General features: G+C 44.8%; 55 protein-coding genes and 1 tRNA gene (1 of these 56 only partly in view). 35 read left to right on the top strand and 21 right to left on the bottom strand.

Annotated elements, in window-relative coordinates:
• From K4039_RS08385 to K4039_RS08370, 4 genes are all read right to left on the bottom strand, one after another.
• Positions 1–665, bottom strand: the 5' portion of a protein-coding gene (locus tag K4039_RS08385) for an RNA methyltransferase (protein ID WP_265234695.1). Its footprint begins 118 nt before the window's first position; 665 of the gene's 783 nt are visible here — the first part of the coding sequence; the start codon lies at positions 663–665; the stop codon falls past the left edge of the window.
• A gap of 74 nt (positions 666–739) precedes the next feature.
• Positions 740–821 (bottom strand) — tRNA-Leu (locus K4039_RS08380).
• A 318-nt stretch (positions 822–1,139) separates the two neighbouring features.
• Positions 1,140–2,228 carry an alanine dehydrogenase gene (gene ald, locus K4039_RS08375; RefSeq protein ID WP_265234693.1) on the bottom strand — a complete coding sequence of 363 codons (1,089 nt, stop codon included), beginning with the start codon at positions 2,226–2,228 and terminating at the stop codon, positions 1,140–1,142.
• 105 nt (positions 2,229–2,333) lie between these two features.
• Positions 2,334–3,179, bottom strand: a complete 846-nt coding sequence (locus K4039_RS08370) for a class I SAM-dependent methyltransferase (protein ID WP_265234692.1) — start codon at positions 3,177–3,179, stop codon at positions 2,334–2,336.
• Between the two features lie 352 nt (positions 3,180–3,531).
• Between K4039_RS08370 and K4039_RS08365 the strand changes: the two genes are divergently transcribed.
• The 6 genes from K4039_RS08365 to K4039_RS08340 all read left to right on the top strand — a co-directional run bounded on the left by K4039_RS08365 (position 3,532) and on the right by K4039_RS08340 (position 8,374).
• On the top strand, positions 3,532–5,067 hold the full coding sequence (locus K4039_RS08365; protein WP_265234691.1) for a DEAD/DEAH box helicase: 1,536 nt from the start codon (positions 3,532–3,534) through the stop codon (positions 5,065–5,067).
• Positions 5,068–5,302: 235 nt separating this feature from the next.
• Entirely contained in the window at positions 5,303–5,764 is a 462-nt protein-coding gene (locus K4039_RS08360) for a DUF3598 family protein (RefSeq protein WP_265234690.1), read from the top strand.
• Between the two features lie 15 nt (positions 5,765–5,779).
• Positions 5,780–6,994 (top strand): DUF790 family protein, encoded by a 1,215-nt coding sequence (locus tag K4039_RS08355; RefSeq protein ID WP_265234689.1) that lies wholly within the window; start codon positions 5,780–5,782, stop codon positions 6,992–6,994.
• 196 nt (positions 6,995–7,190) lie between these two features.
• Positions 7,191–7,910 carry a DUF2786 domain-containing protein gene (locus K4039_RS08350; RefSeq protein ID WP_265234688.1) on the top strand — a complete coding sequence of 240 codons (720 nt, stop codon included), beginning with the start codon at positions 7,191–7,193 and terminating at the stop codon, positions 7,908–7,910.
• A 36-nt stretch (positions 7,911–7,946) separates the two neighbouring features.
• Positions 7,947–8,114 (top strand): DUF433 domain-containing protein, encoded by a 168-nt coding sequence (locus K4039_RS08345; RefSeq protein WP_265234687.1) that lies wholly within the window; start codon positions 7,947–7,949, stop codon positions 8,112–8,114.
• A 47-nt stretch (positions 8,115–8,161) separates the two neighbouring features.
• Positions 8,162–8,374: a type II toxin-antitoxin system HicB family antitoxin gene (locus K4039_RS08340; RefSeq protein ID WP_265234686.1), complete on the top strand. Its 213-nt coding sequence runs from the start codon at positions 8,162–8,164 to the stop codon at positions 8,372–8,374.
• Positions 8,375–8,448: 74 nt separating this feature from the next.
• Here the strand turns inward: K4039_RS08340 and K4039_RS08335 are convergent, their stop codons facing one another.
• On the bottom strand, positions 8,449–10,920 hold the full coding sequence (locus K4039_RS08335; protein WP_265234685.1) for an NACHT domain-containing NTPase: 2,472 nt from the start codon (positions 10,918–10,920) through the stop codon (positions 8,449–8,451).
• A 100-nt stretch (positions 10,921–11,020) separates the two neighbouring features.
• Between K4039_RS08335 and K4039_RS08330 the strand changes: the two genes are divergently transcribed.
• Positions 11,021–11,356, top strand: coding sequence for a hypothetical protein (locus K4039_RS08330; protein ID WP_265234684.1), 336 nt, complete (start codon positions 11,021–11,023; stop codon positions 11,354–11,356).
• Between the two features lie 475 nt (positions 11,357–11,831).
• Here K4039_RS08330 and K4039_RS08325 read toward each other — a convergent pair whose 3' ends face one another.
• The 3 genes from K4039_RS08325 to K4039_RS08315 all read right to left on the bottom strand — a co-directional run bounded on the left by K4039_RS08325 (position 11,832) and on the right by K4039_RS08315 (position 13,818).
• Complete coding sequence (locus K4039_RS08325) at positions 11,832–12,548, bottom strand: GUN4 domain-containing protein (protein WP_265234683.1); 717 nt, start codon at positions 12,546–12,548, stop codon at positions 11,832–11,834.
• A gap of 225 nt (positions 12,549–12,773) precedes the next feature.
• Positions 12,774–13,346, bottom strand: coding sequence for a hypothetical protein (locus K4039_RS08320; protein ID WP_265234682.1), 573 nt, complete (start codon positions 13,344–13,346; stop codon positions 12,774–12,776).
• Between the two features lie 262 nt (positions 13,347–13,608).
• Entirely contained in the window at positions 13,609–13,818 is a 210-nt protein-coding gene (locus K4039_RS08315) for a hypothetical protein (RefSeq protein ID WP_265234681.1), read from the bottom strand.
• Positions 13,819–14,786: 968 nt separating this feature from the next.
• On the opposite strand from K4039_RS08315, the gene K4039_RS08310 reads away from it, so the two are divergent.
• From K4039_RS08310 to K4039_RS08270, 9 genes are all read left to right on the top strand, one after another.
• Positions 14,787–17,417 (top strand): AAA-like domain-containing protein, encoded by a 2,631-nt coding sequence (locus K4039_RS08310; RefSeq protein WP_265234680.1) that lies wholly within the window; start codon positions 14,787–14,789, stop codon positions 17,415–17,417.
• Between the two features lie 168 nt (positions 17,418–17,585).
• Entirely contained in the window at positions 17,586–18,206 is a 621-nt protein-coding gene (gene ruvA, locus K4039_RS08305; RefSeq protein WP_265234679.1) for a Holliday junction branch migration protein RuvA, read from the top strand.
• 223 nt (positions 18,207–18,429) lie between these two features.
• Complete coding sequence (gene rpsO / locus K4039_RS08300; RefSeq protein ID WP_265234678.1) at positions 18,430–18,699, top strand: 30S ribosomal protein S15; 270 nt, start codon at positions 18,430–18,432, stop codon at positions 18,697–18,699.
• Positions 18,700–18,869: 170 nt separating this feature from the next.
• Entirely contained in the window at positions 18,870–19,346 is a 477-nt protein-coding gene (locus tag K4039_RS08295; RefSeq protein WP_265234677.1) for a PAM68 family protein, read from the top strand.
• A 229-nt stretch (positions 19,347–19,575) separates the two neighbouring features.
• The gene (gene aroF / locus K4039_RS08290) at positions 19,576–20,637 is read left to right on the top strand and encodes a 3-deoxy-7-phosphoheptulonate synthase (protein WP_265234676.1); all 1,062 of its coding nucleotides are present in this window, start codon (positions 19,576–19,578) and stop codon (positions 20,635–20,637) included.
• A 233-nt stretch (positions 20,638–20,870) separates the two neighbouring features.
• Complete coding sequence (locus tag K4039_RS08285; protein WP_265234675.1) at positions 20,871–21,446, top strand: hypothetical protein; 576 nt, start codon at positions 20,871–20,873, stop codon at positions 21,444–21,446.
• Positions 21,447–21,449: 3 nt separating this feature from the next.
• Complete coding sequence (locus K4039_RS08280) at positions 21,450–23,198, top strand: hypothetical protein (RefSeq protein WP_265234674.1); 1,749 nt, start codon at positions 21,450–21,452, stop codon at positions 23,196–23,198.
• A 104-nt stretch (positions 23,199–23,302) separates the two neighbouring features.
• Positions 23,303–24,061 carry a hypothetical protein gene (locus K4039_RS08275; RefSeq protein WP_265234673.1) on the top strand — a complete coding sequence of 253 codons (759 nt, stop codon included), beginning with the start codon at positions 23,303–23,305 and terminating at the stop codon, positions 24,059–24,061.
• A 126-nt stretch (positions 24,062–24,187) separates the two neighbouring features.
• Positions 24,188–24,418 (top strand): hypothetical protein, encoded by a 231-nt coding sequence (locus K4039_RS08270; protein ID WP_265234672.1) that lies wholly within the window; start codon positions 24,188–24,190, stop codon positions 24,416–24,418.
• Between the two features lie 10 nt (positions 24,419–24,428).
• On the opposite strand, the gene K4039_RS08265 is transcribed toward K4039_RS08270, so the two are convergent.
• On the bottom strand, positions 24,429–25,457 hold the full coding sequence (locus K4039_RS08265; protein WP_265234671.1) for a C39 family peptidase: 1,029 nt from the start codon (positions 25,455–25,457) through the stop codon (positions 24,429–24,431).
• A 246-nt stretch (positions 25,458–25,703) separates the two neighbouring features.
• Positions 25,704–27,032 carry a pitrilysin family protein gene (locus tag K4039_RS08260; RefSeq protein ID WP_265234670.1) on the bottom strand — a complete coding sequence of 443 codons (1,329 nt, stop codon included), beginning with the start codon at positions 27,030–27,032 and terminating at the stop codon, positions 25,704–25,706.
• A 147-nt stretch (positions 27,033–27,179) separates the two neighbouring features.
• On the opposite strand from K4039_RS08260, the gene K4039_RS08255 reads away from it, so the two are divergent.
• The gene (locus K4039_RS08255) at positions 27,180–28,052 is read left to right on the top strand and encodes an ABC transporter permease (RefSeq protein WP_265234669.1); all 873 of its coding nucleotides are present in this window, start codon (positions 27,180–27,182) and stop codon (positions 28,050–28,052) included.
• Here the strand turns inward: K4039_RS08255 and K4039_RS08250 are convergent.
• Positions 28,000–28,263, bottom strand: a complete 264-nt coding sequence (locus tag K4039_RS08250) for a hypothetical protein (RefSeq protein WP_265234668.1) — start codon at positions 28,261–28,263, stop codon at positions 28,000–28,002. The two genes, K4039_RS08255 and K4039_RS08250, sit on opposite strands and share 53 nt — an antisense overlap.
• A gap of 207 nt (positions 28,264–28,470) precedes the next feature.
• Here K4039_RS08250 and K4039_RS08245 point away from each other — a divergent pair, with 207 nt between their 5' ends.
• The 3 genes from K4039_RS08245 (at position 28,471) to K4039_RS08235 (ending at position 29,653) form a co-directional block, all read left to right on the top strand.
• A complete protein-coding gene (locus K4039_RS08245) occupies positions 28,471–28,680 on the top strand; it encodes a DUF2997 domain-containing protein (protein WP_194013141.1) in 210 nt (69 codons plus the stop codon).
• Between the two features lie 40 nt (positions 28,681–28,720).
• Positions 28,721–29,107, top strand: a complete 387-nt coding sequence (locus K4039_RS08240) for a DUF1257 domain-containing protein (RefSeq protein ID WP_193974477.1) — start codon at positions 28,721–28,723, stop codon at positions 29,105–29,107.
• Positions 29,108–29,185: 78 nt separating this feature from the next.
• The gene (locus tag K4039_RS08235) at positions 29,186–29,653 is read left to right on the top strand and encodes a ferredoxin (RefSeq protein ID WP_265234667.1); all 468 of its coding nucleotides are present in this window, start codon (positions 29,186–29,188) and stop codon (positions 29,651–29,653) included.
• Between the two features lie 78 nt (positions 29,654–29,731).
• On the opposite strand, the gene K4039_RS08230 is transcribed toward K4039_RS08235, so the two are convergent.
• From K4039_RS08230 to K4039_RS08205, 6 genes are all read right to left on the bottom strand, one after another.
• Positions 29,732–30,013, bottom strand: coding sequence for a YiaA/YiaB family inner membrane protein (locus K4039_RS08230; RefSeq protein WP_265234666.1), 282 nt, complete (start codon positions 30,011–30,013; stop codon positions 29,732–29,734).
• Between the two features lie 493 nt (positions 30,014–30,506).
• Entirely contained in the window at positions 30,507–31,586 is a 1,080-nt protein-coding gene (locus K4039_RS08225; protein ID WP_265234665.1) for a hypothetical protein, read from the bottom strand.
• Positions 31,587–31,748: 162 nt separating this feature from the next.
• Entirely contained in the window at positions 31,749–32,726 is a 978-nt protein-coding gene (locus K4039_RS08220) for a hypothetical protein (RefSeq protein WP_265234664.1), read from the bottom strand.
• A 57-nt stretch (positions 32,727–32,783) separates the two neighbouring features.
• Positions 32,784–33,152 carry a hypothetical protein gene (locus tag K4039_RS08215; RefSeq protein WP_265234663.1) on the bottom strand — a complete coding sequence of 123 codons (369 nt, stop codon included), beginning with the start codon at positions 33,150–33,152 and terminating at the stop codon, positions 32,784–32,786.
• Between the two features lie 61 nt (positions 33,153–33,213).
• A complete protein-coding gene (locus K4039_RS08210; protein WP_265234662.1) occupies positions 33,214–33,915 on the bottom strand; it encodes a hypothetical protein in 702 nt (233 codons plus the stop codon).
• Positions 33,916–34,058: 143 nt separating this feature from the next.
• Positions 34,059–34,325 (bottom strand): hypothetical protein, encoded by a 267-nt coding sequence (locus K4039_RS08205; protein WP_265234661.1) that lies wholly within the window; start codon positions 34,323–34,325, stop codon positions 34,059–34,061.
• Between the two features lie 252 nt (positions 34,326–34,577).
• On the opposite strand from K4039_RS08205, the gene K4039_RS08200 reads away from it, so the two are divergent.
• The 6 genes from K4039_RS08200 to K4039_RS08175 all read left to right on the top strand — a co-directional run bounded on the left by K4039_RS08200 (position 34,578) and on the right by K4039_RS08175 (position 37,433).
• On the top strand, positions 34,578–34,901 hold the full coding sequence (locus K4039_RS08200; protein ID WP_265234660.1) for a RodZ family helix-turn-helix domain-containing protein: 324 nt from the start codon (positions 34,578–34,580) through the stop codon (positions 34,899–34,901).
• A gap of 16 nt (positions 34,902–34,917) precedes the next feature.
• Positions 34,918–35,607 (top strand): ImmA/IrrE family metallo-endopeptidase, encoded by a 690-nt coding sequence (locus K4039_RS08195; RefSeq protein ID WP_265234659.1) that lies wholly within the window; start codon positions 34,918–34,920, stop codon positions 35,605–35,607.
• Between the two features lie 81 nt (positions 35,608–35,688).
• Positions 35,689–36,531, top strand: a complete 843-nt coding sequence (locus K4039_RS08190) for a RimK family alpha-L-glutamate ligase (protein WP_265234658.1) — start codon at positions 35,689–35,691, stop codon at positions 36,529–36,531.
• A 62-nt stretch (positions 36,532–36,593) separates the two neighbouring features.
• Positions 36,594–36,812, top strand: a complete 219-nt coding sequence (locus tag K4039_RS08185) for a hypothetical protein (protein WP_265234657.1) — start codon at positions 36,594–36,596, stop codon at positions 36,810–36,812.
• Positions 36,802–37,206: a type II toxin-antitoxin system RelE/ParE family toxin gene (locus K4039_RS08180; protein WP_265234656.1), complete on the top strand. Its 405-nt coding sequence runs from the start codon at positions 36,802–36,804 to the stop codon at positions 37,204–37,206. Before K4039_RS08185 ends, K4039_RS08180 begins: the two co-directional genes overlap by 11 nt.
• Positions 37,207–37,223: 17 nt before the next feature.
• A complete protein-coding gene (locus tag K4039_RS08175; protein WP_265234655.1) occupies positions 37,224–37,433 on the top strand; it encodes a hypothetical protein in 210 nt (69 codons plus the stop codon).
• A 166-nt stretch (positions 37,434–37,599) separates the two neighbouring features.
• Here the strand turns inward: K4039_RS08175 and argS are convergent, their stop codons facing one another.
• Positions 37,600–39,357 carry an arginine--tRNA ligase gene (gene argS / locus K4039_RS08170; protein WP_265234654.1) on the bottom strand — a complete coding sequence of 586 codons (1,758 nt, stop codon included), beginning with the start codon at positions 39,355–39,357 and terminating at the stop codon, positions 37,600–37,602.
• A 291-nt stretch (positions 39,358–39,648) separates the two neighbouring features.
• On the opposite strand from argS, the gene K4039_RS08165 reads away from it, so the two are divergent.
• The 4 genes from K4039_RS08165 (at position 39,649) to K4039_RS08150 (ending at position 46,108) form a co-directional block, all read left to right on the top strand.
• Entirely contained in the window at positions 39,649–40,044 is a 396-nt protein-coding gene (locus K4039_RS08165; protein ID WP_265234653.1) for a hypothetical protein, read from the top strand.
• A gap of 253 nt (positions 40,045–40,297) precedes the next feature.
• The gene (locus K4039_RS08160) at positions 40,298–40,444 is read left to right on the top strand and encodes a hypothetical protein (protein WP_265234651.1); all 147 of its coding nucleotides are present in this window, start codon (positions 40,298–40,300) and stop codon (positions 40,442–40,444) included.
• Between the two features lie 233 nt (positions 40,445–40,677).
• A complete protein-coding gene (locus K4039_RS08155) occupies positions 40,678–42,069 on the top strand; it encodes a malic enzyme-like NAD(P)-binding protein (protein ID WP_265234737.1) in 1,392 nt (463 codons plus the stop codon).
• Between the two features lie 196 nt (positions 42,070–42,265).
• On the top strand, positions 42,266–46,108 hold the full coding sequence (locus K4039_RS08150) for a PAS domain S-box protein (protein WP_265234650.1): 3,843 nt from the start codon (positions 42,266–42,268) through the stop codon (positions 46,106–46,108).
• Between the two features lie 95 nt (positions 46,109–46,203).
• On the opposite strand, the gene K4039_RS08145 is transcribed toward K4039_RS08150, so the two are convergent.
• From K4039_RS08145 to K4039_RS08135, 3 genes are all read right to left on the bottom strand, one after another.
• Positions 46,204–46,686 (bottom strand): GNAT family N-acetyltransferase, encoded by a 483-nt coding sequence (locus K4039_RS08145; RefSeq protein WP_265234649.1) that lies wholly within the window; start codon positions 46,684–46,686, stop codon positions 46,204–46,206.
• A 92-nt stretch (positions 46,687–46,778) separates the two neighbouring features.
• The gene (locus K4039_RS08140) at positions 46,779–47,375 is read right to left on the bottom strand and encodes a tRNA-(ms[2]io[6]A)-hydroxylase (RefSeq protein ID WP_265234648.1); all 597 of its coding nucleotides are present in this window, start codon (positions 47,373–47,375) and stop codon (positions 46,779–46,781) included.
• A 282-nt stretch (positions 47,376–47,657) separates the two neighbouring features.
• Complete coding sequence (locus tag K4039_RS08135; RefSeq protein ID WP_265234647.1) at positions 47,658–49,832, bottom strand: tetratricopeptide repeat protein; 2,175 nt, start codon at positions 49,830–49,832, stop codon at positions 47,658–47,660.
• A gap of 99 nt (positions 49,833–49,931) precedes the next feature.
• Between K4039_RS08135 and K4039_RS08130 the strand changes: the two genes are divergently transcribed.
• The 5 genes from K4039_RS08130 to K4039_RS08110 all read left to right on the top strand — a co-directional run bounded on the left by K4039_RS08130 (position 49,932) and on the right by K4039_RS08110 (position 57,533).
• Positions 49,932–50,597: a glycoside hydrolase family 108 protein gene (locus K4039_RS08130; protein ID WP_265234646.1), complete on the top strand. Its 666-nt coding sequence runs from the start codon at positions 49,932–49,934 to the stop codon at positions 50,595–50,597.
• Positions 50,598–50,930: 333 nt separating this feature from the next.
• Positions 50,931–52,064 (top strand): serine/threonine-protein kinase, encoded by a 1,134-nt coding sequence (locus K4039_RS08125; RefSeq protein ID WP_265234645.1) that lies wholly within the window; start codon positions 50,931–50,933, stop codon positions 52,062–52,064.
• Between the two features lie 479 nt (positions 52,065–52,543).
• The gene (locus K4039_RS08120; RefSeq protein ID WP_265234643.1) at positions 52,544–56,050 is read left to right on the top strand and encodes a PAS domain S-box protein; all 3,507 of its coding nucleotides are present in this window, start codon (positions 52,544–52,546) and stop codon (positions 56,048–56,050) included.
• Between the two features lie 4 nt (positions 56,051–56,054).
• The gene (locus K4039_RS08115) at positions 56,055–56,207 is read left to right on the top strand and encodes a hypothetical protein (RefSeq protein WP_265234641.1); all 153 of its coding nucleotides are present in this window, start codon (positions 56,055–56,057) and stop codon (positions 56,205–56,207) included.
• A 54-nt stretch (positions 56,208–56,261) separates the two neighbouring features.
• Positions 56,262–57,533: an FAD-dependent hydroxylase gene (locus K4039_RS08110; RefSeq protein WP_265234640.1), complete on the top strand. Its 1,272-nt coding sequence runs from the start codon at positions 56,262–56,264 to the stop codon at positions 57,531–57,533.
• The last annotated feature ends 138 nt before the right edge of the window (positions 57,534–57,671 follow it).

Below are 57,671 nucleotides of genomic sequence, written 5' to 3'. Positions count from 1 at the left end.
CTTCTCAATTCTGGCGACAATCCAGAACCTTCGTTACCCAAAACTATCAGAGTTGGCACTCGCAAATCTACTTCCCAATAAGTTAAACTGGCGTCGGCGACGGTTGCTAATATTTGCATTCCCCGATTTTTGTACCTGGAGACTTCGGCGGTTAAATCTGGAGTGACAGCTATGGGCAGTTTAAACCAAGCTCCTGCTGAGGCGCGCAGCACCTTTGGATGGTCTAAATCTGCGCTGTCTGCGCTCAGCAGTAAACCGTCGGCATTAGCAGCCGCAGCCGTACGGACGATCGCCCCTAAGTTGCCGGGATCTTGGATGGTTTCGAGGGCTATTCCTAAATTTGAGATTTCTGCGGGCGCGGTGGCGGTGCGGGGTGCGGTGGCGATAATGCCGTCTGGTTGAACTGTGGTGGCGATCGACTCTAAGACTTTTGCACTTACTAATTCTGTGCGATCGGCTAAACTAAGAATTTGATCCCACAGTTTTTCGTGCTGATCCAGCCATTCGGGAGTACAGCAAACTGTTTCTAACGGGTACTTTGCCGCGCAAGCTTCTTCCAGCAAATGCGTCCCTTCGAGTAAAAATAATTGTTGTTCCCTGCGTCCCTTCGAGCTGTGCAGCCTGCGGACTTCTTTAACTAGGGGATTTTGAATACTTGTAATCATTGTTTAATTCAGCAGAGCGAATGGGGTTAATTGCCTGTATCGGGTTAACCCCAAACTTTTTTCTGCCTTGGGAATGCGGAACCCGGGACTTGAACCCGGAAGGCTTGCACCACATGAACCTGAATCATGCGCGTCTACCAATTCCGCCAGTTCCGCATTGGTCACGAATCACTACTGTCCCATATCTTCGGGAATCTGTCAAGTGTTTTTTGCAATTAAATTTTAATTCGGGGATGCGATTAATTTAAATGCCCCATGCCCATTATGTTAAAATTGTCTTGGCAGATAGTTCTCACCTCGGCTACCTATGTGTCAGCCATTAACCCTCGATCCTCAAGAAAGAGCGACAATCTAACAGCGACGCACCAGGCTATTCAATAACTACAAAATTTAGTAATCTTGTAGGGTACGTCAGCAAAGTGTTAGTTTATTAATCGAGAAACTACGACCTGACGCACCCTACAGGATTTAAATTTAATCAGGCAAATCGGGGAAAACCTCGCGCACCGCCGGATGCACCAATCGGTGATTCTGCACGTTCAATCCCTTCGCTAAACTCGGATTAATTTCTAAAGCTTTAATCCCGTTATTTGCCAACTGCAAAACATAAGGCAAAGTGCTGTTATTCAAAGCTTGAGTTGCAGTCCAAGGCACGGCACCGGGCATATTTGGTACACCGTAATGCACAACTCCTTCCTCAACATAAGTAGGATTTGTGTGAGAAGTTACTCGCAAAGTTTCCACGCAGCCGCCTTGGTCAACGGCTACGTCAACAATCACAGAACCGGGGTGCATCTTGGCAACAAATGCGCGAGAAACCAACACCGGAGCTTTTTTGCCCAACACCAAAACTGCACCGATTAATAAATCAGCATCGGGGATAACTGCTTCAATTTGCAAAGGACTGCTGTAGAGGTATTCTACTCTGGAACCGAACAGAGTTTCTAGATAAGCGAGTCGATCGACATTTACATCTAAAATCTGGACTCTAGCGCCCATTCCGACAGCAATACGGGCTGCTTCTGTGCCAACGATTCCGCCGCCCAAAATCACAACTTTGCCCGGTCTTACCCCCGCTACGCCGCCCAAAAGTACGCCTCTGCCGCCTTGCTGCCGTTCCAGAAACCGAGCACCGAACTGCATGGCCAAACGCCCTGCAATAATGCTCATCGGCGTTAGCAGCGGCAATTTCCTGTCGGGGAGTTCGACGGTTTCGTAGGCGATGGCCTGGACTCCGCTGCTGATTAAGTGCTCGGTTAATGTACGATCGGCTGCTAAGTGCAAATATGTAAACAGCAACTGCTCTTTTTCAATCAGCGGATACTCAGCGGGCAGCGGTTCTTTAACTTTAACAATTAGTTGCCGATTCCAGACATCTGAAGCCTTGGAGACAATCTTCGCCCCGGCTTGAACGTAGTCCTCGTCGGTAAAACCTGCCCCAGCACCAGCATTCGTTTCCACAAAAACTGTGTGGCCTTTGTCCGAACAAGCCCGGACACTGGTGGGGCTGAGCCCGACTCGAAACTCCAAATCCTTGATTTCCTTGGGGACGCCTATTTCCATACGTGATACTCTAAATCTCAGGCTTATGTCGATCGAATTTAACCTAAAAACCAGCCCCACCGGGACAATACTCTTGGAGATTTTAGATTTGGGAATCCGGCGGGGCTAGGAGAATATTTGTTTGATTTTCATCCAGTGCGATCGCAATTTCCAAAATTTATCATTTTCCATAAAGTCGATCGCGCTTTTAGCCTGTTCCAACTTTAACTCAAGCTGCTGCATCTGAAGCTGCGAGTTTTCTAATTCCGACTTAGCCTCCTGCAACTGAATTCGCACCTCCTTTTCCCCAGGGTTTTTCCTAATCGCAATATCATGATAGCCTAGAGACTGAAGTGCTAAAAATACTACTTCCCAATCATTCGCAATACAAAACTCATTTGCTGCTTTCGCAACACCATAAGGTATGATCTCGCATACCGACCAATTCGTATAATCGTTAAAAACCATCATTCCGTCGGGCTTGACTTTAGTATAACCTTGCTGAATATCTTTGCAGACACCTTCATAGGCGTGGTCGGCATCGATATATATCCAGTCGAAATACTCGTTAGGAAAGCTGCTTAAAATTGTAGAGGAATCGCCTTCGTGAAGCTCGATAGTTCCATTTTCTATCCCCTCTTGAAATATATTTATTTCTTTCTGACTTAGCTCTTGTTTAAACAAGTCAAAACTATAATCTATGAGGTGCAGTTTTTGGGGCTTGGTAATAGAAATAATTTTCTCTGCAAACCGTCCGTATTGAGTTCCAACCTCAGCAACCACACTATTTTTAGGTAAAAATTCCAACATTTTAAGGCGGTTTTCAACCAAACGGCAATTTTTGATATGGCTGTGTTGAAGCATTGGAGCATAAATCACCAATGGATTGTCAGACCAATTATTCCATTTCTCGTTATCCCAGTCTTTAGTCGCGTCTAAAAAATTTTGTTTGTATTTGATAAAGTCTAACATATTATTCAGAGGGTAAGTGAGCTCAAAGCATGGAGAAACTCGATAAAAACCCCTTTTTAGTCAGGACTTCAGTTTTTTCTTTCCCAAGCCGTTTGCAGTCAGGACTTCATTCTTTTCTTTCCCCGTCAGCGGCAAGGACTAAAGTCCCTACTACAAAATTTTGACACTTTGGCAAATAAGTTTGCCAAAAAAAGGGTAAAAATCTCAACAAACAACCTGTAACAGTATAAAGTAGATTGTGCTTCTATAGATTTGCTTAGAAAAAAAATAACTTATAGAGAGTCTGCTGTCAATATATTTGATCGATCGCCTATAATTTAACAGGCTTGCACTCAGCGCGTCTCAAAAACAAATGCCCCGCATACCAACCCTAACATTCGATCGCGGAACGCTCCTGTTGCACCCGCCGCCCAAAGGCAGAGACTGGGCGGACTTTGCTACGTGGGACGATCGCGTGGAAAAATTCCGCATTCGGGCCATTCACTACCGCCCGCTGGTAGAATCGCTCCAAGCCGAGTGTACTAACTTCACCGACGAAGCCAGGGGATACGAACTACTTGAACTCGTGCCCAGCCTTGAAATGCAGCCTTACCAGCATCAACAAGAAGCCCTCGCAGCTTGGCAGGAAGCGGGAAGCCAAGGAGTAGTCGTCCTCCCCACCGCTTCCGGCAAAACTTATCTGGCACAATTAGCCATGCAAGTCACAGGTCGCAGTACACTAATTGTAGTACCGACTCTCGATTTAATGCACCAGTGGTACGCTAATTTAAAAGCAGCTTTTCCCGACATCGAAATTGGATTGTTGGGCGGAGGTTCGCGGGACAAAACGCCAATTTTAGTCGCAACTTACGACAGCGCCAGCATTCATGCCGAAACCTTGGGCAATAAATACGGCTTGTTGGTGTTTGACGAATGCCACCATTTACCAACGGACTTTTATCGGGTAATATCCGAATATGCGATCGCGCCTTTTCGACTCGGATTAACAGCAACACCCGATCGCACCGACGGCCGCCACAGCGACTTACATTTCCTCGTCGGCCCGACAGTATATAGCAAAAAACCAGAAGATTTAGCAGGCGACGCATTAGCCGACCATAAAATAGTTCAAATCATGGTCAAACTGTCAAAAGAAGAAACTGATCGCTATGCCGAATCCATGAACATTCGCAACGACTTCTTAAAACAGTCTAACATCAAAATATCCAGCCTCGAAGGTTGGAAACAGTTTATCATGGCCAGCGCGCGATCGCCATTAGGAAGACGCGCCATGATTGCCCACCGCCAAGCCAAAGAAATCGCTCTTTGTACCGAAGGCAAACTGAGAATCCTAGCTCAAATATTAGCCGAACACTCTCCCCAGCGTACCTTAATCTTCACCGGAGACAACGCCACAGTCTACCGAATTTCCCAAGAATTTCTCATCCCCACAATCACCCACCAAACCCCAGTCAAAGAAAGACACGAAATCCTCGATAGATTTCGCAGCGGCGAATACAAAACCCTCGTCGCTTCCCACGTCCTCAACGAAGGAGTTGACGTACCAGACGCGAGAATTGCGATCATATTATCAGGTACGGGAAGCGAACGCGAATACATCCAGAGATTGGGTCGAGTTCTCCGCAAAAGCAGCGATGTAAATAAGTTAGCAATTCTCTACGAAGTCGTCACCGAAGACACCAGCGAAGAAAGAACATCACAGCGCCGCCGAGGCGGAATGCAAGTTCAAAAAGCCCCACCGCAAACACAAATACAACCACCGCAGCCCGAATATCAGAAATTAGAAATTGTCAAACCAACACCCATTTACGGAGTCAACCGAGAGACAACTAAAAAAGTAGCAGAATCACCAGCGAAATGGGGAGATGATGATGAAATTCCTTGGTAGTCATCTTAAAAAAGTTAGTTTTGGGAGGGCAGTTTTAAGGAAAGGATTGCTATATAATTCAATCACTCCTAGGTTTCTTTAAAATTTCAAATTGATTTACAAAGTCAACCTAGAGGCGACGAAAAAAGCAGCAGAATCAGCAATAAAATGGGTCAAAACTGATGAGTAAAATAAACATTGAATATAGCCAATTTAGTGTATAATCTCATAATCAATTAATTCAGATTACCTACAAATGAGCGATACCAGACAAATAAGAAACTTTAAAGTCTTTCCAAAACATACTGGAATTTGGGAGGGAAGCTGGACAATACTAGATGCTGACTGCAAAGAAATGCAGAAGTTTACAGCAGTGTTAACCCAGGAAATTGTTGACAACCAGTGGAGGCAAACTAACGTTCAAACCTATGCCAATGGCAAGACTGAAACCCAAAACTTTGTGGGTCATGTTGTCGGTGAAGGACAAGTGGAAATTGAAAGTCCTGACTCTATCTTTTCTAACTACAAGACACTAGCCACAGAAGTTGGAGATCATCTGATAGTTTTTCAAATATGGGATAAAGCAACTAACATTCTCAGGGCTGTAGAAACCATAAATCTAGTCAGTGACAATCGGCGAATTCGGACTACCCAAAGCTTGACAGAAGAGGGAAAACTTAGGGGAGTTATGGTTATTGTCGAACAAAAAATTGAGTAAAACTTTTCACTGTTTATGCTACCCACTGATTTATTAAGTCACCGCCAAAATGGGGAATCAATTATTCCTCTCTGCCTCAAGATAGATGCGAAAAACTTAGAAGTAGCGACCGAAATAATTAACTGCTTCCAAGAGTCGATCGGCAAAACCCAAGGCGAACTCGACGGACGCTTGCTAGAATTAGAAGGCGACAGCCCCGACTATCGCCTCAAACGTGGATTAGCGCACCTACTGAAGGGCGGTTTCAGCACCTTGGAAGTCATCAGCCCCCTAGAACCATCAGACTTGAGACAGCGGGTATTTGCCTTGTCCGCGCGATCGACTCCCAGCCCACAATCCACCCAAATAACCCTCGAAACAGTAGCAACAGAGCTCAGCCAAGACTTAAACAGAGAAGTTTTTACCCACGAAATCAAAACAGGTTTATACGCCGATTTAAACGAAAACAAAATCCTCACCGAATTTGACGCACCAACACCGGAAAACCTGCTTCACCGATACAACCTTTCCCAAGTCCAAGGCATATTTTACCGAGCAAGTCAAGTCCAATTAACCGCGCACCGCAACGATCCCGGAGAATACAAACTCCTATTTAGATATTTAAAACTATTTCAATTAATGACCTACATCGAAGGCGATGCAGACCACGGTTTCACCCTCACAATAGACGGCCCCACAAGCTTATTCAAACCCAGCACCCGCTACGGCTTAGCCCTCGCGAAAATGCTCCCCGCACTCCTACACGTCACCAAGTGGAGTATGCACTCAACCCTGCAAACCAAAGATGCCTTTAGCGGGGTTGTGAAAACAGGTAAATTCACCCTAAATTCCGACTGCGGTTTAGTCAGCCACTATCCCCCCGGCAAACCCTATGATAGTATGCTAGAAGCAGCATTTGCTGGCAGGTGGGATAGCTTAAAAACCGAGTGGAAACTCGAACGAGAAGTTGATTTAATCCCGATTCCCGGAAGCGTGATGATTCCCGATTTTCGGTTAGTCCATCCCGACGGGCGAGTATTTATCTTAGAAATAGTCGGCTATTGGCGGCCCGAGTATTTGCAAAAGAAATTTGCTCAAGTACAGAAGTCTGGATGCGATAACTTAATTTTAGCTATTTCCGAACGGCTGAATTTAGAAAAAGCTGGGGTGAATATCAAAGATGTTCCTGCAAAAATAGTCTGGTTTAAAGATAAATTGCAGCCCAAATCAGTCCTAGAAGTCCTCGAATAGTATGCCATCATTCCATCACTTGCAAACTTCTTTCTTCCTCTCTTCCTCTGTGAACTCTGCGCCCTCTGCGGTTCAAAAAACCTCTTCTATCAATTAAATTATCCTAAAAAGACGATCGCACATTCCAAACTCCAGTAAAATACAAACATCCCCAAATCCATACCACCGCCTACCCTCACCCACAACCCATCGAACAATGGCAGACACAAGTATTGTCGAAAAAATCAAAAAGCTGCTAGCCCTCGCCACCTCATCCAATGAAAACGAATCGACGGCGGCGGCCGAAAAAGCTTCGGTTTTACTGGCGCAGTACAATCTGGGCCTCGCAGATTTAGGCCCGAATCACCAAGAAGAGATTGATGAAAGTGGAGTTGAGACAACATCCAAATTTGTCACTTGGAAAATGATGCTGCTGTCGGGAATTGCGGAAGCTAACGGTTGTACTGGTATGCGGAACACTTATACTGGTAGTATGTTTTTGGTGGGAAGCTCTACAAATCTGATTGTTTGCAAGCACCTTTACGAGTATTTGAGTTCTGCGATCGAGAAACGGGCGAAATACCGCAAGGGAAGCGGCCGGGGATTGGCGTATCTGAATGCTTTTCGGGTGGGATGCGCCACAAGGCTGAGACAGCGATTGCTGGAACAAAAGCGGGAGATGGAGGAGTCGGGGATTCCGGGTTCGGCTGATACGGGGGCTACTCCTGCTATTGTAGTGCGATCGATGTTTGAGAAGAATCAACTGGCGATCGCCGATTATTTAAAAGGCCGAGGGGTTAAAGTTAAAACGAGAACAGATTCTCAAGTCAGCAGCGAGGCTGGCTTTAATTCTGGCTATGAAGTGGGCGACAAAATTAGTTTGCAAAAGCAAGTGCAGCCGCCAGAGGATATGAAACAACTTAATGAGTGTGTTTGAGATCTGGATTGTTATTATTGTAAAATCAAAAGTGTCATGTCAGACCAAGAAATTGCTAATATCATAACCATAGAACCGGGTAAGCGAGGTGGCAAACCTTGTATTCTAGGTATGAGAATTACGGTTTATGACGTGCTGGAATATCTTGCTTCTGGGATGACTTATCAAGAAATCCTAGATGATTTTCCCTATCTCACTCAATAGGATATTTTGGCTTGTTTGAGTTTCGCGGCTAAACGGTAAATAACAAAATGAAGATCAAGTATGAACTGATCATTTACTGGAGTGAAGTAGATCAAGCTTTCATTGTCGAAGTGCCTGAACTTTCGGGTTGTGCAGCAGACGGTGAAACCTACCAGGAAGCCGTACAAAATCTAGAACTCGTGATTCAAAAATGGATTGAAACTGCACAACAATTAGCGCGCGTTATCCCAAAACCTAAAGGTCGATCGCTGTTTGCTTAAATCGTTGATTTACAAAGCCGAGGGGCTAAAGTTAAAACAATAACTGATACTCAATTTAGCATTAATCATCGTGCTTATTGTGTTTGATTAAGCGGTAATAAAAAAGTGTCTTCGATATGCGCTATTATTGTGGGACTGATATTACGACTACTATTCAGACAGTCAATTAATAACTTATTAGCATCATAATACTGCCGTAACTGACTTTTATATTCTTCGCTAAACTGCCAATCATTGCCTATATTGCGATACTTAATTGTTGTTGTTTCTACTTGCTTAAACCAACTACTAAAATTAGTTTCAAACCATTTATTAAATTGTTCTTCGTTTTCCCGATCGTCAGGTATTTCATTAGGTATCTCATATTGGAGTTTTTCGAGCTTTTGCTTGAGTTCAGGTTTAAGATCGAGAACAGCATCAAGCGTATGAGAACGGATACGTTTAGGTTCACTGGCAAAAACCACAAAAAAGTAAACTGCACTATCGATATCAAGAGCATTATTATTTCCAAAATAAGCAGTTGGCTCCAGAGCATAAGCACACTTAAAAAGACTGGGTACACGCTCTCGGATACGGTGCGAAAATCTGTCTACTTCATGAGCAAAATACAAACTCCGAACGGTAGCTAGTTTAAACGGAACTTTGTCTTGATTCTTGACTGATAAAGATTTGTGGTTTAACCATGTAAAGAACTGCTGCGAGTTTCGATCATTGGGTATAATTTTATCAACTTGTTCTTTCATTAACCGCATTAATTCATCAGCAGATGGTAAGATTTCGGCAGTCAACAAAAAAACTTCTCGCCAGCGCTCTTCATTAATGTGGGCGACTAAATTTTCTAAAGACTGTGGTTCTAAACTATTAGCAAATCTCCAAGCTGTAAAATACTCCTGAAATGTGAGATGAGAAAAAGAGTAAATTCCTCTTGAGCGTTCCACCAGTAGTCCATGTTGCTCTACAATAGACTTCAGCACTGCTTCACTATCTAACTGAACTTGCACAGGAGCTTTTTTTTCATCAGTTAAGTTAGTAATAGAGTCGGCGATCAGCTCCTGTATTCTATCTCCCTCAAAAAAGTAATTATTTCGCTCAAATGCAATGGCTGCTACTTGACTCAGCAGTTGTTTTTTGTTTCGCACAGGCAATTTTCGATAAACTTCGTCTCGTTTAATGTTCTTGGCATCATCCCATCGGAAAAGCATAATTTCTAATCCTTGTTCATAAAGTTTAGCTCGGCTAGAAGGAAAATTAGCTTTTTCTTGGAAAACTAAGCAAGCTAGATTGAGCAAGATAGGTGTGCCCGCTAGTTCTAAAATTGATTTATTTTCTGAAAGATACAATTTTTCAATAAACTTAGTAGCTTGGGTTAAACCCTGCTCTCTAGAGTTCCTGGCAACTGCTACAAACCATTTTTTAGAAAATGCTTTTATTTGAGAAATATGAAAATCTGCAACTTCGACCTCAGTAAAATTAAAACTAAATCCCCGATTGGCAAGCTGAGTTGTAATCCTACAAGTTATAACAAATGTATTGCTAAAATATTGTTTTAAAAAATCAGATATTTCCGTTAAAATTACATCAGCATTTTCGGGTCCGACTTCATCTAAACCATCTAGTAAAATAAAAAATATGCCATTAAAAAGCAATGTATTAATCTGCCCTTCCCAAATATTACAATTTGACAATTCGTCGTAGATGTATTTTAAAAGACTAAAATTAGATTTATTTCTGACAATTCTGGCCCAATATTTCAGCTCTATAAAAATAGGTATAAATTGAGACTTAAACCTACCTTGCTTGCACTGAATTGCTAAAAATTTCAAAAAAGTTGTTTTCCCTGACCCTGGTTTTCCCAGTACCATTAGCCTCGAATTATTTGCTGCTACATCTATTCCAGTTACTCTTTCTTGTTGTACTCGATCTAAACCTAAACGGTCAAAATTATCTATAGCTAAATTTCCAGATTGAAAATCAGAAATATTGTTAAATCTATTGCTATGAAGCTTTTCCAAAACGTTGACATTAATGTAAATATTATCTATGTCAACCGGCCATTCAACATCTAAAATACGTAATTGTCCACACTGATCTTGAATCTTAGCATTGTGATAGGGATGCGATCGCACCTTTTGCACCAAGACATCGGGGTTATCCTCTGAAGCATCTTCAACCGAACTAAGTTTCCATTCTCGATCGAGAATGGTGCTTGGGTTTGCGATCTTCGGTTCCTCACCACCTACCCAAGTCTCATCATCATAGACTGATGGCTGTGATTCCTTAATCCCTTGAGAATTACCAACACCTATCAACTCAGGCATTGACTTGGCAAACAGAGCAATTAACGCTCGTAGCTTGCGTTCTCTATCATCTAGAATCTGAAACTTTTTATAAAGCTGCCTCAAATTCTGCTGTACTGCACCTTCGCTCCCATCACAAACATCACAGGCAATTTTTGTCTTACTCTCACCTGCTAACACTCTCAGGAGTACCTGCTTCTGCTTGGAAGGTAGTTGATCGAAAATCTCTTTGACAGTTTTGGCATCCATATCAGGCGTTTCTCATAAAACTGAGATTTGTCTCACTACCAATATATGAGATTCCTAGCTGTCATGCTTAAAAAGTCCAGCCACAGAGGAAACTTTGATTATGACAAGTCTCAATCATCGACAATCACCCAACTTTCCAATTCAACTAGAACTGCCTGTAATGCCTCAGAAAATAGATCCACTGAAACAAATGGAACAAGCAATCCAAGGAATGCTAGACCTAACATGGAAAACTGTGCTACTTCACATATCACCACGCACTACTAAAGAACTGATGCAACAGCACGGAAAACTAATAGCTCTCAATGATGGGGAAGCAAGAATTAAAGTTTCGTCAACACCACTTTTGCTAATGGCAATTCAAAAACTACCCGAAATTGAATCAGCCTTCACAAAAGCTTTTGGTACTACCGTAAAAATCCGCATGGAAGTATAACTGATATCTTGCACTGCGATCGCTCCACCTACCCAAAAAGAGCGATCGCCCTCAATCAATCAACTGGGCCTCCTCAAAAATTTGCCGAGTAGTCAACTCCAAACCAGGCAATAACTCATCCGCGATCGCCATTCTATCCGTATACACCTGACTAGAACCATCAGGGAAACAGAAGACCGGGCGGTTGAAACCGCGGCTACACAAACAAAACCCGAGCTGAGAGGGGTTGAAGAATAGGCGGTGAAAATCACGTTTTACGTGATTCTCTTAAGTCCGCGGAGGCGGACATCGTTTGTGTAGACGCGGTTTCAACCGCCGTTCGATCTTTGTTTGTCAATACGCGGTTTCAACCGCCGTTCGATCTTCTTCGTTTGTCAAGACGCGGTTTCAACCGCCGTTCGATCTTCGTTTGTCAAGACACGGTTTCAACCGCCGTTCGATTTATGTTTGTCAAGACACGGTTTCAACCGCCGCCTTACTTCACCCAAGCCCGATGACCCATCAAAGCCGCAAACGGCCGCACTCCCCGCAACTGATTCGACAGCGGTAAATGACCCCTAGGCGCGCTCAAATCCCAAATAAACTCCTGCGGGTAGCGCGTCCAATTATTCCCCTTCTTCCAGCCAATTAGCGGCCACAATTTATCCCAATTCTTGCCCGAACTCATCCAAATTTCCCGCTGCACCGAAAAGCCAAATTTACCTTCGGAATGAACTTTCCACAGCACATTCATTGTTTGCAAATCCGCCACCGGCAAACTCTCAACTTGCGTAAAATACAGCCACTTTCTTTGCAAAGCTGTTTCGCCCGCCAATTCACAAAGCTTCTCTAATGTCAAGCGATCGGCTTCTTGAAATTCCTGTAGCGCCAATAATTGTTGCAGCGGAGTGTAATCAATGTTAGAGTCCGATCGCAGCGGCACAACTCCAGTCGGAAAATTCGATTGCAAAAACTCCGTCACTCTCGGAGAGTCAGCACTGTAAAGAATTTGGTAAGCCTTACCCATTACCGCCGTCGGTTCCTCCGACTTGCGTTCTAATAAAAATTCCATCAATACGTCCCAACCGGCATCTGCTATGTGTTGTTGCAGCAGTTGCAGTTGAGATTTTTCCGAACCCGACCTCAACTGAGAGCGCAATTCGGCTGTATCGGCCGCCGAGTCCAATGGAGAAGTAGAAATCGAGTCAGTCATGGGAAACTATCAGCTATCAGCTCTCAGCTATTAGCTGAAGCCCTGGTTTTCCCCCATTGTACAATGGTACTGACTTCGATTCACTTGTCTCTACTCGGATGTCTGCGCGCAACGCCGCTACCGTCCGAGCCGATCGCACACTCCTAGTCAATGACAGCAATCGCAACGCCGGTTTACCATCTGAAATTTGCGATCGCTGCCATGTCCAAGAGTTTCTGGCCCAGCCTAATCGTCCACGATCGAAACCCATGCAGAGAACGAAGGCGGAAAAAAGTTAATGTCATATTCCGAGTCTTCCCACTCCTTCACCCACAGCGGTACAACGCCCGGGCGAGGAGTTTCTGCAAAGATCCGTTCCTTGGATTCGATCGAGTGAAATAGCTGTTTTAAAGTATCTCCCCGATCCAAAGCGGAGCTGAGGATGTCGTCCAAGTCAGGATCGACCCGTTTGACGCGGTTTTTGTCGTCATCAAGCCACAGAAGTTTCAAAGACTTCAGATCCCTCGGACTGAGAATGCTCTTGTAGTAAACGCGCTTGAGGGTCGCTACGGGCTCCAATGAGCGTTCGATCCGGCGAATTTGCTGAACTCGCAGGTAGTGCCATTCCGCTAAACGCTTGCGTTCCGAAGGCGCGAGAGTTCCCTTCCCGGTTGAGTGTTTGTAGTCATAGTTAACTAAACTGCAAGCCATATTGGCCAGCAGGTGAATTAACTGTTTTTCTTTTGGTGTCGCCTGACGCCGTTCCTGGGTTCTTGTCAATACGCGCTGTCTGCGGGTAGTTTCGAGAATATTTTCCATTGGGTTTTTACGAGATGAAATACGATTGTGCCAGATCCGAATCCCGAACATCAGAAGATAAGGCAGTTGATAGGCGGGGAAACTCCACCGACAGACTCGCCTTACCTGTTTATTTTCCCATTCACCGTTCTGACTTCAACCCCTCGGATTAGGTAGAATGAATATTCCGAGCGAGTTTTCACCCCCCTTGAGCCAAGGTGGTTGCGACAACAAACACACCACAAACACAACCGCAGCGCCGGCGAACCAGTGACAGCGCCAATTATTTCCTGCCTTTACCTGTCTTTACATCTTCTTGCTCCCCATCCTCATTCGTTCCAGTGTAGTTAAAGTCGGGACGACTGTCCCCCGCAGTAAAACTGCTGGCTGATGAAGATTGTCGGACGATCGCAGAAGCGCGGGCGCTGCCCGTATGGAAAAAGCTCATGCCACCGGTGGCAATTACCGCTAATACTAAGATGCTGTTTTTCATGTTCGATGACCCTGATTTGAGTAGATAGACACCTTTTGGCTAACCCGATCTGTCAGAAGTGGGTTGATGCAATAGCCCACTTGTCTTCTGATAAATCTGCCTGCCATAATCAATTCAGACAGGCACACCCGCTTGCGATCGGAAACGCCGGAAGTGACGTGTTACTAATGTCCACGATCATCCACCAACCAGATTTTTTTGGGTAGTGGGGCTAAGGCCATCAGGGCGTCGATCCATCAGGGAGTTATGCCATCAGGGTGCTCATCTATCGGGTAGTTAATTCATCAGGGCGCATCTTCTACAAATTAGCCACAGACTTAACTTTTATCGTTGAGCCAGTGGCTAGCAGCGCACTGACAGCGCTTTTAAGAATTAAACTTTTTGTGGATTCATCCCCAAAAGTTTGTCCTTAAAGATTCCCGCACGCGAAAGCTGGGGAAGTGTCAGCAGCATGGAATTTCATGCAATCTAAGTCAACAAAAAAAACGCAGATTAACGATATCTCCCACTCAAGCAGTCCTCAGCCAAACGCTGAGGTTTTTTATTGCTACTCATTGCTGAGCCTTTTTCTGCGGCATTCCGCAGCCGGAGGCAGAAGGTTGACGCCATTGCGGTTATGAGTTTCCCTGGCAACATCATACCATCGGGTGAATTTTAAAGTATTATTGTAAAAAAATATGAACTCAAGGGCGTTTTGGTGTTCTCAATCCGATCGAGCAAAAATTGATATCGTTATGTGAACGAGTGTAAAGAATCAAGTGTCGGAGTCCGATCGCCCGCGAAACCAGATTTGAGGTCAACAGTTGCAAAGATACGGTAAAGATTGAGCAACAGAAAGGTCAGTTAGTAGACAATAGAGAAAGATGCACAAAAATTTTCCATAATAGGAAGCTGGAAATAATAATTATTGCAATTTGTAACCTTTCGATCGCACAGTATAGGGGCGCAGGATCTTGATGAATTCGCAGATGACAGCATACGTCAACTCAACCAACCAATATCAAGTCGGAGGATATTTGCCTGCCGATGCGCCCACCTATGTCAGGCGATCGGCAGATAGCGAACTCTACGAAGGACTAAAAGCCGGACAATTCTGCTACGTGTTGAGTTCGCCACAAATGGGAAAGTCCAGCCTGCTAGTGCAAACTGCCAAAAGGTTGCAAGCAGAAGGTACAGCTTTTGTCGCCATCAATTTGAGAAGCATCAGCAGCCCAGAAATTTCCCTCGAAAAATGGTATGCCGCGATCGTGTACCGCATCGCCAGCAGCTTACGCCTCACAAATAGGTTTGATGCCCTCAAATGGTGGAACGATCGCGAAGTGCTATCACCGGTGCAGCGATTGGAGATATTCATCGAAAAAGTTCTGCTCAAGTCTCTGCGGCAAAATCTGGTAATTTTGATAGACGACATTGACAGCACCAGTAGCCTAAATTTCAGTACCAGCGATTTTTTCGCATTGATCCGGGGTTGTTACTCCAAGCGGGCAGAGCAACCAGAATACGATCGCCTGAATTTTGCAGTTTTCGGAGTAGCAACCCCATCACAATTGATCCGAGATCCAAGCTGCAACCCTTTTCATATTGGACGGTCAATTAATTTAAGTCGATTGCAACTGGACGAAAGTTTTCCACTAACAAAAGGATTGGCACTCAAAGCTTTTCGCCCGCAAAAAGTGCTCCAAGAAATATTAGCTTGGACGGACGGTCAACCTTTTTTGACTCAAAGACTGTGCCAATTGGTACTTGAATACGGGAATTTCATTGGCAGAAATTGCGAAGCCCAGCAGGTGGAACAACTGCTCAAACACAGAATTATTACAAATTGGGAAGAATGGGACGAACCCCAGCATTTGACAGAAATTCGCGATCGCCTTTTCCACAACCGCTGTGATCTCACCAGACTGTTAACGCTGTACCAGCAAATTTTGCAACCGCCCGATCCCAAAAAACCGGAACAAACGCCGGGAGTTGCTGCCGATAATGCTCCCGAAAAAATCGAATTGCAACTGTCAGGATTGGTGGTAAAAACTCACGGTAAATTAATAGTTGCCAACCTAATTTATCAATCTGTTTTCAATCAGTTTTGGGTGGAAAAAGAACTGGGAAATCTGGCTCCGTACCGCGAAGCGCTGGCAGCATGGCTGGCTTCCGATCGCGAAGATAAATCGCAGTTGTTGACCGGGAAAAGTTTGCAGTCAGCTTTGGATTGGGCCGCAAACAAACAATTAAGCCAAGAACATTATTGGTTCTTGAATCCCGGGAATTTTCAAAATAAACCCACAGTCGCTGTCGCACAAGTTGTAAAAAGCAGTTCAGACAGTGGTGCAGAGAGTATTCTCACCCCGCCCTCAGATGCTGTTTTATCGGGCAGCAACGAACAGATATTGTACGATCACATCGTCTCCTGCGTGGAACAAGAATCACCCGCACAGGTGATCGAGCGCTTCCGCAAGCTATTTATCGACGGCATGGGCTATCCCGATCGCGAAATTGAAGCAACTTTGTATAATATCATCTCCGTCAAGCGATCGGATCGGGAGTTTAAATATATCCTCCACCGCTGCTGCTACATCCCGATCAACCGTTGGCAATTGCACTCACAGCACAAATTTGCGATCGCCAATCTAGTAGCTTTATTTAAGCAGACTTCTCCCCGATTCGGGATGGAATTTTACATAGTCAAGCGCTTGCAAGAACAAATAACATTCTTTACTCAAAGTGAAGAATTTCAGACTCTAGAGCGCTTAGTAAAAGCCGTAGAGCAAGAGCCGCAACCGCAGGAAAAAGATAGTCATGCTCCCTTGGGTGAATTAATTTGTCGGTATCCTTATTTGTACGGGCATTCTTTGCTGAGCAAAGGCAGCATTGAGGAAGACCACCAAACTATCAAAAAACTGGAATTTCAAAGACAGCGACAATTTGAAAAAAACTTGTCTCAATATTTAAATTATTTAGTTGAACCGAGAAATACAGAAATAGGAATTGTGCATTCGGCGCCAAATCCCACACTTTTGAATGATGCGGAACTGCACTTAGCTGTTAGAGAATTTGCCGGGAAAGTAGCAGGCGATCGCAGTTACAAAGAATCGGCTCAATATTTTCTGAGAGATGCTAGAAAAATTCCATCTTACGGCTCATTTAAAGTAGCATTATATGAATATTTAATCTCGTCGATCGAGCCAGAATATGGCGGGCGTCAATTTAACGAACGCTTGTACAAGTTCATCAAAAATATATTTCCCGAAAACGACTCGGCGAAATTAAATCATATATTGTTAGCTCGGACTTGCAACCAATTGTTCAATTTTTTGGTAGTGAAAAATCCTCAACATCCCAGCCACTATGTTTTTTACGACTTGGTATACAACCTCGGCCCCAGCCGGACAATGGGTTTACTGCTGAAAATATTACTGCTTTCGGGTAAAGTTAAACCTGAGTTGGAAAAGCGATTTTCTGTTTTGTTCAACCACTATGAAGGTAAAGCTTCTGATGAAATTATGTGGTTTGTCAAATCGTTGGAAAATTTAAATGTGGCTTTTGTGGTGAATTTTAGCAATACTGATTTGTCTTTGGTTAAAGAGCATCTTATTTTGAATTGAAAAATCAGCACAGCGATACAGAAGTATAGTTGTAGGGTGCGTCTGTTTTCAGGTTACTATCAAAAACTAGGGTTTTCCAGACTGACGCACCCTACTAATTGTGCTTATTTTGAATTAGAAAACAATGAGAGCGATACAGAAGTATAGTAGTATTCAGTCAAAAACAATATGATCAGCTATCTCAAAGGCACAGTCGCCGATATCAGCAAAGGCAGCAACCGCGTCATCTTGATTCTCGAAGTCAATGGAATTGGCTATGCAATCCAGATTTTGCCCCGTGTGACTGGTCAATTGCCAACATCCGGCGAAGTCGCCCAAATCTTTACTCACCAGCAAGTTAAGGAAGACCAAATCATATTGTATGGTTTTGGTAGCGCGGCAGAACGCGATTTGTTTCGGCAGTTGACGAGTGTTAGCGGTGTTGGTGCTCAATTGGCGATCGCACTTCTTGATACTCTAGGAATGCAAGACTTAGTACAGGCGATCGTCGGCGCTAACACCCGTGTCCTCGCCAAAACCTCCGGTGTGGGCGCAAAAACGGCTGAACGCCTTGTCCTCGAACTCAAAAACAAACTCTCGGAATGGAGACAGGAAGCAGGTTTGACAACTTCAATGGCCGCCGGAGTCCCCCCAGCTATTCAAGAAGAAGTGGAGATGGTCTTGCTGGCGATGGGATACACTGGGGCGGAAGTCTTGGATGCGCTGCAAAATCTCTGTCAAGACGATAGTTTGTCGGGTAAAGGTGCGGAAGATTGGATTCGTGAGGCGATCGGGCATTTAAGCAGATAATCACATACTACATCCAGCAACCGGGAATACACCCAGGATGGGCGGGACATCCCACAGGAAAAAAAATTGTGGGATGTCCAGCCCGTCCTAAGTCTGTTGGCAATTCAAGTCTATGCTGCTCAAAAAAATAAACTCATCCGTGCGAAAAATTTGATCCTTCACGGTTCCCCTGTGATACTATATGGGATTGTGACAATCGTACAAAAAAGCATAAAATCAATTCATGGCTCTTACACAACAACGCAAACAAGAAATCATGGGCGATTTTCAAACCCATGAAACCGACACAGGTTCAGCAGATGTCCAAGTCGCCATGCTGAGCGATCGCATCAGCAAACTCAGCGCCCACCTGAAAATCAACCAAAAAGACTTCGCCTCCCGGCGCGGTTTGATGATGATGATCAGCCGCCGCAAGCGCTTGCTAGCATACCTGCAAAAGGAAAATGTCGATCGTTACAGAGCATTAATTGCCCGTCTAGGCATTCGCGGCTAAACAGCCAAGCGAAAATTTGCGACAATATTCAAGAATCTTGGACAATCGCCAGCAGGATTTACGCACTGATCACAAATCCGTTTCAAACCGTTGATTAACCATCAGAGTTGCGTAAACCCTCGCCAAGATTTATTGAATAATTGTTCGAGATTTCAGGTTAAACAAAAAATATGTCCTCCGAACCACCCACCCAGCGCCTACCCTTTGAACCGGCCTCAAATCGGAAAAAAACCGCTAAAAAGCCCCCAGAAACCGAAGCAAAGCCAGTCACAGAAGAACCAAAACCAGACAAGCAGCCCAAAGCCACAAAAAAAACTGGCCCGCAGGCGCAATCCATCCCGGAAGCAGTCAGCAAACGCATGATCTCCCGCATAGCGGTATTCTGTGGCGCGCCGACACTCCTGGGAATTTCCACATTTTTTGTGAGTTATTTGATAGTCAGCAAAGGCCTGTTTGACTTACCCAACACAGCAGTATTGCTGGTAAGCATGGGCTGTTTTGGTTTAGGTGTACTGGGATTAAGCTACGGAGTTCTCTCGGCTTCCTGGGATGAAGACAATTCAGGAAGCACTCTGGGGTGGGAAGAATTTAATACTAATTTTGGACGGATGCGAGAAGCGTGGCGCGCGGCTAAACCCAAAAGTTAAACCAAAAAGAAGATCAGACGGCGGTTGAAACCGCGCCTACACAAACAATGTCCGCCTCCGCGGACTAAGATCGGACGTACGGTTGGAACCGCCTCTTCAACCCGCGGAGGCGGGTTTTGCCTGTATAGACGCGGTTTCAACCGCCCAGTCTTCTATTTATAGAAGCTCGATCGCACTAAATCCGTGTCATAATTCGTGTCTTAGCGCAACAGACCAAGGGAAAAAAAATATGATTATTGTCATGAAAGCCGGCACTCCAGAAGCCGAGATCGATCGACTAGACGAAGAACTCCGCACTAACTGGGGTTTGACACCAGAAAAAATCGTCGGGCGTTACAAAGTCGTCATGGGTTTGGTAGGCGACACCGCCGAGCTCGAACCGATGCAACTGCGGGAAATGAGCACCTGGATTGAGGAAGTTCTGCGAGTGGAAAAACCCTACAAACGCGCTTGTCTGGAATACCGCCAAGGTGAACCGAGCTCCGTAGCGGTTGCGACTCCTTTAGGAACTGTGACGATCGGCTTAAATCACCCGATCGCAATCGTAGCAGGCCCTTGCTCCGTCGAAAACGAAGAAATGATTGTTGAGACGGCAATGCGCGTCAAAGCTGCTGGCGCTCAATTTTTGCGCGGTGGAGCGTACAAACCGAGAACGTCTCCCTACGCTTTCCAAGGACACGGCGAGAGTGCTTTGGGACTGCTGGCGGCGGCGCGGGAAGCTAGCGGTTTGGGAATTATTACCGAAGTTATGGATGCGGCGGACTTAAGTGCGATCGTAGAAGTAGCCGACGTGGTTCAAGTCGGAGCCCGAAATATGCAGAATTTCTCGCTGTTGAAGAAAGTCGGAGCTCAAGACAAACCGATTTTGCTGAAGCGTGGCATTTCCGCAACTATTGAAGAATGGTTGATGGCTGCTGAGTATATCATGGCTGCGGGGAATCCGAACGTGATTTTGTGCGAGCGCGGAATTCGCGGCTATGACAGGCAGTATACGCGGAATACGCTTGATTTGTCGGCGGTTCCAGTGCTGCGTACCCTGACTCACTTACCGATTATGGTTGATCCTAGTCACGGGACTGGTTGGGCGCAGTTTGTACCTTCGATGGCGTTTGCGTCGATCGCCTCTGGTACTGATTCGCTGATGATAGAAGTGCACCCGAATCCGAAAAAAGCCTTGTCTGACGGGCCGCAATCGTTAACACCGGATCAGTTCGACAAGTTGATGGAAGAATTGGCTGTAATTGGCAAAGTCATGAAACGCTGGCCGCAACCGGTGCCAGTTTTGGCGTAGAAACAGACGAAACTCCTCAACTGATATGGGTGAGTAACTTTGTTCCTAATCTCTACCCATATTTAGACTAAACAATGCTTTAGTAGGGATCGATAAAATATTCAGAAAGTTGAGGGCAAGCTAAGTTAAAGTTAGCTTGTCTTTTACTTTATGGCTGCTTTAGGACTATGAGGCATGGTATTCTCTAAAATACCACCAACGTTCATCCCAGTAACAGTGAACAAGAGGAACTTATGATCGAGCTTTCTACCGAACAACTGCTTTACTTGCTGTACGCAGTAGCCTACTCAAAACAGAATAAGGTGACTAAAAGCGATGTGAAACAGCATTTATCTAAAGGATACCAGAAGGACGCGCCTGCTATCTGTGATGCTTTGTGTCAGAAGCAATTGCTCGAATCTCCTAAAAAGGGTCAGCTTTTTGTGACAGATCAAGGTAAGAAAGTTTTAGCTGCTAATCTGCAAAGCAGTAAGTATGAGTTTGAATCAGCAAAAGGGGCAAAACTCATAAATACTCTTTGGCGATACTGTCAAATCGGAGTTGCGGATTCTCAGACTTCCGATGGTGGTAAAGAGATGGACTTTGAGACATTTGTAGAAAAGTTTAAGGCTCTTTATTTTGAAGAAAGAAAGCGTCAAGAATTAAGGGGAGTAGTTGCTATTCGCAGCCGAGAAATTTGTCAGAAATTTTTGGAACAAAACGATGTATCTCTCTCAAATTTGAACAAAAACTTTGCTTTGCTTAAATCAACTGGCAAAGTCTTTGCAGTTATCGAACAAGAAGATGAACTTATTCAGTGGGTAGAGTAAGCTATGCCAGAAGATGCAGGAAAAAAAAGGTACATAAGAGACTTTATTCAACAAGTAAAGGGGGGCGTAGGATTTATTGATGATATTAGGATAGAACGAGTTGTTAGACTTCCAGGGTCAGAGGGTGAAGGATCTACAGCCAAAAGTTTGTCGGGGCGGCAAATATCTAACCTAACTCAGCTTCTTGAAGACGATCTAAGTCGTACATTTGATGATGGTTACTTTACATTTAGATTTGTTGCGGCCTCATTTGGTAGTGGTAAAACCTCCCTGTTAATTTACTTACATGAATTAGCTAGAACTAAACCAACTTATCAGAATCATTCTGTAGTTGTTGACTTCCAAATCTCTGATGTAACTCTTGGAGATGGTTTTAAGGAAAGATTGTACTCTCACATCCTAGCTCATACATTTTATGAGTTGTTACACAATTCTAATCTATCGGGTTCGGTTAAAAATGTAGCTGCACAGATTTTGAGTGATTATTTAGATAATAATCAACTGCCCCAACTTAATGCTGCCCAAGATTCGATGCTATTTCGCAACCAATTTAAAATATATATTGCTGATCGTGTAGATAGTCTTGAACAATTTTTATTTTATACAATATCTAAAGTATCAGCAGTAGATCCAACATTTAGTTTTGTTTATCTCATAGATGAATTAGATTCTATAGCACAACTTCCTAATGAAATCAAAGAAACTAGATTGCTTTTCAAACAATTAATTAGAAGGGCATTAGGACAAGAATTTGGATCAAAAATTCGCCTGTTAATTTACTTAGCAGGCACATCAGGAAACGTAGAACGTTTTATTGTTGATGATTCAGTCATGGAAAGCCTTTTAAGTGATTCAGTTATAAATCTGAATCCAGTCTACACTAATGAAATTGAAGAGATCAGAAAGAAAATGGATGAGCGTATTGAAGGAGCTTATAAGGGATATCAAAATTTTGCTCTAGCATGGCAAGAAATCAAAGATATACCATTGAATCCTGCTAATAATTTGAGAAAGTTTTGTCGAGACTATGCTGGTGCAGTTTTAGAAATACATGAAAAATATTTTCAAGAAGCTCCCGAGCAAGTATTTGAAGGCAATTCACGCGAGTTAGTAAAATCTGAGTGTAAACAACAGTGGGCAAGTTACCTGAGCCAGAAATCCTACACTCTATCGGCAGTTTCAACTACAACAGTGATTGCAGGTCATGCCTTCGACTGTTATGTAGAATTACTTCACAATGGGGATCTTGTTGCTAGAGCCTTTGGCGAAGCTAAAAACTATGAACTGTTGAGCAGCCATTTAGAAACGTTTAATCAATGGTTAAAAGATGCCGATTTCAAACCTCATGAGACTGATAGGACACCGGGAGATCTATCTTTTATGATTGCTCCTTCCTGTCCAACTCTCCTGCAAAGAAAGTTGGAACTTAAACGCATTCAATTTATCAAATCTGATAAGGTGATTAGCACACCAACACCCACACCCACACCAATACCAATACCAACACCTACATCAACGCCATCACCTACACCAACGACATCACCTATTAATCTCAATGGAGCCAATAAATCCGAACTAACAAAGGCTTTTAAGGGAACCAGTATCAAGCAGAAAACTATTGATAAATTGATCGGCGATAGAAAGATAAAAACTTATCGTACTCTTGATGATCTGGCATCTTATCTAAACCTTACTCCAGCAGCAAAGAAAAAACTTCAAGCAAAGTTTGATAAAGGTGAGATTTGCTTTTAACAGAAGATGCAATGATTAGATCATGTGATAGTTGGTAGGCGATCGCACATCCTTAATCCCCTCCAATCGCTCTTATGTTATGCAAATAGCAAGCAATTCAACGAATGCGATCGGCTTTGCAACTTCAAGATATCAACCGCCGCAATGCTGAAATTGATGCGGCGCGGGGGATGTTGTTTGAGGCTTTAGCAGATTACAAAAATCCGCAGTTGTTGTCAGAAACTTGTGCGGCGGGACAGTTGCGCCGGTTAGAGTGCAGTTGGGCGATCGAGCAAAGTATCATTGGCACGTATCAGGTGCAGAATGAATTTGGTGCTGCGGGCGATCGCATTTCTCAACTTCAACAACAAATCCGTCAAGATGGCCTCGGTATTATACAATGCTGTGACTCCGATGAAGAGCTTGATTTTCTCTTTCCTGAAATCACGCGAATTCACAATCACGATTTAGCCGCCTTAGACATTTGGCTTAATCAGATTGAATGGACTAAAGCTTTGCCTCCAAGTGAGTTAAAGCAGTTGCAGAGTGCTGATTTCAGCAAATCAAACTTGGCGGTTATTGAAGATAAAAAATCAGCAACAACAGCTTTAGCAATACCAGATGAACAGTTATTTTATGAAAATTTGAGGCCGAAGTCTCATTTTTATGCGCTTTACACTCAACTGGAATTTATGCTCGATCCGCAGCAACGAAAAGATCATGAAAATTATATTATTGAGCAAGGGGAAATAGCTGGTCATAAAAGTTTAGTAGCGTCGAATTTGGAAAAAGCGTCTGATTTGGCTGTTGCTAATCTCTTTTACTACTTCCGAGTCCGGGATAAATCGGAAGAATCGGAAGAATCAGAATTAGTTAACGCCTGAAGTTGAATCGGCAAATTTCAGGATCAGATTTTCAATTTCTCAATCTATAAACTATGGAGGCTTCGTAACCCTTCTCTTTCTACTAAACACGAACAGAACTTACGCGCAAACTCTATCTGTAGGTAGGTGGGCATTGCCCACCTTAACGCTACAGGGAGAAGTTACAAAAGTGCGATCGCTCAACTAAATCAGGAGGAACCATTGATTAAGTTTATTGGAGAAGTCGAACTGCGTAACAGTCGCCGAGTGTACTACCTAGAGGATTTTTACCGAGTAGAAAAAGTCAATCCAAATAGAGAAAAAGTAACCTACGGAAACGATATTATCGATTACCGATTATCAATTCCCAGTTCCTAATTCCCAATTATTACTTGGAGATAAAATGCACCCAAAAATTTCCGTCAGCCATACAAACGCTGCGGATTAAACGATAGGAATAGTGCAAATAAGAACCGCTGACACTTGTGTCATAACCACTTGGGAACCACTCGCCATAGGGATCGTGAACAAAGAATCCTTCGCTGTCGTAACCTGCCGCAACTATAATGTGACCGAAAGACGTGAAGTATCCGTGGATCACAGCCGGATTTCCGCTAGCTAGCCAATCTTGAACATCATCAATCGTTGCATTCTCAGTATAGTAATCTTGAGCGCCGTAATCTTTAACAATCTTTGCTAAATCATAGGGATCCCAGCGACTATAACCTTTGGCGATCGCATATTCGTAGAGTTCATCTTCATATTGTCCGCTTCTATTGCGCCGCGGCACTCTCAAAAAGTCCAGACACATCGCTATGGAAGTTACATTACAAGCACCTGTAGGATTGTAAAAATTATCTAATTGCGATCGATAAGGAATGCCAAGTCTGACAGTGGGCGGATTCGGTTTGGGATACAGCAAAACGCCATCTAGAGTAACTTGAGCGTGTCCTCCGTAAACATACCAAATCCCTGAACCTTTGAAAGATTCGTTGCGGAGAGCAACCCTAATGTGACCGCGAATTGGAACAAAAGCCAGGAGTTCAAACTCTTTTCCCGCTGGGATTACTTGTTTTTCTGATTCCTGAAGTTGAGAAGACGCCAGCGGTTTTGATTTAAAAATGGTGTCTTTGAGGATTTTCAGGATCGGGCGAGGTGTGGGAATGTCCGCCGGTTTGGCTTCGATCAGCTTTTTGGCTGTAATTGCTCCCAAAAAACCCGGTTCGCCACACTTCATCAAGGTTTGAAATCGGTGGAGGGCGGCGGTAGAAAGTGGGCCAAAAGCGCCGTCTACTGGAGGTTTCAGTAAACCCAGGTCAATGAGGCGGCTTTGAACTTGGCGGCTGAGTTCGTTGTCGGCAGCGATTGCTTTGACATCGTACCTAATTTTTGAGTTGAGAAAGTTTTGTAATTTCATGCTTCCCTGCACACTTCAACGATTCCAAGTTTATACTATGAGAAATTTATGGCAATTCTACCGATCGCCCGTACCTTAAAAGCTTTAAATTCATGATTCGATACAAAACCTTTAAGGCTGCGAGCGATCAAACTTTGACACAGTATTCTCAAATCAAAGAAGGTGATGATTTACCTTCTTTGTGCTGTGGGAAGTCTCCCTAGCTTGACAAGCAAAGGATTGCGCCTGGAAAGGAAGCAGTCGGGTTTATGCTGCTTCGGGGCGAATTATCACAACACCCATCGCATCGGGAGATAGGTATTTGACAGCGGCTTCCCGGAGATCCTCCGCAGTCAGCGCTTGAATGCAGGCTGCGTAGTTGAGGGCGGGAGCGATATCTCCTACCATCGACTGATAGTAACCGTACAAACTTGCTCGATCGCTGGGAGTTTCGTTACCGAAGATAAACCGATTTGCTACTTGGGTGCGGATGCGCGAAATTTCGGCATCTGTAACCAGTTCGGTTTGGAGAGTACGAATATGTCCGACGATGGCTGCTTCGACTGCTGCTAAGTTTTCTGTCGCTAGTTGAGCAGAAATCGAAAATACACCGCCGAGTCGCTGAGTCATGTTGCTGACGGAAATTGACGAGACTAGCCCTTGATCTTCGCGCAAATCCTTAACCAGACGAGTTGTGCGCCCGTGGCCCAATACTGTCGCTAACACATCGAGGGCATAGGTTTCGGACATTTCCACAAAACCGGGGACTCGCCACATCACGATCAGTCGAGCTTGCTGGAGGGCAGAGTCTACAAATTCGCGGCGGACTGTTTCGGTAAAGGGCGATTCTTGGCCGTAGTTGAGAATTTCGGATTCTGGGTGAAAGCTGCTGAGGGCGGGCAGATTTATGCTGCTGTTTTGTGCTGTGCTTTTGCTGGCAAAACTTTCGGCGACAATTTCAATTAGTCGATCGACCGGCAAGTTACCTACAGCGACTGCTGTCATCGCCCCTGGCTGATATCGGCTGCTGTGGAAATCCCGCATTTGTTGGGCTCTCAGATTTTCGATCACGGAAGTCGGGCCTAGTACCGGTCGCTTGTAGGGCAGGACTTCAAAGGCTAATTCCACCGATCGCTGATAGGTGCGCCGGCGCGGATTGTCTTCCGATCGTCTAATTTCTTCCAATACTACCAGCCGTTCGCGATCGAAAGCATCGTCAGGAATGCTGGCGTTGAGCAAGACATCGACTTGCAGCGGGGCTAGTTCAGCAAAATCTTTAGGGGCTGTGGTGATGTAATAGTTAGTGTAATCTTGGCTGGTGGCTGCATTGGTGACAGCGCCACGTTGCTCGATCGCCCGCTCAAATTCTCCACTGGGAATACTGGGAGTTCCCTTAAAAATCATGTGTTCTAAAAAGTGCGCCATACCGTTGATTTCGTCTGATTCGACGGCTGAGCCTAAATTCATCCACACGCTGAGGTTAACAGCATCGACTGGTAAGTGTTCGGCTATAACTGTGAGGCCGTTGGGGAAATGGCGCACTGTTGGAGCGTTCAGGGGCGGTCTGGAGGAGGATTTGAGTAGGGTTGATGTCATTTGGCTTTTAAATTTATCTTGTTCTTTATATCTTAAAGGGTCTTTTAGGAAGGGATCGGGCATTTGGCATCTACCATTCGCTATAAAAACTGCGATCGGGCAAAACTCCCGCACCGTATAGTTGAGTTTTTTTTGTAAAGGCACTCGATGGAAAATCCCAAATTGCATAAAAAATTAATATTTTTACAGCCAGCTTGGCAACGATTTGGGCGATCGACCTCCGGGAAAATCGGCTTATTTTTGACTTTAGCGCTGATTTTGTCGGCTGTGTTAGCTCCCCTAATTTCCCCCTACAATCCGGCGGTCGATCGCGATTATTTATCCCGATTAGTGGCTCCTAGTGTCAAACATTGGTTCGGCACCGACAGTTTGGGGCGAGATTTGTTGGTGCGAGTGTGGCACGGATTGGGGATATCTTTGCTCGTCAGCTTGGTTTCTGTGGCTGCGGGATTGTTTGTGGGAGGGCTGTTGGGACTCTTCGCCGGATATTTTCGCGGATGGGCTGAAGTGGCGATCGGGATTTTGGCGGATATTTTGCTAGCTTTCCCTTCAATCTTACTGGCGATCGCCATTGTCACCGTCACCGGCCCCAGCCTGCAAAGCGTAATTATCGCCGTCAGCGCCGTGCAAATTCCCATTTACATCCGCCTCACACGCAGCATGGTGTTATCGCTGCGAGAACAAGAATTTGTCTTAGCAGTCAAAGCCTTGGGCGCTGGCGATTTACGGATTATTTTTCGCCACATTTTGCCGGGAAGTCTCCCACCGCTAGTAGTACAAGCAACTCTTTCCACTGGTACAGCCACACTAGAAGCCGCGGGTTTAGGTTTTCTCGGTTTGGGCGCGCAGCCACCAGCCCCGGAGTTAGGGACAATGCTTTCGGACGCTTTCAAAGGCGGATACGCTCTTTCGTCTCCTTGGACTATTTTATTTCCCGGTTTGCTAATTACCTTGACTGTTCTGGGTTTTAACCTTTTGGGCGACGGCCTGCGAGACGTTCTAGACCCCAGAGGAAATTAGAGGGGAGATGGGGGAATTTATACTTTTTCGTTTTACCTTCTTCCCTCTGCGCCCTCTGCGCCCTCTGCGGTTCATCCCCTCTTCCCTCTTCCTTCTTCCTTCTTCCTTCTTCCCTCTTCCTTCTTCCTTCTTCCCTCTTCCTTCTTCCTTCTTCCTTCTTCCTTCTTCCTTCTTCCTTCTTTCTTCCTTCAGATGACTTGACTGATGTCACAATGTACGCGAAACTTTACATAACACTGACGTATTGATACCACCTATTAATAAGTTCTGTTAAGTTGTGACTCAAAACCTATCAATTAGTCAAAATTGATATAGTGGCGAGTCAGCCAACTCTCAATAAGCGACTTCAGGAGGCATCGTACCAAGCTTGCTGGCGTCGGTGTCTGATTTCATCGTTCCTATTCAGTCAGCCCGGATTATGGAAACACTAGAATTTGTGATTTATCCAGATGGCCGCGTACAGGAAACAGTCACCGGCATTGTCGGTGCTTCCTGCGCTGAGGTAACTGCTGCTATTGAAGCCCAGCTTGGCGTGGTGCTTCATCAAGAGTCAACATCTGAATATTTCGCGCAAGCGCTGAATCAGTCAGCCGAAGCGACGGCCCAAGTGGCTTTTAGCGATTGGTAATCTTTTTTGTTCAGTTCACTTAAATTTTTTTGGAATCACCATGTCACACTTTAGCCAAATTAAGACCCAGATCCGCAATTTGAATTCTTTGGAAGCTGCTTTAACTGATTTGGGTATCGACTGGAAGTCGGGCCCGACTGAGGTGCGCGGCTATCGCGGCCTCACCAGCACTGCTGAGGTTGTAATTGAGCAAGAAAATGGCTATGACTTAGGTTTTAGCTGGAACGGGACTGAGTATGAATTGGTGGCTGATTTGCAATTTTGGCAGCAAGCTTGGTCTGTCGATCGCTTTCTGAATAAGGTGACTCAGCGCTATGCTTACCATACTGTGGTAAATGAAAGCGCTAAGCAGGGTTTCCAAGTTTCTGAGCAAAAACAAAATCAAGACGGTTCGATCCGCTTGGTGGTTCAGCGCTGGTGTGCTTAAGAGTTTTTCGAGATTTTTGCAATCTTGTCTCTTTCAAGTCCGCCCAAGCGGACTTATTTATTATTGTGAGGGATCTAAATGTCTGAGCTTTCTGGACTCGGAATAGATACAGCAGGCGATCGCACTGGTTTGGAACCGGAGTTGGGCGGATTTTTGCGGGATGCGCCCGATCGCTCTGGTTTGGAACCGGAATTAGGCGGTGCGTTTCGCCAAAAAGGTGTCTATGTTGATGAGATTACCTGCATTGGCTGCAAGCATTGCGCTCATGTTGCTCGCAATACTTTCTACATTGAGCCGGATTATGGGCGATCGCGCGTAGTCCGACAAGACGGTGATTCTGAGGAGTTGATTGCTGAGGCGATCGACACTTGTCCGGTAAATTGCATTCACTGGGTTGACTACACCGAACTCAAGAATCTGGAAGAAGAACGCAAGGATCAGGTGATTCCTGTCGTTGGTTTTCCCGTAGATATGGCTACCGTTCAGGCCGGCATTCGCCAGCGTCAGAAGGCTAAGGGCGATCGTAAGTTCAAAGGTAGCCATTGAAATCCGCAGGTTTTCACCTCAAGCTCAACAAAAACAGCCCGCGCGGGCTGTTTTTTATATACATTGTATAATTCAAGTTTATTTGAGAGGATGATGTTCCGCGAGAATTTTCTCAACTCTCGCTTCGTCGATTCTCGCAGTCAATCTTGTTGACTCATTGTTATCGCGAATGGTTTTTGCTAAAGTAAAAGACGAGCCAACCGAAAAAGTTAAACCCATACCCATAAAAGCCTTTTGCCAAGGATCTACCTGTAAATAAATCACACCAATAGTAGTTGCAGAAATGGCAACAATAAAAGAAACCCAGCACTGAAGAATCCAAGCATTAGTATCTTTTTGACGTATAATTTGTTGTGACATAATCTTTAAGCCCCAAATATATCTTTTGGTTGATTAACTTATACAATAATGAGCGTGACTGAAGCGGTCAGGAGAACAAATGACAGTTTATAGAAGTGCACAGGGCGATCGGGCTTTTGACTACAAACTACAACGCTGTAAATAGGGTTTGACCGTCAAAGAAGACACGCAGCGAGTGGACAATTTAGAAACTTCACTAAAGAAAGCGACTTTTTGCTCAAAATAGCGTAAAGTGCGCGTTACATGAAATGCAACGCGCACCCTACTTCTCCCAGTCCGCGGAGGCGGACTTCGTTTTTGTAGCCCCGAATTCCATTCGGCGGGCTTCTTTATTTGTGTGCCCGTAAACTCCCCGAATTCCATTCGACGGGCTTCTTTATTTGTGTGCTTCGTTTTTGTAGCCCCGAATTCCATTCGGCGGGCTTCTTTATTTGTGTGCCCGTAAACTCCCCGAATTCCATTCACTGGGTTAATCAATCGGGTAGGTTAACTGCTACTTATTTTTCTGCTGAGTCTTAGCTTGTTCGATCGCAATTTCCCTCACAGCTTGGAAAGAACTCAAATTCGACGAACCCTCAATCGCCTTCACCGCCAAATCTTGAACCTGTTTCAAAGCAGAATCAAGTTGCTGTGACAAACTAGCAAGCCGCCCATCTTGATTTTGAATAGTCTGCAACATCCCTTGAATTTGCAGTTCATAATTTTGCTTTTGTCCTTCAATATCTTTAGCCAACAAATCCGCCTTAACCTTAGCTTGATAATTGCCAATATTGCGACCAGTATCTTTCCCATTCTTGATATTAGCTTCCAGTTCCTTCGGGAAAGCCTCCACCTTAGCCTTAACATCCGCAGACAGTTTTTCCCGTTCCGAAATAGCTTTTTCGCGTTCCGCCCACTGTTTCTCCTGTTCCTGGCGAAACTCTTCAATTTCTTGATAAAGCCTTTGCTGGCGCTGTTCGTATTCTTCGATATCAAGATTTCGCTGAAGATTCAGATCGTAATCATACAACTCCTCATCGCGATCGCGATTTTTTTGCTCATTCTCATTACGTTCTTTAACTGCCAACTTTTGCAATTCCTGCTCTTTTTCCCAAGCCAGCCGCAGTTCCAACAACTCCTGTTCAACAGTTTCGCGCCCTTCACTGAGTTCGTCAGTAAAAGTTTTCGCACTTTCTTCGTACTGCTGAATTAAATTATCCAGCGTATCTTCCGCAACATCTTCTAAACTGTGCAACTCTTGCAGTTGTTGAACTTCTTCGCCCACAACGCGCCGCAATTCTTCCAATTTAGTAGCTTCGGAAGTTAACTTCTCAGACAACTCGCTGACAGCGCCACCAAAGCCAAATTGCAGCAAAATTAGATTGTCGATTGTGGACTGCATTTTTTGTTGATTTTCAGTTAAAGCCATTGGTTTCTTTGCCTCCACAATAAGTTTTTCAGGAACTGCTGGTTGCTTTGGGGAAGCATTTAGCTGTTTGACTTGCAATTCTAATGCAGCTTTTTCTTCTGCGGCTTCCTTGTACGCTTCTAAGATTTGAGCCTTGGTGCTTTTGTCGCTAACTTTTTTGTTCATGGCTTTTGATTTGTTAATAGTTTGAATTAGGTTCGTAGTCAGGACTTCAGTCCTTCCAGGTTCGATAGTTCGGACTAAATTCCGAAAGTTTTGAGAAAATAAGGAATAAAGTCTTCACTACGAACTCGGATGCGGACTAAAGTCCTCACTACGAACCGAGTTTTAAGCTTTGCTTGCAAAAGCTTTCATTGCCAAATCTTGCGCTTGCTTCATCGTAGCTTGCAGTTGCGCGGAAATCTCAGCAATTTGTTCAGTTTGCCGCGCAATTGTCTGCTGTAAAGATTGCACTTTCAACTCATATCCCTGCTTGCTTCCTTCCCATTCCTTATCCGCTAAATCTGCCTTGACTTTAGCTTCGCGGGAAACTTCTTGAATTGCTTCTTCTTTGGCTTTCGTATAAGCCTGTTTGAGTTCTTCTTCAAATCCAGCAGCTTTCCTTTGATTCTCTTCAAACTCCGGTTGATTGTCGCTGAGGGTTTTTTCTCTTTCCGCCCAGTTTTTGTCTTTTTCGCGGGTAGATTCTTGCAATTGCCGTTCTAGTTTGCGCTTCGTTTCTTCGTATTCGTCGGTTTCAATTTTACGATCGCGCTGCAATTCGTATTGATAATCCGCTGTTTCCTGCTGGCGCCCTTTTGTTGTGAGTGCAGTTTGTTCTTGAACTGCTGCATCAAATTCTTGCTGTTCTTTTTCCCAAATCTTGCGTTTTTGGGTTGTATCTTTTTCGATGACTTCGCGCTGATTGGCGCTGTTTTGTTCCAGGAGCGTCAGTTTTTCCCGGTGTTCTTGAGTTAAAATGTGGAGAGCATCTGCTACAACTCTAACTTGCTGTAACTCTTGCAATTGTTCGGCTTCAATTTCGATCGCCCGTTTTAATTCATCTAATTTGGAAGATTCCGCCTTCAGTTTTTCCGAAAGTCCGCTGGTGATGCTACCGAAATCTAATTGCAAATCTGCCAAGCCTTTAACAATGCTGTCAATTGTATAGGTAGAAGCAACTTCTAGGAGTTGTTTGCTTTTGGCTTTTTCGGCGGACTGTTCCTTAGTTTCGACTTTAGATTCAATCTTTTTCTTTTCTGCTAAAATCTGCTGAAAATTTTGCAAAATCTTGGCTTTGCTATCTTTGGCTGTTGCTAGTGTCATAAGGTTTTTTGCTCCTGATTCAAACTATTATTGGCTTGGTTAGTGAGACGTTTTGAGCTATCCTAAGTTCCTGAGTTTGCTGAGAATAGTTCGGTATTCTTTGGCTGCATTCGGTGGAAAGTCTGAATTATTGCTGTGTAGAGATTTGAGAATCTTTTGACAGCGATCGCACCGATTGCTTTGCCAGCATTCGCACTCCTCAATTATACTTAAAAGCGTGTTTTTTAGCAGTTGATTTTCCGAAAGCAAAGCTCGGTAATTCCGCCGGATAGATTCCGCAACTAAAGTCATGTGCTGGAAATCTTCGGTAAGACTTTCGATGTCGTTAACTGTATCATCCCGAATGCGATCGAGCATCTCGAAATTCTCTCTCAAACGGCTTTGTTGCAGGTTTGGTTTGGCTTTGATTTTAGTGACTTTTTTCATTTTACTCTTCCTGGTCACAGTTACGGAAAAGGCGCGATTTAATCGCGCCTTTTCTACACAATTAGAACAAGTCAGCAGTTGCTCTGTCTTCCGCTGACGGTAGCGACATACCGCCGTTAGAATTCAAAGCAATCGCATCGCTTTCACCGCTAGTGTGAGCGGCCATCAAGGACGCAACTTGTGCTGCTGGTAGGTTATCTAAACAGATCATAGCCCTGGTTCCTTCTAAGTCAATCATCCGCGATTGATTGCTCGTATCGGACAAAACTGCTGCTGCTTGATCGATAACTGCCCAGTCTTTGCGCTCCATCCACGACCATTTTAAACTGTAGTAATTTATGGGTTTAACTACTCCGCTGTCGTCTGGTTTTTGACCGGAATGTTTTACAAATTCGGGAACAAAAATTCCAGTTGCTGGCTCTACGCCGCGCGATTGAACTGATGCGACTAAACGGTTAAAGTCGTTTAAACTGCGGTTTTTGATGTATGTCACCATGACAACTCCTTGGGGGAGTTCGCCTGTTTCTGCGACGAACCAGAGTTGACCCCAAAGTGTGTGGGAAGTTTGACCGAGGGAACCGAAAAATTTGGCAAATTTAAGGATAGTGATCGAACACTTGGAACCGTAATCTGTATCGCCGATCGCCCACTGGCCGCTTTGGCAATTGTTGCGAACGGCGATCGGGATTTCTGGTACTAGCAAAGCATTGCTAGGTTTGGCTCCAAATACTGAAAATGTAGGTCTTTCTTTTGTGGTAGTCATGGTTAGTTTTTCCTTAGTTATTTATTGATTTACAGACAATTGGTAATCGGTAATTGGTAATTGGGAATTAGTAATTGGTAATTGGCTAATTCTCCCCATCTCCCCATCTCCCCATCTCCCCATCTCCCCATCTCCCCATCCGATTACCTAATAAGATGTGTAGTCGCTTTTGGTTCTGGATAGGTATACTCAAGCATCGCCTCTTGTTGAGCTTGAATAATCCGCAATGCGGTGAGCAAATGCTCTAAGGTTTCTAAGTGCGCTGGGGTGAAGTGGATGCTAAAGCCTTCGCCATCCCGCGCGTAGCCCGGACAAACCAGTGAGGCTGAGCTTTGTTCTTCGTGGGTGGCGATGTATAGCCAGTCATCGTCTTCGAGCTTGTAATGCGTGTCTGTCCAGGTTCTCAGCATTTGCTATCTGTTCCTCCTTATTGGCTGCGTACAAGGGTTTAGATGCCGGGTGGCGATCGCTCCTCTCAACTTAACTACGCTATATGTACGTGTTTTTTAGCTGATTTCCACTTTCAACCACAGCAGTGTGGTCAGAAGCGTTGACTAAAGCGTCAACTAAATTCATGGTAACGTATGTTGATTTTCCCGTCAAGTATTTTGTTGAAGTTTTCATCAAAACAGGCTAGAATGCTTGTCAGGAGGCGAAAAACCGTGGAACAAACATTTGGAAGACTGATCCGTCAAGCTCGCAAGGATAAGGCTTACTCACAACGTGAGCTTGCTGCTATGCTAAGTGTGGATTTTACTTATTTGTCGAAGTTGGAGAACGATCGCGCGGATTATGCGCCAAAAGAAGACGTAATTCGATCGCTAGCGCGGAATCTCGACATCAACGAAGAGGAATTGATTTTTCTTGCCGGTAGACTGCCTCAGCAGTACGAAGCGCTGCTGAAGCAGAATCCGAAGGAAATGCAGGCTCTTTTCCGCCGGATGCAAGAAAATCCAGATTGGCTCAAACAATCTTTTGAAGCGTAAGAGAGGCCCCTGAAGCGTGAGTATTTTTAAACCGTATTGCTTCTATCCCAAAGAATCGATCGAGCGTTTGGCAAATGACATCCTGATGCAGATGCAGAAAACGCAAAAGTTTGCTCCGAAATGGCCTTTTGAAGCGACAACTGTTGCTGATTTTCTGGACTTGGGCGTAGTTTGGGACTACATTGAGCCGGATGAAGAAGGTGCGATCGCTGCGAGGATTTTACCCCAGCAGCGGTTAATCGAAATCAACGAATTGATTCTCGAAAAACCGCCGGGGTTCATCGAATCGACGATCGCCCACGAAATCGGCCACTGGGTGCTGCACGTCAATCAAGACGAAGCAGACGGTACTGTGGAACAGTTGGAACTAGATTTGGGCGATCGAGAAAAAACAGCATCTGATGTCGAAGAACCGTTTGTGTGTCGGGGTGCGATCGCAAATACCAAAATTGCCTCGATCGAATGGCAAGCCCAATATTTTGCAAGCTGTTTGTTAATGCCCAGAGGAGTTTTGGAAGATAAAAGACAGGGACGCGATTTAACAAAATGGTCGCATTTATACAAAATGAGAGATGAATTGGGAGTGAGCATTTCCAACTTGACAAACCGCTTGCAAGAGTTCGACTGGATTTATATTCCCAAGGGAACGCGCGAGATTTATGCCGGGAAAGATGCCGCAAACGGTCAGCAGCGGCTGTTTGGGTAGAATTTGATTGAATTTGAAGTTTGAGAAGTGCGATCGCGCTTCTCAAATTGTTAAAATTACTTTTTAATTAAGTTACATTTTATGCTGACCAATATTGAAATCCTGCTGGCAGCTTGTGAGGAATTAAATATCCCTTACGAAATCCTGCATAATTGCCAAAACTTGATTAGACTCAAACAGGGTGGCGAAGAATATTATTTTGTCAATTACATAACGCCATTTAATAGCGCCTCAGTAGCAGAGATTTTTAAAGACAAAGAATATACCTATCAACTATTAAACGGCAAAATAAATACTCCCAAAACTCTCGGTTTTGTCTCGCCTCACTGCGAGGAGAAGTATAAAAAGTATTTGAGTTTCCCAGATATTGAATCAATAGTTTTAGAAGTCCACAAAAATTTCTCTTTCCCGGTGATTCTCAAAAGAAATCGCGGTGCTGGTGGCAACAATGTTTTTTTGTGTGAAACGATAGAGCAAATTAAAGAAGCCCTAGAAATTATATTTAACGTCAACAGCAAAGATTATGACTATGTGGCGCTCGCTCAAGAATATATCGAAATTGCTCACGAATATCGGGCTGTATTCTGCAAAAAAAAGCTAGTTTTGCTGTACGAAAAAGACAAATCTCAGGCTAAATTTGCGGGGAATTTAAGCCCGCTGCACTGGGAAGGTGCAAAAGCCAAACATATAATTAACCCCTATCTCATGTCTGAGATGGAAGATTTTGTTAAACCTGTTTTTGCGGAAATTGCGATTAATTATGCTGGGCTTGACATCGCGCTAGATAAAAACGGAGCATATTGGTTGATTGAAATTAACTCAAGTCCCAATTACGATATATTTGTGAGAGATAACGATCGCCAGATTGTCGTAACAATGTTTAAAGGCCTTCTGGATAGCTTGGTTGTTAACAAAAAGCCGTAAATGCTCGATTTGAGGAATGCGCTATAATTAACTAAATCCAACTCTTTAAAAAAGTCAAACCAATGACAGCACAAGTGTTAGAACTAGAAGGGACGTGGGAAGAAATTCTCGCCCAATCAGCAGAGTTTGCTGGACGCAGAGTCCGCATCATCGTTCTTGCTGACGAAGACGAAGAAGCACTCCCATCTCCAGAAGAAAGCTTTCGGCAAGCATGGCTGGAAATAAAGGCAGGAAAAACTAGACCTGTATCGGAACTGTGGGAAGGTATTGATGCAGAATGATTCTCCTTCAATTAAGGTGTACTTTGCCGATGAATTTAAGCGCAATTTACGCGCACTGTCCAAAAAGTACCGCCACATTCGCTCTGACGTTCAGCCGATTGTTGAACAACTTCAAGCGGGAGAATTGCCTGGAAATCGAATATCAGGGATTAATGATATTGTCTTTAAGGTGCGAGTCAAAAACAGCGACATCAAAAAGGGCAAAAGTGCTGGCTATCGACTGATATATTACGTTCAGACACCTATAGCTATCTTTTTGATGAGTATTTATGCAAAATCAGAACAAGTGGATATTTCAGCCGAGCAAATTATACAAATTATTAGTCAGTTGAATGATGCCACTATTCCTAAAGAAATACAAGATGAAGAAGATAGCGATCGCCCTGACGGTTAAAAATTAAAATCACAAAAATGACACCACAAATACTAGAACTAGAGGGAACGTGGGAAGAAATTCTCGCCCAAGCAGCCAAATTTTCTGGACACAGAGTCCGCATCATCGTTCTTGCTGAGGAACCGCTGAAGTCAGCCGAAGACTGTTTTCGTCAAGGATGGCACGAAGCCATGACAGGAGAGACTGTACCGCTTTCTGAACTGTGGCAAGGAATTGATGCAGAATAGTCCTCTCTATCAGCGTTTATCAGCGTTTATCAGCGGTTAAAATTATCTTATTTCCGGTTGCATCGGTATTGTTCAAGACTTTTGGCGGTGCGTGAGTGCAAACAGTTTCATCACCGAGATTCAAATATTTATTGCTCTCACGCACCCTACAGCTACAAACCTTAGATTACATTCTCTCCAACACTTGAATCCCCAACAAATCTAAACCCAACTTCAGAGTCCTCGCCGTCAAATCGCACAACATTAACCGCGAAGTCCGCAACGGTTCCTCAGCTTTCAGTACCGGACATTGTTCAAAAAATTGATTGAACTTTTGACTTAATTCAAACAAATACTGACAAATCCGATTTGGCAACAAGTCGCCGCCCACAGCATTTATAACTTCATTGAACTGCAATAAATGCTTTGCCAATACTAACTCGGCATCTGACTGCAAAATCACTTTTGCACTAGCATCTAAGTTATCAAAATCAATCTCTCCTTTGCGGCGAATTCCCTGCACGCGCACGTAGGCATACAGCATATAAGGAGCAGTATTTCCTTGCAATGCGAGCATTTTGTCGTAGCTAAATACATAGTTGCTGGCGCGGTTTTGACTTAAATCGGCATACTTAACGGCACTCAAACCAACGGTTCGAGAGACGCTGGCAATAAATTCTTCTGTTTCGTGTCTTTCCTCTGCTTTTAATCTGTTTTCTAAATCTTGGCGGGTGCGGACGATCGCCTCATCAAGCAAATCCTGCAAGCGCACTGCATCCCCAGAACGAGTTTTTAATCTTTTGCCATCTTCTCCGCATACCAAACCGAAGGGAACGTGGACAATTTCGACATCTTCGGGAATCCAACCGGCTTTTCTGGCTACTGCAAATACTTGGGCGAAATGGTTGGCTTGTCCTGAATCTGTGACGTAAACTATGCGTTTTGCCTTGTCGTTTTGGATGCGGTAGCGGATGGCGGCTAAATCTGTTGTTGCGTAGTTGTATCCGCCGTCGCTTTTCTGCACGATTAGCGGTAATGGTTCGCCTTCTTTGTTGGTGAAACCGTCTACAAATATGCATTTTGCGCCGTCGCTTTCTACTAGCAAACCTAACTTGTTTAAGTCGGCGATTACTGCGGACAATAATGGATTGTAAAAGGATTCGCCGCGTTCGGTTAGTTTGATGTCTAGTAAGTCGTAGATTACTTGGAATTCGCGGCGGGATTGATCGCACAGCAGTTTCCAGGCGCGCCTGGTGTCTTCTGCGCCTGCTTGCAGTTTTACTACTTCTTGGCGGGCGGTTTCTTTGAAGGTTGCGTCTGCGTCGAAGCGCTGTTTTGCTTGGCGGTAAAATGCGACTAAATCGCCTAAATCTAGAGCGTCAGCGGTGGTGAGGGCTTGGGGGTGAACTTCGCGCAAGTATGCGATCAGCATCCCGAATTGGGTGCCCCAGTCGCCGATGTGGTTGATTCTGATTACGTCGTGGCCTTGAAATTCGAGGGTGCGGGCGATCGCATCTCCGATGATTGTCGATCGCAAATGTCCGACGTGCATTTCTTTGGCGATATTCGGGCTCGAAAAGTCGATCGCCACTCTCTGAGGCGTTTTCACCGGTTCAATCCCCAAACGGGTGTCGGCGGCGATCTCACTTATTTGCGCTTCCAAATACGCCGGTTTGAGCTTCAAATTGATAAAACCCGGGCCGGCGATTTCTGGGGTTTCGCAGATGTCGGCGATGTCGAGGTTTTCGATGATTGTAGAGGCGATCGCCCGCGGTGGCTTACCTAACTTTTTGCCCAAACTCATCGCTGCATTGCACTGAAAGTCCCCAAACTTGGGATTTCCCGCAGGGGCTAGCATCAGATCCGTATCGGCATAACTCTCGCCGAATGCGGAGGTGAAGGCTTTTTCAAATCTGGTTTTTAACTGTTGGGCGATCGAGTTCATCTTTAATATTTTGATTGGATATTTATTTTAAACGCTAGAGGTTGAGGTCGATCGCAACTTTTAGCTGTACTTCTCCGGGGATTACCCCCTCGAAAATATTTTCCATCCTGATCTAAATCACAGGGTTTTGTATCTGAGATTACAGATTATCACAATGCCGATCGCTCTACACATCAAAAAATATCACATCTAGTCATGATCGCGATCGCCATACAATTTAGTTAAATCAGTTACATTAAGGTATGTTAATATTTTTTCAATGCTCCAAAAATTCTACGAAAGGAAGTAGTTATGTTATCTCAACCTGTTTTTGGCGATCGTTCCCTGACACAAGCCTTTGATCGAGCAGTAATCGCTCGCTTCGATGAGCCTCTGAGTCTCTCGACTCAAGCACTATTAGAAGAGTGCACCCTCGGCTTCGCCCCTTGTCCCGAAGGAGTCAAAACCTTTTTCATCATCGCGCCGAGTCTAGATGTAGCAGATGAACTAATTGAAAGAATCGACAGCATTTTAGATCGAGTTGTCGAACTCATGGCTGGAGTCAAACAAGTGGGCCTGTGCATCTTTCCCGCCGGCAGCGAAGACGAACAACCTGTAGATCTCCCAAACTCAGAAAAAGTTCCCCCCGATTGTATCGCTTGCAAATTCTTTACAATTATGTGTGCGGATGCTGCGACCGATCGCTAAAATTGACAGTTAGCAACCAGCAACTCGCTGTGCTGCGCTAAACCTGTGTTTTTACTGGCGCGGGGTAAATTCCTTATTAGTAACAGTCGCTGGAATTCTCCAGCAAAGCGTGCAGGTAGTTCGATCGTTTGCCCGGTTGCATTCGCTATTGAAGGCAAATTTTAACAAACAAGCATAATACATAAGAAATGCCCGCTTGTCAGTCGATCTAATTTTTACCTGCTGGATCAAACAGTGTTGCATCTACTGACAGTTGACAGTTGACAGAAGGAAGAAGGAAGAAGGAAGAAGGAAGAAGAAAGAGGGAAGTTCGGCAACGGATTTTGTAACGGATGTAACGGATTTAAAAGTCAAGGAAGAGGGAAGCAGAAAAAGGGAAGTTCGGCAACGGATTTTGTAACGGATGTAACGGATTTAAAAGTTAATAGTTAGTAGGGTTCGTCAGTCCCAAGTTTCGCTCCAATTCAAACATATTGAAACTGACGCACCCTACGGGGAAATATAGTGCGATCGCATCACCAGTTGATAGAATTTGTTAAAAATTTCAGTTGAAAATTTTAATTATTAAATTTTATGTCTAATATTGGCGATAAAATCAAAGATTGCAATTCTCAAATCTACAATCAAGCCATTATGGTAAAACTGACACCGAACCCCAGCTTTAGTTTAACGATTCGTGTTGCTCTGCCGAACCAGCCGGGAATGCTGGCTAGCGTCACTAGCGCGATCGCATCTGTGGGCGGCAACTTCGGCCAAATCGACTTAATCGAGCAAAGCCGCGCCACTACCATTCGCGATATCACCGTCGATGCTTACAGCATTGAACACAACGAAGAAATCGTCCAAGCAGTGAAAGCGCTACCGGATATCAAAGTGATCGATGTGTACGATCGCACTTTCGACTTGCACCGTGGTGGAAAAATCAGCGTAATTAGCAAAATTTCCCTCAAACGCCAATCTGATTTGGCAATGGCATACACCCCAGGAGTCGCCCGCATCTGTACTGCGATCGCCAATGACCCCCAACAAGTTTACAACCTGACAATCAAACAAAATACTGTGGCGATTGTTACCGACGGTAGCGCAGTTTTGGGACTAGGAAACCTCGGCCCAGCCGCCGCACTGCCAGTCATGGAAGGCAAAGCCATGCTATTTAAAGAATTTGCCGGAATTGATGCCTTTCCTATCTGTTTGGACACGCAAGATACCGAGGAAATTATTCGCACCGTGCAGAATATCGCCCCGGTTTTTGGTGGCGTTAACCTGGAAGATATTTCTTCTCCCCGTTGCTTTGAAATCGAAGCCAGATTGCGGGCAACCTTAGATATTCCAATTTTTCATGACGATCAACATGGCACGGCGATTGTTAGTTTGGCAGCATTAATTAATGCCTTAAAAATCGTCAAAAAAACGATCGCAGAAGTGTGTATCGTAATTAACGGAGCTGGTGCGGCCGGAATCGCGATCGCCCGTTTGTTGCGGAAAGCAGGTGCCGAAAACATCATCATTTGCGACTCCAAAGGCGTTCTCTGCAAAGATCGCACGGATATGAACCCAGAAAAACTAGAATTTGCTGTGGCTTCGGGCGGTACTTTGGAAGATGCAATGGCCGGTGCAGATGTATTTTTAGGTGTCAGTGCGCCCGGGGTGGTCACTCGCTCTATGGTGCGATCGATGGCCCAGAATCCCATTGTTTTTGCAATGGCAAATCCCATTCCCGAAATTCAGCCAGAATTAATTATGGAGGATGCGGCGATCATTGCCACTGGACGCAGCGACTACCCCAATCAAATTAACAATGTTTTGGCATTTCCGGGGATATTTCGAGGTGCTTTGGACTGCAAAGCTCGCACGATTACCACAAGTATGTATTTGGGTGCAGCTTATGCGATCGCCTCTTTAGTCAGCTCTTCTCAGCTTGACAAAGAGCACATTATACCGTCTGTTTTTGACGAAAGAGTTGCCATTGCCGTCGCCGGTGCAGTGCAGTTGGCCGCCCGCTCCGAAGGGATCGCTCGCGATTAATTGCAGGAAGTTCAGCAACGGATTCTATCACAGATTTAACGGATGTAACGGATAGAGAGATGTTCGGCCAACGAACAATGTACGGGATAGAAGGAAGTTCGGCCTCGTTGCCGAACTTCCTTACTGAGTTATAAAAGTTACAGCAATAAACAAGATAAAAAGATATAATTAAATAACCCAAGTCCAGCTATGTCAGATGCAAAGCCAGTTAGGAAAAGCCAAGCGCGATCGCTCCCACCGCAAATTGTTACAACTGTGCCCGCTAGGGCTGGCATTGTGCCGGACAGACGGGAGTTTTCTAGACATCAATCCAGCTTTTGCAAGTATTATCGGTTACACAGTTGCAGAAACTCTCAACCTCAATTACTGGGAAATTCTGCAAACAGATTGCGTTGGTAGAGAAAAATATTTAGAAATTCCAGCAAAAAATAGCTGTACTAGCCCGTGCGAAGCAGCATACAAACATAAAAATAACCATTTCGTATCCGTGCGAGTTTCCGAGCGGGCAATTGCAACTGATGGAGAATGCGTGATTTGGCTGAGTGCTGAAAAGATTTTAAATCATCGGGATGAAAACAGTCAGCCACGGGAATCAGCGCCACCGCACTGCAATTCACATCTAGAAAAATTGCTGGCAAACCAGACTGCGGAACTGACAAAAACTCAGGAACTACTCCAACAAAAAATCGCCGAACTGGAACAAGCAAAATCGAAACTGGAGCTGCAAAATCAGATTTTAGATCAAATTCGCGAAGCCGTAATTTGCACGGATACGAACGGCTCAATCACCAGTTGGAATAAAGAGGCTCAAAGGCTTTACGGCTACGAAACAAGTGAAGTTGTTGGTCAAGATGTTAGTCTAATATATCCGCCGAAACAGCGGGAATTAGTATTAGAATTGGTGACAAAACCGCTAGAAAAAACAGGCGAGTGTGAACTAGAAATTACTATGCAGCGCAAGTCTGGAGAAGACTTTTACTCGCACTTATCAATTTCTCTGGTTAAAGATGTTGGTGGCGAAGTCTTTGGGAGTGTGGGCTGCATCAGGGATATTAGCGATTGCAAAGCTTTAGAACAAGAATTAGCACAGAGACAAGATCGTTTTGATGCTTTTTTCAATGATGCGCCGGTGGGACTTTGCATTTTGGACTCCCAATTGCGGTACGTGCAAATTAATCCATACCTAGCAGAAATAAATTGCCTGAACCCAGCAGAACATATTGGCAAGACTGTAAGCGAAATATTGCAGAATTTGGCTCCAATCGTAGAGCCTTTGTACGAACAAATTTTGAGAACGAAAGAGCCCCTAATTAACATAGATATGAGCGGTGAAAGTCCAAAGCAGCCTGGGGTTGTTCGAGATATTACAGGCTCTTATTTTCCTCTGCTCGACAAAGACGGTGAGGCGATCGGCATCGGTGCAGTTGTAGTTGACATTAGCGATCGCAAACAAGCTGAAGTAGCACTGGAAAAAAGCGAACAGCTTTACCGCACTATGGCAAGCAACTTTCCTAACGGTGCAGTGATGCTGTTTGACAAAGAAATGCGCTACACCCTGGTAGAAGGTACAGAATTAGCCGCTGTGGGACTTTCCAAAGAGTTGATGGAAGGCAAGACAATCTGGGAAGTATTCGAGCCGGATTTTTGCAGTATCTTCGAGCCGAATTATCGGGCGGCGCTCGCAGGAGAAACCGTTGTTTCAGAATTTACTTACGGCGATCGCATTTACCTCGGTTACACTTTGCCAGTCAGAAACAAGCGGCAAGAAATCAGCGGCGGATTGTTAATGGCTCAAAACATTACGGAGCGTCACTTAGCAGAAGAAGCCCTCCGGGAAAGCGAGGAAAAATACAGGTGCATTGTCGAGACAGCAGATGAAGGAATTTGGACGATCGATGCGGAGGGTAAAACTACTTTTGTCAACCAAAAAATGGTCGATATGCTCGCCTGTACCGCCAACGAAATGATCGGGCAGTCGCTATTTGCTTTCATGGATGCAGAAGGCGTGGCGATCGCCGAAGCCAATCTCAACCGCCGCCGTGAAGGAATTAGCGAAAAGCACGATTTTAAGTTCCTTCGTCGAGACGGCAGCGACTTGTGGGCGATGGTTTCTACTAATTCCTTGTCAGACAAAGAAGGGCGCTATGTCGGCGCTTTGGCAATGGTTGCCGACATTACCGATCGCAAACAAACAGAAGCGGCATTGCAACAGTCGGAAGCCAAATTTCGATCGCTCTACGAATTAACCAGTTTGCCTGTTTTTATGTTATATGACAGTCGCATCGCAGATGCCAACACAGCCACCCTAAAACTATTTGGCTGCACCGCCCCGCAACAGTTGTACAGCAAAAAACCAGGCCAACTGTCGCCTTTTTTCCAACCCAATGGCAGAGATTCTTTGAGCATAGCCGACGAAATGATGGCGATCGCCTTTGAGCGGGGAAACCACCGTTTTGAGTGGGTTCACCAGCGCTTAGACGGTACGGATTTTCCCGCAGAAGTCGTGCTGACAGTCATCGAAGTTGGAAATGAAAAAATTATCCAAGCAGTCGTCCAAGATTTAACCGATCGCAAACTTGCCGAAGAAACATTAGTGCGATCGGAACAAGCACTGAGACAGCAAGCTCAGCGAGAACAACTGCTGAATCAAATTGCCAACCAAATCCGCAATTCTTTAGATTTAGACACAATTTTAGCAACCGCCGTTCAAGAAATTCGCAATCTGATGCAGCTAGATTGGTGCATCTTCATTTGGTATCGCCCCAACAGCAATCCTCCAATGTGGGAAATAGTTTGCGAAGCAAAGAATGCAAATTTGCCTAGTTTGCTTGGTACTTATGCTGTAGATGACCAATCTAGTGCCGCAGTGCAGCAGATTTTGGGCCGACAAATTATGCGAGTTGATGATCTTAGCTTTTTTGAAGATGTAGAAGTGCGCGCAATTTTCCAAGCATTTAAAATTAACTCAGTGCTGTCGCTGCCGGTTCATACTACTTCCGGCGATATAGGCACGATTAGCTGCTATCAGGCTCTGTCCGCGCGCCATTGGAGCGATTCGGAAGTCGAGCTGATGCAAGCAGTAATTGCTCAAATTGCGATCGCGATCGAGCACGCCGAATTGTACACCCAAAGCCGCACAACCGCCCAATTAGCCCAAGCTCAAACCCAACAGCTAGAACAAACTTTGCACCAACTACAACGCACGCAAACTCAATTAATTCAAAGTGAAAAAATGTCAAGTTTGGGACAATTAGTAGCAGGTGTCGCCCACGAAATCAACAACCCAGTTAACTTTATCTACGGTAATCTCAGCTACGTTAGCGAATACACTCAAAAATTACGAAAAATGCTGCAATTTTACCAGCGTGAATACCCGCAGCCTACCGCAGCAATTTTAGATGCCAGAGAAGACTTGGAAATTGATTATATTATTGAAGATTTACCAAAAATTGTCACATCTATGAAAGTCGGAGCCGATCGCATCCGCGACATTGTTTTGAGCCTGCGGACTTTCTCAAGACTTGACGAAGCCGAAATGAAACAAGTTGACATTCACGAAGGCATCGAAAGCACGCTGATGATTTTGCAAAACCGCCTGAAAAATAAACCAGATCGCCCGCCTATTAATCTTATCAAAGAATACGGTAAATTGCCTTTAGTAGAATGTTATCCCGGTCAGTTAAATCAAGTATTTATGAATTTGTTGACTAATGCGATCGACGCTGTGGAAATGGAAATTGATAAGTTCTCTCGCACGGGCAAAAATCTCACAATTACGATTCGCACCGAAGTAACCGACAATAACTGCGTGGCGATGCGTATAACTGACAGCGGCCCCGGAATCAGCGAAGACGTGAAACTGCGCTTGTTTGACCCATTTTTTACCACAAAACCCGTCGGCAAAGGCACGGGCTTAGGATTGGCAATTTCGCACTCTATTGTCGTAGAAAAACATGGCGGCCAGCTTTCTTGCAATTCTGTATTGGGAGAAGGTTCGGAATTTGCGATCGAGATTCCGCTGCGGCAAAAAACGAATTAAAACCCAATGCAAAATTCCCAGAAACCGGGTTTCTTCCGAGATATTTTGCCACCCACTGAGATTTTCTCAGAAACCCGGTTTTTTAGACTTTGCTTCTAACCTAAAGATTTAACATAAACCCGATCGCACCTTGGCGTTTCCACACCCGTCGTCGGTAGATATCCATTATTTTCGTACAATATAACAGCTTCCTTAAGAATGCTAGCAGTTTCGATCCAGATTTCATCAAAGCCGCGAGCCATTATTATACTTTCCAACTCTTGCAGTAAAAACTTCCCCAAACCTTGTCTCCTTGCTGCTGGCAAAATATACATTTTGCGAATTTCCACAGCATTTTTACCGCGCTCAATGGGATAGTAAGCTGCTGTACCCACGATTTCTGCTTGCCGTTCTACTACCCAAAATTCTCCACCATTTTTATGATAAAATAATTCGACATCATAGACATCTCGATCGGCCCCGCAAGGCTCACAGTTTAAACCGTATTCTGCTAAAATATTTTTAATTAAATTGAAGGCCTCCGCCCGATCGCGCGTTTCCCATGAACGAATCAAAAAATCGAGATGTTGGGTTTTCATTAGTTGTTGCAACTTACATTATTTTTTTGACTTTAGCAACCGTAAAATTACTGATTTTCTCGCATTTGACAGTCGTTAAATGCACCCAACTTTTAACTGTGAATTCTCGGTTCAGGATAAAGAGTTGCCAGCAACTGACTTTCTACCAATGATAATTCTTCTAGCCTCTCCATCACCAGAGTGCGATCGCAATAAGTTGTGGCTAAAATCCAATATACCCCATAATGGCGCGCTTCCGAAGCCATCAAACTACGATAAAACTTAGCTAATTCTGCGTCAGGACAACGATCGCCCAACAGCCCCAGCCGTTCGTGACTCCGCGCTTCAATCAAAGCAGAAACCAGCAAAGAATCCAAAAGTCTCTCCGGTTCCTGTTTGCGAATTTGGGCGGACAAACCGGCACCGTAGGGAGGCGCAGCCAAAGGCCCCAAAGCGATACCGCGCTCTTCTAACCGCTGGTTGACTTGCTCGAAATGCTCTAATTCTTCGCGGGCGATCACTGTTAGCATCCTCACCAATTTTTCCCGCGCTGGGTAGCGAAACATTAAATTTAACGCTACTCCCGCCGCTTTCCGCTCGCAGTGAGAATGATCTAACAAGATTGTATCCAAATGGGCGATCGTCTGTTCGATCCAAGCTTCCGAAGTCGGCTGTTTCAAAAACTTAATAGTTGGTAGTGTCAAATTCATTTTAGATTTTAGATTTTAGATTTTAGATTAGTCATTGTAGGGTGTGCATCGCGCACCATTGGTGTCAACTTAACGTCAAACGTAGTTACATACTGCTGTTTACCTCTGAGGCCAGATCCCCCCTAGCCCCCCTTCTTAAGGGGGGGACAAGAATCTTCTCAAAGTCCCCCTTCTTAAGGGGGATTTAGGGGGATCTGGTCTCGGATAAAAGCGAGATTTATCAACGGTTTTAGGCTTAATTTGACACCAATGACTGCGTATCTTACCCTTATAACTAGCGCGTCAAACCATTTTACACAACTTTTCAAACACCCCATACATATCACCCGCAAACTTTTTCGGATTCCACAACGGTGACAAACTTCCAGAGTCTTTAGACTTAATTAAATGTGCTTGAATTGCCTTTCTCAATTCACCATCTTTACCCAATTTTACACCCAAATTCACATATTCAGCCCAAGACCAAGCCACACCAGTTTCAATTCCCAAAGCCTGCAAAAACGAATAACCCATTCTCGACAAAAACTGCTCTCCGGTGCGAGTCACCACCGGCAAATCAAACCACAAAGCCTCTAAAGTGTGAGTACCTCCATTGTAAGGATAAGAATCTAACAAAACATCAGCCAGCAAATAGATAATTCTGTGCTCTTCCTCCGTAGCAAACCTCGGCAAAAACTTAATTCGATGCCGGCTAACTCCCTCAGCTTCGCAAGCTTGATGATACGCACCCTCAAACACCGCAGCATCGCCCAAAGCTTTGTGAATTAAAATACTGTTCGGAACTTGTTTGAGAATCGCAACTTGTGCTTTTACTAAGTCGCGATTAAATTTTCTGCCCGGAGCGACGCACAGGTAAACTATCTGATCCAAACCGATCCGATTCGACTTTCTCAATGCCACCGGATCGACTCCATACCTCTGAAAACCTGATACCGCTACAAAGGAATCCGGCATCCTAATTAGTTGCTCGTCATAATATTTTTCCCTACCTGCTGGGTGCGAGTACCAGTCTGTAAGAAAGTAATTTTTCGAGGATATGTAAGGTGCATCAAATCCCAACCAGGAAACACAAACTGGCGCGGGTTTTTGGTGAAGAATATCTGCGTGAACTGGTACGCTGAGAGAATCTAAATCGACTAAAATATCTAATTCATCTTGCTGAATTTGGTTGATAATTTCTGCGGAATTGGCAAGTCCGTTGGGGTAAGTTTTTGGGAAAGTCAGTTTACCGAAACTGTCAAATTGTTGAGTGCGATCGTCAGGAACAATTCTTTCGGAAGCGTACAGATACAAATTGGGTGTGATGACGGACAATTCGCGAATGATGTCAGCGCTGCACCAACCTACAGAATGGCGGCTGAAGTGATTGGACAAAAAACCGATTTTTAATTTGCTATTTGTTGGCTTGAGACTATAACTTACGGGTTGAGAAAAATTAGGTTTGATACATTTTTCGATGTACTTTTGGGCAATTAATCTGTAAAGTTTAGAGTTGGCTGCCAAGTCATCTCGCAGATAGGGCGTGCTGAATAACAAGTTTGCATAAAGCGATTTAATTTCTACCGGGCTAGCCGTTTCTAAGTTGTTCTGCAAGTATGATTCTAGTTCTAAAAATCGATCGCCTGCAATTTGATTCAATCCCGACACTTGATAGGTGCTGACGTAGTAAATCGCCGTCATAATTGGATCGGTTTCCGCGCACATTTGGCTGTATTTGTGTACGGCTTGGCGCGCGGCTGCTAAATCGCTAGTATCTCGGAGGATGCCGCACAAATGTTGGTGGGCGGCAATAAAATCTGGTTTAATTTCTAGGGCTTTTTGCAGGTTGGGTATGGCATCTTTAAACTTGCCCTGGTGGCGCAAAATTATGCCAATTTGACAGTATGCTTCGGGTAAATCGGGTTTGAAAGCGATCGCCCGTTGCCATGCAGCCACAGCCTCATCTAACTGCCCCTGCCGCGCTAATTTATCGCCTAAATTTATGTGAAAATCAACCTGAGCCAGATTGGGATTGAGTTCTAGGGCTTTTTGCTCATAGGCTACGGCTGCATCCGATTGCCCCTGCTGCTTCAGTGCGCTTGCCAAATTCCAGTAAGCAGCGGCCAAAGTTGGCTTGAGTTCGATCGCCTTTTGGTAATTGACAATCGCCTCCACCAAACGCCCTTGCTTGTAGAGCATACTGCCTAAATTAGCATAGGCCTCAGCAAAATCGGGATTTAGGGCGATCGCCTCCGAATAAAACCGCATCGCCTCCTCAATTTGGCCGCTGGCTTGCTGCACATTACCCATTGTCACGTAAGCCGCCGCCCAATCCGGTTGCAATTCCAGAGCTCGGCGACAAGCAGCGATGGCGGCTGCTAAATCGCCTTGGGAGTAATAGGTTTCTGCAACGACTGTCAGCGATGCAGCATCTTCAAATTGGGGTGTTTCGGATTGGTTGCGAAAATCGGAATTCATTTGGCGGCCTATGTGTGCTATCAAGTTAAAGGTTGAATCTATATTATTTTGCAGAGTACCAGTTTTACCGGAATTACGCGCGATCGTCACAGAGAATTTATGAGCGACAAGCAAGCGACACAGCACCAACCTAACATCAAGTGGAAGCCAAACCTCCTGCTGGGGATACTCTTGTTAGCCTTAGCAATCCCCTTGCCTTTTGCCCAAAAGACTCTGGCACAGCAGCAAACAGCGAACTTTCGGCAGCGAGTATTTCAAACTGCTCTTTATTTCACCTTATATTTTGAGGGCGGATTCAGCAATCACCCAGCCGATAAGGGCGGCAGAACCTATCGAGGCGTTCTCCAAACAGAATACAACTCGTACCGCTACAGTCGCGGGCTGCCGCCCCTCGACGTGACGCAAATGTCGGAAGCAGAGCTCCTAGAAATTTATAAATATTACTGGGATTCTAGTCTTTCGGGAACTATGCAGCCTGCTTTGGCGATCGTCATGTTTGACACCGCAGTTAATTTCGGTATTAACAATTCTATTACATTTTTGCAGCAAGCTTTAGGATTGCCACAAAGCGGTGTTTTTGATGCGCGCACCAGGGAAGCATTGAAAGTTGCTAATAACAAAAATACAGCGCTACAAATGATTAACGAACGGATTATTTACCGTTACAAACGGGTGCAAGAAGATCCGAGTCAAATGGCTTTTTTCCGGGGTTGGCTGAGCCGCGATTACAGTTTGTGGGGCTACGTTAACAAAATTAAAAATTAACTGTTTTGTTTGTAGATGCAGACGGCGGTTGAAACCGCGCCTACACACACAAAACCCACCTCCGTGGGTTGCAATAAATCAAACACGGCGGTTGAAACCGCCGTTCGATCTTTTGGGCAAGTTCCTCTAGAAATCCGTAAATTAACACTAAGACATCAACCATCTGTCAACTAAATCAAATTCATAAAAGTCATAATTTGAGTTTCATAAAAATCATATTTATCAAGATATATTTCAAGTTCAAAAAAATCTAGTAAATTTCAATTAAACCCTATATAACATAAAGACAAGAACACAATATGTAGCTGCACGAGTAACTTAAGCCATAAAACAATGACAGTAGAAGAAGCAATAAATTTTTTAGACAATCTGGTTTATGAACAAACCCAAAAACGCCTAACTCGGTTGCAACAGTCGATCGCGCAAGGCGTTTTAGGGGGTTTGACATACCAAGAAATTCAGCACAACGATCCGATCGCCCGTGGCTACACAGTGGGCTACCTGGGCCGCTATGTCGGCTACAACTTGTGGAAAGACCTCACCAAGGTACTGAAGCAAGCAGGAATTATTGAACCAGAAGAAAGAGTAGTCGGAGCAAATCTTTGGGACTGCATCATCAGAGGTGTACAAAAAGACACGCAACCAGCTCAATCTCTCGATCCGATATTGGGAAAGCTACTGCGGATGCGTTACCGAATCCGAGAACATTTGGCGAGCACCGAGTACAGCGATACCTATCTCGCTGAAGATGAAAATTTGCCCGATCGACCTTTGTGTCTCGTCAAGCGCCTGAAAAGCCAGTCAGACAGAACCAGCCAGCTATTCGATCGAGAAACGCGAGTGTTATATCGCTTGGGAAAACACGATCGGATACCGGAACTGTTAGCTCGATTTGAAGAAAACGGGTATTTTTATTTAGTCTATCAATTCATCGAAGGAGAACCCCTATATCAAGAATTAATCGAAGGTCAACCCTGGGAAGAACATCGCGTTATTGCTTTGTTAAAAGATATCTTAGAAGTGATGGCCTTCGTTCACAAACAAAATGTAATTCACCGCGACGTTCACCCTCAAAACTTAATCGAGCGCGCATCAGACGGCAAGATTGTATTAATTGACTTTGGAGCAGTTAAAGAAATCAACAGCTCCCAAAACAGCACAGGCCAAACGCGATCGCGCGGCGGCACTCAACAAGACTACATTCCCCCCGAACAAGCCATCGGCTCGCCGAAATTTTGCAGCGACATCTATGCTGTCGGAATCATCGGGATTCAAGCCTTGACAGGGATGCGGCCGAAACAACTCAGAGTCGATAACTTAGGCAATCTCATCTGGCAGAAAAATGCAACTGTTACCCCGCAGTTTGCTAGCATTTTAGACCAGATGGTGCTTTACGCTTTCCCCCAGCGTTACCCATCAGCAACCGAAGCTTTGGAAGCACTTCAACAGTTGACAGTTGACAGTTGACAGTAGTCATTGGTCATTGGTCATTAGTCATTAGTCATTAGTCATTAGTCATTAGTTAAAGAACGAAACCCAAGACCATTGATGTAAGATTTGATACCAAAATCCGGTTTTAATACGGCCTCTTGAGTCCGCGAAGGCGGACTTTGTTTGTGTAGACGCGGTTTCAACCGCTGAGTCTTATTTGGACGGATGAATCGGGCGATCGCTAATTTCCCCGCAAGAAGGAACAAGGAACAAGGAATTTTTGGTTCTAACTAACAATCAAGAAAAATTATGGAATTCTGCCAAATACCTTCTACACCAGAACCTTTGATTTTCAGTTGACACTCTCTCTCAAGTTAGATAAGATAATTAATATTTTATGCTATGCAGTTTTAACAATATCTTAAGCAGCTTTGTATAAGGGGCAACAATATAACTATAGTGTTTATTGCTACCTTAGATACGTAGAAAAACAAATAATTTGAGGTATCGAGAAATTGGAACGTTTTTTACCCGCACCAGCGCAGTCACCCTCAACCACAATTGTTGCACTCCAGTCTTTTGCCAAAAAAGCTGGAATTGCAGTAATCGCGATCGGCTGTACAGTCATTTTGGGTTGGATATTCGACCTCCAACTCTTAAAAAGCATTCTGCCCGGACTCGTGACAATGAAAGCCAATACAGCCGTCTGCTTTATTTTGGGCGGGCTTTCTCTGTTCCTCCAACAGCGCAGCCACAGCGAATTAACAACAACAAAATATCAAAAAAACTATAACTTTTTAAGTTATAGCAGTTCATTTTTACTTATATTAATTAGCCTACTCACCCTCGTTCAATATAGCTTTAATTTAGACTTAGGCATTGACCAACTACTATTTAAAGAAGGTTACACCCTGACAAGCCTCTCAACACCGGGACGCATGGCACCAAATACTGCTGCTGCTTTTTTATTGCTGGGAACAGCCCAGTTGCTGCTGTCAGAACGTCGCCCTAAATACCTGCGGGTTCAAATCTTAAGCTGTTGTGCATTTTTAATTGCATTTCTGGGTTTGATAGGCTACATCTACGGCAAAGCTTTATTTTACCGAATTGGCGATAATACAGGAATGGCTTTGCACACTTCCGTAGCATTTATGTTGCTGAGCCTCGGAATTTTATTTGCCAATCCAGAGCGAGGATTTATAGCAGTAATTGCCAGCGATCGCGCGGGCGGCGTTATGGCGAGGCGCTTATTGCCCCAAGCGATTGTTATCCCGCCTTTAGCGGGTTTATTCATCATTTCAGGAGATCGATTTAAAGCCTACGAACCAGAGCTAGGACTATCGCTATTAAGTGTATTAAACGTAATTATTTTTACGGTTTTGATTTGGCAGAATGCGAAGACTCTTTGCACGGCAGACCGGAAGCGCCATCGAGCAGAAATGGGATTGAGAAAAGCTAAATTAGACCTAGAAACTCAAGTAGAAAAACGGACTCTCCAACTGCAAATTACCAACGAGCAATTGCAGCAACAAATTCTCGATTCTCAAACAACAAAGCAGGCGCTCCAAAAAAACTACAACCTGTTCCTGACAGTCATCAACAGTATGCCAACAGCCCTGTTTGTTAAAGATATTCATGGCCGTTACACGATGCTCAACGCTGCGGGAGCAAGTATAATTGGCAAGTCGGAAGATGATATTATCGGCAGAGATGATAGCGAGTTATTTCCGGCGGAAATTGCAGGCAATATTAAGAAAATAGACCGCCAGATAGTGGCAGCAGGAAAAACGCAAGTTATAGAAGAAGAACTGGCAGTTAAAGGCAATTTGCGGACATTTCTTTCTACCAAAAACGCTTACCGGGACTGGCAAGGAAATATCAGCGGTATAGTTAGCATTTCGCGGGATATTACTGAGAGCAAAGAAGCCGAAGTAGCCAAAAACAATCTGGTAGCAATTCTGGAAGCAACGCCGGATTTTGTAGGTATCGGCGACCTCGAAGGACGCGCCGTTTACATTAACAAAGCAGGCAGAAAAATGGTGGGTATCGACGAAAACGCGGATATATCCCACCAACAAATTGCAGAATTCACAGCAGCCTCAGCCCGCAGCACCTTGAAAGAGGCGATCGCCACTGTAGCTTCCGGGGGCGTTTGGAACGGAGAAACAACCTTTGTGTCAGCATCGGGCCTGGAAATTCCCGTCAGCCAAGTCATCATCTCCCACTCCGCATCCGGCGACAAACTCGGATACATTTCCACGATCGTCCGCGACATCAGCCATCGCAAACAAGCTGAACAAGCGCTGCAACTCTCTCAAGCTCGTTTCGCCGGCATTGTAGAAATTGCCGACGACGCGATTATTTCCGTGGATGCTGATCAAAAAATTATCCTGTTTAACCAAGGTGCAGAACAGATTTTTGGATGGAATGCTGCTGAGGCGATCGGGCAATCCTTAAGCCTGCTGTTGCCCGAAGCTTTCGCCGTCAGTCACAGCCACCTCGTCAGTAATTTCGGGGCTGGCGTTAAACAAGCCCGAAAAATGGGCAACCGCAAAGAAATTTTAGGACGCCGCCGAGACGGTACAGAATTTCCCGCCGAAGCTTCTATTTCCAAACTCGAAGTTGCAGGCGAAATCATATTCACAGCTATTTTGCGCGACGTGACAGCCAACCGAGAAGCCGAAGAATTGGTGCGTCTGAGCGAGGAAAGATATCGATCGCTAGCAATCGCCACCGCACAGATGGTTTGGACGACAAACGCTAGCGGATTCTTCGACAAACCTCAGCCGGATTGGATGGCTTACACGGGCATGAGCTTGGAAGAGATGACGGACAACTGGATAGAAGCAGTGCACCCAGAAGACCGCGATCGCACAATACAAGCTTGGACGCGCACCATAGAAACAAAAAGTCTCTACGAAATCGAACACCGCTTGCGGGCAGCAGACGGCAGCTACAGACACTTTTGGGTGCGCGCCGTCCCCGTTTTGGAAGCCGGCGGTATCGTTCGCGAATGGGTGGGAACTCACACCGATATTAGCGATCGAGTGCAAGTTTTGGCAACGATGGAACAATCAGCCGCACAATATCGATCGCAAGCAGTCCAGCTCGAAAAAGCTCTCCGCGACTTGCACCAAGCTCAAACTCAACTAATCCAAACCGAAAAAATCTCTTCACTCGGCCAGCTAGTCGCCGGAGTCGCCCACGAAATTAACAACCCGATTAGCTTCATTTACGGCAACATCACCCACGCCAGCGAATACGCCACAGACTTGCTCAGTTTGCTCCACCTTTACCAGGAAAAATACCCAAATCCCCTCCCGGAAATTGCCGAAGTAACGGAAGATATTGAAATCGACTTCTTAATGGCAGACTTTCCGAAGATTTTGGAATCAATGAAAGTCGGAGCCGATCGCATCCGCGACTTAGTTGTATCCTTGCGGAACTTTTCGCGACTCGACGAATCGCAGATGAAGCTAGTAGATATTCACGAAGGAATCGAAAGCACTTTGCTAATTTTGCAGCACCGACTCAAAGCTAATGCAGGTCGTCCGGTTATTAAGATTATCAAAGAATACGGCAACTTTCCAAAAGTCGAGTGCTATCCAAGTCAGCTCAATCAAGTATTTATGAATCTTATAGCAAATGCGATCGACGCCCTGGAAGAATACAACAGCCAGCGTTCTTCCCAAGAAATATATGCTCATCCCAACACAATTCGGATTAGCACCAGTGCGAATTCAGACACAGCAACAATTCGGATAGCCGACAGCGGGATGGGAATCAATCAAGAAGTCATTCACAAGTTGTTTGACCCATTTTTCACTACTAAACCCGTCGGTAAAGGCACCGGATTGGGACTGTCAATCAGCTATCAGATTATAGTTGACAAACACCAAGGCCAATTGCAGTGTGTTTCCGCTCCCGGAGAAGGTGCAGAGTTTATCGTAGAAATTCCGATTTCCCAGAAAGTATTAGCCCTGGCTGCGGAAAATATAAAGGAAATGGTCATTAGTCATTAGACAGTTGACAGTTGACAGTTGGCAGTTGACAGTTGGCAGTTGGCAGTTGGCAGTTGGCAGTTGGCAGTTGATGGTTGTCATTAATCATAAATTTCTCAACGTCTCCCCATCTCCCCATCTCCCGTCTCCGTCGCGCGATCGCCTAAAATCGCAATAATTCTTTACAATAAAATAGTAAATATAATTATTCACTTAAAAAAAACCCTTGAAAATGCCCGTAAACCAACTTTCTGCAACCACAGCCTCCACCCAAACACCAACACTCGACTATGATATCGCGATCGTCGGAGGCGGCATAGTCGGCGCAACCTTAGCCTGCGCCCTCAAAGATTCAGGATTAAAAATCGCCATAATTGAAACCCAACTCCCCGCAGCCGCAGCAGCCAAAAAACAAGCCTATGCAATTACCCTACTGTCGGGAATGATTTTAGAAGGTATCGGCGTGTGGGAACAAATATTGCCACAAATCACCACCTTCGAGCAAATTAGCCTCTGCGACGGCGACTATCCCGGTGTCGTCGAATTCCACCGCCCCGACTTGGGAAATACTGGCAAATTGCCGGTACCAAAAACAGCTTTAGGTTACGTTGGCGAGCACCGAGTCATGCTGTCAGCTTTGCAAGAATCTTTGGCAAAAAACCCTAATTTTAGTTGGGTTTGTCCGGCGGAAGTAGTCGAGGTAAAATATTTAACTAATTCGGCTGAAATTCTGATCAAACAAGACGGCGCAACTCGCACAATTCGCACCAAATTATTAGTTGCAGCCGACGGATATAAATCGCGCATCCGCACCGAAGCCAACATCAGCACGCGCGGCTGGAAATACTGGCAATCCTGCATTGCTATCACCATTAAAGCAGAAAAACCGCACAACGATATCGCTTTTGAGCGCTTTTGGCCGAGCGGCCCGATGGGAGTCTTACCATTACCGGGGAACCGTTGTCAAGTAGTTTGGACAGCACCCCACGCGGAAGCAAAAGATTTGCAGTCAATGGACGAAACAGAGTTTTTAGCTTTATTAGAACAACGCACGGGCGGGATTTTGGGCCGTTTGGAGTTGGAAGGCGATCGCTTTTTGTTCCCGGTGCAGTTAATGCAGAGCGATCGCTACGTGTTGCCCAGATTAGCGCTAATTGGCGACGCTGCCCACTGCTGCCATCCTGTCGGCGGACAGGGCTTAAATATGGGTATTCGTGACGCTGGGGCGATCGCCCAAATCTTGCAGCAAGCCCACCAAAAAGGCGAAGACATCGGCGATTTGCGAGTATTAAAACGGTATCACAACTGGCGCAAAAAAGAAAATTTAATTGTGTTAGGATTTACCGATTTCCTAGACAGATTATTTTCCAATACTTGGCTGCCAATTGTCGCATTTCGCCGCTTCGGATTATGGTGTTTGCGAACAATTCCCCCAGTCCGATTTGTATCCTTGCGCTTGATGACCGGCTTAATGGGCCGCCCGCCAAAATTAGCGCAAAACTAGGTTCGCAGTCAGGGCTTCAGCCCTCAAAATTTGTTACAGCGCGTCTATAGCGCTTCTCAAAAAAGTGAGGATAGCCCAATGCCCAATGCCCCATGCCCCATGCCCCATGCCCAATGACCTGTTTGGCCCATGCCCAAT

This window comes from Lyngbya sp. CCAP 1446/10 (assembly GCF_026130175.1).
Taxonomy (GTDB): Bacteria; Cyanobacteriota; Cyanobacteriia; order Cyanobacteriales; family Microcoleaceae; genus Microcoleus.
This window is presented reverse-complemented; position numbering and strand designations above follow the sequence as displayed.

What these genes read in the sequence shown, in the direction of transcription:
- K4039_RS08180 (WP_265234656.1), top strand. Translation starts at nt 36,802, where the DNA reads ATGCAGAATGATTCTCCTTCAATTAAGGTGTACTTTGCCGATGAATTT.
- K4039_RS08140 (WP_265234648.1), bottom strand. Translation starts at nt 47,375, where the DNA reads ATGAATTTGACACTACCAACTATTAAGTTTTTGAAACAGCCGACTTCG.
- K4039_RS08280 (WP_265234674.1), top strand. Translation starts at nt 21,450, where the DNA reads ATGCCAGAAGATGCAGGAAAAAAAAGGTACATAAGAGACTTTATTCAA.
- K4039_RS08350 (WP_265234688.1), top strand. Translation starts at nt 7,191, where the DNA reads ATGGCAGACACAAGTATTGTCGAAAAAATCAAAAAGCTGCTAGCCCTC.
- K4039_RS08315 (WP_265234681.1), bottom strand. Translation starts at nt 13,818, where the DNA reads ATGAAAAACAGCATCTTAGTATTAGCGGTAATTGCCACCGGTGGCATG.
- K4039_RS08235 (WP_265234667.1), top strand. Translation starts at nt 29,186, where the DNA reads ATGTCTGAGCTTTCTGGACTCGGAATAGATACAGCAGGCGATCGCACT.
- K4039_RS08330 (WP_265234684.1), top strand. Translation starts at nt 11,021, where the DNA reads ATGACAAGTCTCAATCATCGACAATCACCCAACTTTCCAATTCAACTA.
- K4039_RS08310 (WP_265234680.1), top strand. Translation starts at nt 14,787, where the DNA reads ATGACAGCATACGTCAACTCAACCAACCAATATCAAGTCGGAGGATAT.
- aroF (WP_265234676.1), top strand. Translation starts at nt 19,576, where the DNA reads ATGATTATTGTCATGAAAGCCGGCACTCCAGAAGCCGAGATCGATCGA.
- K4039_RS08210 (WP_265234662.1), bottom strand. Translation starts at nt 33,915, where the DNA reads ATGACTACCACAAAAGAAAGACCTACATTTTCAGTATTTGGAGCCAAA.
- K4039_RS08175 (WP_265234655.1), top strand. Translation starts at nt 37,224, where the DNA reads ATGACACCACAAATACTAGAACTAGAGGGAACGTGGGAAGAAATTCTC.
- K4039_RS08365 (WP_265234691.1), top strand. Translation starts at nt 3,532, where the DNA reads ATGCCCCGCATACCAACCCTAACATTCGATCGCGGAACGCTCCTGTTG.
- K4039_RS08150 (WP_265234650.1), top strand. Translation starts at nt 42,266, where the DNA reads ATGCAAAGCCAGTTAGGAAAAGCCAAGCGCGATCGCTCCCACCGCAAA.
- K4039_RS08355 (WP_265234689.1), top strand. Translation starts at nt 5,780, where the DNA reads ATGCTACCCACTGATTTATTAAGTCACCGCCAAAATGGGGAATCAATT.
- K4039_RS08265 (WP_265234671.1), bottom strand. Translation starts at nt 25,457, where the DNA reads ATGAAATTACAAAACTTTCTCAACTCAAAAATTAGGTACGATGTCAAA.
- K4039_RS08135 (WP_265234647.1), bottom strand. Translation starts at nt 49,832, where the DNA reads ATGAATTCCGATTTTCGCAACCAATCCGAAACACCCCAATTTGAAGAT.
- ald (WP_265234693.1), bottom strand. Translation starts at nt 2,228, where the DNA reads ATGGAAATAGGCGTCCCCAAGGAAATCAAGGATTTGGAGTTTCGAGTC.
- K4039_RS08130 (WP_265234646.1), top strand. Translation starts at nt 49,932, where the DNA reads ATGAGCGACAAGCAAGCGACACAGCACCAACCTAACATCAAGTGGAAG.
- K4039_RS08360 (WP_265234690.1), top strand. Translation starts at nt 5,303, where the DNA reads ATGAGCGATACCAGACAAATAAGAAACTTTAAAGTCTTTCCAAAACAT.
- K4039_RS08345 (WP_265234687.1), top strand. Translation starts at nt 7,947, where the DNA reads ATGTCAGACCAAGAAATTGCTAATATCATAACCATAGAACCGGGTAAG.
- K4039_RS08335 (WP_265234685.1), bottom strand. Translation starts at nt 10,920, where the DNA reads ATGGATGCCAAAACTGTCAAAGAGATTTTCGATCAACTACCTTCCAAG.
- K4039_RS08260 (WP_265234670.1), bottom strand. Translation starts at nt 27,032, where the DNA reads ATGACATCAACCCTACTCAAATCCTCCTCCAGACCGCCCCTGAACGCT.
- K4039_RS08240 (WP_193974477.1), top strand. Translation starts at nt 28,721, where the DNA reads ATGTCACACTTTAGCCAAATTAAGACCCAGATCCGCAATTTGAATTCT.
- K4039_RS08370 (WP_265234692.1), bottom strand. Translation starts at nt 3,179, where the DNA reads ATGTTAGACTTTATCAAATACAAACAAAATTTTTTAGACGCGACTAAA.
- ruvA (WP_265234679.1), top strand. Translation starts at nt 17,586, where the DNA reads ATGATCAGCTATCTCAAAGGCACAGTCGCCGATATCAGCAAAGGCAGC.
- K4039_RS08255 (WP_265234669.1), top strand. Translation starts at nt 27,180, where the DNA reads ATGGAAAATCCCAAATTGCATAAAAAATTAATATTTTTACAGCCAGCT.
- K4039_RS08185 (WP_265234657.1), top strand. Translation starts at nt 36,594, where the DNA reads ATGACAGCACAAGTGTTAGAACTAGAAGGGACGTGGGAAGAAATTCTC.
- K4039_RS08165 (WP_265234653.1), top strand. Translation starts at nt 39,649, where the DNA reads ATGTTATCTCAACCTGTTTTTGGCGATCGTTCCCTGACACAAGCCTTT.
- argS (WP_265234654.1), bottom strand. Translation starts at nt 39,357, where the DNA reads ATGAACTCGATCGCCCAACAGTTAAAAACCAGATTTGAAAAAGCCTTC.
- K4039_RS08155 (WP_265234737.1), top strand. Translation starts at nt 40,678, where the DNA reads ATGGTAAAACTGACACCGAACCCCAGCTTTAGTTTAACGATTCGTGTT.
- K4039_RS08320 (WP_265234682.1), bottom strand. Translation starts at nt 13,346, where the DNA reads ATGGAAAATATTCTCGAAACTACCCGCAGACAGCGCGTATTGACAAGA.
- K4039_RS08190 (WP_265234658.1), top strand. Translation starts at nt 35,689, where the DNA reads ATGCTGACCAATATTGAAATCCTGCTGGCAGCTTGTGAGGAATTAAAT.
- K4039_RS08110 (WP_265234640.1), top strand. Translation starts at nt 56,262, where the DNA reads ATGCCCGTAAACCAACTTTCTGCAACCACAGCCTCCACCCAAACACCA.
- K4039_RS08230 (WP_265234666.1), bottom strand. Translation starts at nt 30,013, where the DNA reads ATGTCACAACAAATTATACGTCAAAAAGATACTAATGCTTGGATTCTT.
- K4039_RS08285 (WP_265234675.1), top strand. Translation starts at nt 20,871, where the DNA reads ATGATCGAGCTTTCTACCGAACAACTGCTTTACTTGCTGTACGCAGTA.
- K4039_RS08245 (WP_194013141.1), top strand. Translation starts at nt 28,471, where the DNA reads ATGGAAACACTAGAATTTGTGATTTATCCAGATGGCCGCGTACAGGAA.
- rpsO (WP_265234678.1), top strand. Translation starts at nt 18,430, where the DNA reads ATGGCTCTTACACAACAACGCAAACAAGAAATCATGGGCGATTTTCAA.
- K4039_RS08215 (WP_265234663.1), bottom strand. Translation starts at nt 33,152, where the DNA reads ATGAAAAAAGTCACTAAAATCAAAGCCAAACCAAACCTGCAACAAAGC.
- K4039_RS08145 (WP_265234649.1), bottom strand. Translation starts at nt 46,686, where the DNA reads ATGAAAACCCAACATCTCGATTTTTTGATTCGTTCATGGGAAACGCGC.
- K4039_RS08205 (WP_265234661.1), bottom strand. Translation starts at nt 34,325, where the DNA reads ATGCTGAGAACCTGGACAGACACGCATTACAAGCTCGAAGACGATGAC.
- K4039_RS08275 (WP_265234673.1), top strand. Translation starts at nt 23,303, where the DNA reads ATGCGATCGGCTTTGCAACTTCAAGATATCAACCGCCGCAATGCTGAA.
- K4039_RS08225 (WP_265234665.1), bottom strand. Translation starts at nt 31,586, where the DNA reads ATGAACAAAAAAGTTAGCGACAAAAGCACCAAGGCTCAAATCTTAGAA.
- K4039_RS08220 (WP_265234664.1), bottom strand. Translation starts at nt 32,726, where the DNA reads ATGACACTAGCAACAGCCAAAGATAGCAAAGCCAAGATTTTGCAAAAT.
- K4039_RS08325 (WP_265234683.1), bottom strand. Translation starts at nt 12,548, where the DNA reads ATGACTGACTCGATTTCTACTTCTCCATTGGACTCGGCGGCCGATACA.
- K4039_RS08125 (WP_265234645.1), top strand. Translation starts at nt 50,931, where the DNA reads ATGACAGTAGAAGAAGCAATAAATTTTTTAGACAATCTGGTTTATGAA.
- K4039_RS08295 (WP_265234677.1), top strand. Translation starts at nt 18,870, where the DNA reads ATGTCCTCCGAACCACCCACCCAGCGCCTACCCTTTGAACCGGCCTCA.
- K4039_RS08340 (WP_265234686.1), top strand. Translation starts at nt 8,162, where the DNA reads ATGAAGATCAAGTATGAACTGATCATTTACTGGAGTGAAGTAGATCAA.